This window comes from Micromonospora sp. NPDC005686 (genome assembly GCF_042871665.1).
GTDB lineage: Bacteria > Actinomycetota > Actinomycetes > Mycobacteriales > Micromonosporaceae > Micromonospora.
This window is the reverse complement of sequence record NZ_JBIAIY010000009.1, coordinates 226,318-283,988: the sequence shown is the minus strand read 5'-3', so window position 1 is coordinate 283,988 and position 57,671 is coordinate 226,318. Positions and strand designations below refer to the sequence as shown.

Below are 57,671 nucleotides of genomic sequence, written 5' to 3'. Positions count from 1 at the left end.
CTGCGGTAGTGCGTAGCCAGGTACCGCCGGTGCCTGGATGGGCTCCGCGGCCGGACGCAGTCTTGCTGCCATGAACACCACACGAACCACTGAGGGCCTGCTGGCCGGCAAGATCGCCTTCGTCACCGGCGCCGGGCGCGGCATCGGCGCGGCGGCGGCCCGGCTGTTCGCCGCCGAGGGCGCCCGGGTGCTGCTCGCCGCGCGGACCGAGGAGCAGTTGAAGACGGTCACCGAACAGGTCCGGGCGGCCGGCGGCATCGCCGAGTACGTGGTCTGCGACCTGGCCGACGCGGCGAGCGTGCGCGCCGCCGTGGACCGCGCCGTCGAGGTGTACGGGCGCCTCGACGTCGCCTTCAACAACGGCGCGACGATAGTGCCGCCCGGACCGATGGACCGGGTGCGCGAAGAAGACTTCGACCACGTCTACACCGTCAACCTCAAAGGGCCGTGGCTCGCCATGGTCGCCGAGATCACGGCGATCCGGGCCACCGCCGGCACCGGCGCGATCGTGAACAACTCCAGCGTCGGCAGCCTGATGGGCAACCCCGCACTGCCCGCGTACGGGGCGATGAAGCGCGCCGTCAACAGTCTGACCGAGTCCGCCGCGGTCACCTACGGGCCGGAGGGCATCCGCGTCAACGCGATCGCCCCGGGCAGCACGCTCACCGAGATGATGCGCTCCTGGGACGCCGAGTCACCGGGCGTCATCGACCGTCTCGCGGCGGCCAGCCCGCTGCGCCGGGCCGCCGAGCCCGACGAGATCGCCCAGGCCGCCGCCTGGCTGCTCAGCGACCGCGCCTCCTTCGTCACCGGCACGGTACTGCGGGTCGACGGCGGCGCGCGGGCCTGACCCGGCTCAGACGGTGGCGTCCTGGAGGGGCGGCTGACCGGCCGGGACGGGGGAGGGCCTGAAGCCCTTGACCACCAGGTAGACACCGAGCGAGAACCCCCACACCGCGATGGGAGGTGCCTCACCGTCCTGTGGACCGGCCCGGCGGCGGCATCGGCCGCTGGGGCAGTCACCTCGCGCGATGCGTACGGGCCACCGGTGCGGCACACCGGTGGCCCGTAGGCGTCAACGGCTCATCGCGTACGCCACCACGAGCGCGACGAGCGCCAGCGCGGCCAGCAACGCCGCCGCGATCTTCGCCGTGCTGTACGGACGCTCGCCGATGACCTCACCGGTCCGCGCGTTCACCAGCACCTGGTACGACCGCCCGGCGTGCAGGTACGCGGCGATCCACACCGGCAGCAGTACCAGCTTGTACGACACGTCGGAGTACGTGGTGTCCACGGCGGACACACGCTGCTCGTCGCCGCCGATGTCCGACCGGCAGTCCCGCTCGATGACCGGCGCCATCCGCGCCTTCGCCTCGGTCAGCCCCGCCTCGGGCTCGGTGTCGTACCGCAGGGCCTGGTATCCGGCCAGGTAGTCGCCGTGGTAGGCGGTCACCTCCGCCAGCGGCCACGGCGCCAGCTTGTCCAGCTGCTCGGTGGGCAGGTGGGTGGTGGCCGGCACCAGCACGTCGTCGAAGTCCCGGCGGACGATGCCGGCGGCCTGATGCCACCGGGTGTGCCGCACCTGCCGGGTCCGCGTCTCCTGCCTGCCGTCGACCGTCACCGTGTACGTCTCGGTGACGTAGTAGTGCTCGCCCCGCTGACCCCGGTAGTCCGACACGGTCCGCGCGTCGAACGTCCAGTGCGGCAGGTACGTGCCCTTCAGCGTCTCCGCCTCGTTGATCTTCTTCAGGCTCCCGGGCGCGAACCAGCGGCTGCTGCACCACTGGCCCAGGGCCGTCCGCACGCCGTTGCGGTCGACGGCGAACGGCAGCACCGCCTCCGGCGCGATCAGCTCACCCGCTCCGGCGTCGGCCACCAGCGGCGTGGCGCAGAACTGGCAGCGCCGCGCCAGCGCGTCGCTCTCCGTCCGGGCGCCGCAGCCCGGGCAGACGAACGTGTGCGCCCCGACGCTCGCCACCGGCTTGCGGGGCAGCGACGCCAGTTCCGCGTACGCGTGCTCGCGCACCTCCCGGCCGGCGCCGGCGATCTCCTGCCGGTACCCGCAGTACGGGCAGCTCAACGCGGTCGTGCCCGGCGCGTGCTCCACCCGGGCGCCGCACCCCCCGCACTGGTACGAGGACGGCGAGACAGCCGTGTCGCTCATGCCGGCGGCAGCGGCGGCGGGACGCTGGCGAGCACCGACGCCAGCTCGGGCACCTGCCCGGCGGGCTGCCACTGCGCCATGCCGGCGCGCCAGACGAGCGTGTCCGCGCCGAGCGCGCCCGCATTCGCCTGCTCGGCCAGCCCACCGAGGTCGTAGGGGCCCTGCCGCTGGCCGCCGACGCCGACGTACCACTGGGCCTGGCCCGGCAGGGGCGGCGGTTCGGCGGCGGCCGGCTGCGCGGGGACCGGCGGGGCCGGAGCCGGCTGGGTGGCCGCGCCGCCGCCCATGGACCGAGCCATCTGCTGGCCCATCGCCATGCCGAGGCCGAGGCCGATGCCCGCGCCCGCCTCGCCACCCGGGTTGTTCGCCGCGGCCTCCATCGCGTTCGCGGCCTGGAAACGGGTGTACCGGTCCAGGTCGCCGACCGCGCCCATGCTGGTCCGCTTGTCCAGCGCCTTCTCGACCTCCGGCGGCACCGACACGTTCTCGATGACGAACTTGGGGATCGCGATACCGACCTCGGCCAGTTCCTCGGTCAGCACGGCGGCCAGCCGCCGGCCGATCGCGTCCTGGTGCGCGGCGAGGTCCAGCAGCGGCACCCCGGCCGCGGCGAGCGCGCCGCCGAGCCGTCCGACCATGAGCTGCCGCAGGTACTCCTGCACCTCCTCGGTGCGGAACTGCGGGTCCGTGCCGACCAGTTCCCGCAGCAGCCGCGCCGCGTCCACCACGCGGGCCGCGAAGGCGCCGAACGCCCGCACCCGCACCACGCCGAACTCGGCGTCGCGCAGGATGACCGGGTTCTGGGTGCCCCACTTCATGTCCGTGAACTGCCGTGTGTTGACGAAGTACACCTCGGCCTTGAACGGCGAGTTGAAGCCGTACTTCCAGCCCTTCAGGGTGGACAGGATCGGCAGGTTGCGGGTCTCCAGCGTGTACGTCCCCGGCGTGAAGACGTCGGCGATCTTCCCCTCGTTGACGAACACCGCCGTCTGGGACTCCCGGACGACCAGTTGGGCGCCCATCTTGATCTCGTTCTGATACCGGGGGAACCGCCAGACGATCGTGTCGCGGCTGTCGTCCAGCCACTCGATGATGTCGATGAGTTCGCCCCGGAGCTTGTCCATCAGCCCCATCGCAACCCTTTCCTCGGCGCCGGTCTCCGGCGTCGCGGGCGACCATAGCAACCCCCCGCCACCTGCGAAAAGAGAACGATTCTGCGCCCATCGCCACCCACCGATCGCGGTGGATCAGCCGGCGTCACCGGCCATCGATTCGCCGGTGGCCGTACGCTGCTCCGGAAGCCGGGACGCCCGGCCGGGTGTGTCGACGACGCGCTCGGTCTCCTGCACCAGAAAGTGCGGGCGGCGCTTGGTCTCGTAGTAGATCCGGCCGATGTACTCGCCGATCACCCCGAGAATCATCATCTGGATGCCGCCGAGCCCGATCACGCTGACGATGATCGTCGTGTAGCCGGGCACGTCGATGCCCTTCTCCACGGCGTCCGCGACCACCCAGGCCATGTAGCCCACCGCGATGAGCGTGAGGAACAGGCCGCCGTAGATGGCCAGGCGCAGCGGCCGGTTGTTGAACGACAGCAGGCCGTCGAACGCGTAGTTGAACAGCTTGCCGAACGTCCAGCGGCTGTGCCCGGCCTGCCGGGTCTCGTTGCGGTGCGCCACCACCGCCGTGCGGAAGCCGATCCACGAGAACAGGCCCTTGGAGAAGCGGTTGTACTCCGGCATGGCCAGGATCGCGTTCACCGCGAGCCGGGACAGCAGCCGGAAGTCGCCCGCGCCGTCGAGCAGGCGTACGTCTATCCACCAGTTGACCAGCCGGTAGAAGGAGCGCGAGGCGACCATCCGGATGAACCGGTCACCGCGCCGGTCCCGGCGGGCGATCACCTGGTCGAAGCCCTGGCGGTAGAGCATCACCATCTCGGGCAGCAACCGTGGCGGGTGCTGCAGGTCGGCGTCCATGATGACCACCGCGTCGCCGGTGGCCCGGCGCAGGCCGGCGAGCATGGCCGCCTCCTTGCCGAAGTTGCGGCTCAGCGACGTGTAGCGGACGGCCGGGTCGGCGGCGGCGAGCCGGCGCAGCGCCGCCAGCGTGCCGTCCTCGCTGCCGTCGTCGACGTACACCACCTCGACGTCCACGTCCTGCAGCTCGGCGACCGCGACGCTGAGCATCTCGTGCAGCCGCTCCACCGACGCTTCCTCGTTGAAGCAGGGCACCACCACGGACAACCGCACGGCGCTCACCCCGCCCGGCCCGGGTGCGCCCGCCCGGCGCTCGCGGTGTCAGAGGCGGTAGACAAGCGTGCCATCGACGTCCTCCCGGGTGATGCCCAGTCCGTCGACCGGCCGGGTCTCGATGCCCTCCCACGGCGTCCCCGCCGCGCGGCTCGGCACCGCGACGACCGACCGCACGCCGATCCCCCGCAGGTAGGCCACGCTGCCCGCGTCGGGGAACGTGGCCACGGCGACCCGGGTCTGGGCCTGGCTGACCGGCTCGAAACCGCCGAGCCCGTTGGTGATCCGGGGGAACCCGTCGGTCGACCACAGCATGTAGTTGAGGTCGCCCACCCCGCCGGCGGGCAGCACCAGCATCGGCTCCGGCGCGGTCCGCATCGCGGCCGGTGGCGTCGGCACGGCCGGGTGCGGCGTGCGGTTGACGCCCTCCAGCGTGACCAGGGCGAGCGGCACCAGCAGGACCAGCGCCGCGACGGCCCGGGACGCGCGCGCCGCCGCCGGCCGGCGCCACGACTCGGCCAGCGCGGTCACCAGCCCGGCCGCCAGCACGGCCAGCAGCAGGCTGGTCCAGTGCATCATCCGGCCCGGGGTGCGCAACGCGTCCCAGCCCGGCAGGAGCCGGGACAACGTCAGGTAGCCGGGTTCACCGTCCCCGCCGAGCGTGGAACCCAGGGCCAGCAGCACGGTGCCGGCCACGCCGAGGCCCAGCGTGACCCGGTGCCGCACCGGGAACGCCGAGACGAACAGCCCCGCCGCGGCCAGCCCGATCAGCGTCATGCCGGGCAGCAGCGCCATCTCCGGCGGCCAGGTGAGCTGTTCACGGGCGGCGGCGTGCCGTTCCCCCCACAGCCACGAGTCGCCGGGCGCGGTGATGAACCCGATCAGTGGCGGGGAGAACATCTTGGTCCAGTCCAGCGACCGTACGGCCTGCGGGTTGAGGTCTACCACGCGCAGGTAGACCAGCCCGAGCAGCAGCGTCACGGCGCCGAACACGGCGCCACCGGCCAGATCCGCGACGAGCAGCCGCCGGCCGAACGGGGGCCGCTCGCGCTTGCGCCACCAGGACCAGCCGTAGCAGCCGGCCGCCACCAGCACGGCGGCCAGCAGGAAGTAGACGAGCGGCAGCCCGATGCCGAAGCCGAGCGTGACCTGCCAGGCCGCGACGAGCCACCCGGCCACCGCCCAGCCGGGCCGGCGGCGCTCCGGGCGGTATCCGTGGCGCAGCGACCAGCCGTGGCCGCGCGCCAGCATCGCCAGGGCCAGCGCGATACCGCCGCTGGACAGGATGTTCAGGTGACCGGAGTGCGCCAGTCGCCACGGCGCGTACGCCCACGCCACCCCGGCGACCGCCCCGCCCCAGCGGTTGGCGCCGAGCTGCCGGGCCAGCGCGTACGCCCCGAGGAACGCCAACGCGTGCAGTAGCACGTAGAGCACGTTGTAACGGATCAGCGCGGCCTCGAACCCGGAGCCGAGCATCCCGAACGGCGCATACCCGAGCAGGGTGTCGCTGTAGGCGTAGGTGTAGCGCTCCGGATAGAACGTGTTCGAGTTCCAGAGGTTGGCCGGGTCGTTGAGCAGGGCGTGCCCCGACCAGGCGACCTGCCACGCCTGCAACGTCGGGTCGCCCAGGTCGCCGGGGATCGTGGTCGCCGGGTGCCGCAACGTCGGCCAGGTCAGCACCACCGCCAGCAGCAGGCTCCCCAGGATCGCCAGCGTCCACTCCGGGTTCGGCCGCCACCGGCGTCTGCCGTCCGTCGGGCGATCGTCGGTGGGACTGTCGTCCGAGGGCTGGTCGGCGGGCGGCTGCGCGGGATCGGTGTCCTCAGCGGCCGGCGGGGCGACGGCGGGCCGGATTTTCATGGGATAGATGCTTCACGATGCTGCTGGTCCTGTCGATCCACTGTCCGAAATATGGTTGAAACTTCCGGCCCGCAGTACCGGAAGGGCCGGCTACGCGAACCGGTCCGCGAGCGCCGACAGCTTACTGACGTAGGCCGGCCAGTCGTAGCCGTCGGGGACGTTCCGGTTCTCCCGCCCCAGCCCGATCGCCGCGTCGTGCTGCTCGCGCATGATGTCCGCGTGACCGGCGTGCCGGGCCAGGTCGACGCAGACGTGCACGATGATCTGGTGCAGCGTGACGTCCTGCCGGCCGGCGGGCCACCACGGCACCCGACCGGGCGCGTCCAGCGGCAGCGTCTCGATCGTCTCGTCCGCGAACGCGCCGACCCGGCGGTACAGGTCGATCAGCCCGTCCTTGGTCTCGTCCTCTCGGGCGTACCAGTCCGCCTGCGGGTCCGCGTCGAACATCTCCAGCGCGACCAGTTCCCCGCGGTTGGGGAACTCGCGGCCGAATGTCTCCCCGAAGTAGCCGGCCTCCACGTTCAGGCAGTGCTTGAGCAGGCCGAGGAAGTTGTTGCCGGTGGCGGTGCGGGGAAGCCGGGCCTCGCGTTCGCTCAGCCCGTCGAGCTTCCAGATCAGGTTTTCCCGGATCGCGCGCAGGTAGTGGTGCAGCGCTGCCTTCGGGTCCTTCGGTTCGGTCATGCCCGACACTCTTCAGCATGGGTCGGACATCGTGGGGCGGCGGTCAGCCGGTCTGGTCGTTGTCCTTGTGCGCGCCCCACCCGTGCCAGCGCTCGATCTCGATCCACGCGCTGACCCGGCCGCGGTCCCGTCGCGGGTACGGCCGTCCGGTGTAGTGCTGCGAGATCCGGTCGATGTCCGCCAGACCCTCGTCGTCGCGCACCTCGACCACCCGCCCGATGAGGCTGACGTGGGTGTACCAGTTCCCCTCGTCCAGCACCGTCAGGGAGACCCGGGGATCGCTGCGCAGGTGCGCCAGCCGGCGGCGGCCCTCGTCCATGTTCACCAGGACGCGGCCGTCCTCCCAGAGGTACCAGGTGGCCGCGGACACCGGCTGGCCGTCGCGCAGTGTGGAGATGACGGCGGGATTCGGCTTGCCCAGCATGGCGACGGCGGGCTCGGGCAACGGCGGCTTCGACATGGCTCCCACTGTACGTACCCGCCGGTCCCGCCGCTGGTCATGCGGCGGGCAGGGCTCCCCGGCGTCGTGGGCCGGGGAGCCCGTCGCGTGCCGGTCAGGCGCGTACGCTCCACCGCTGGTTGGTGCCGCCGTGGCAGTCCCAGAGGTTGATCCTGGTCCCGTTCGCGGTGCCGTAGCCGGCCGCGTCCAGGCAGCGCCCGGACTGGACCCCGCTTATCGTGCCGTCGGCGTTGAGGTTCCACTGCTGGTTGGGCTGGCCGTTGCAGTCCCAGATGATCACGCTGGTGCCGTTCGCGGTGCCCCGCCCGTTGGCGTCCAGGCACTTGTTGCCGAGCACCTGCAACTGCTTGGCCGAGGTGTACGTCCAGCGCTGCATGGTGCCGCCCCAGCAGTCGTACAACTGCACCGTGGTGCCGTTCGTGGTGCTGCCGTTCGGCACGTCCAGGCACCGGCCCGAGCCGACGCCGACCAGTTGCACGTTCTGGTAGGTGCCGCCGCCGCTGCCGGGAGTGCCGATGCTGCCGGACACCGACTGCAACGCCCGGTACCAGACGGCGGCCATCTTGTCGTAGCCGGTGGCGGTCGGGTGGATGCCGTCGATCAGGTCGGCGGTGGTCAGCGCCGAGTGCTGGTCGACCAGGTGGACCCGCTTGCCGGCGTTCACCTTCGACTGCACGATGCCCGGGATGGCGGCGTTGAACGTGCGCACCGCCGCCTCCTGGCCGGAGTTCGCCAGCGGGATGATCTGCGCGACGAACACGTCGGCGTTCGGCGCCGTGTTGGTGATGCGGTCGATCAGCGAGGACAGCCGGTTCGGCGCGGTCGAGACGTTGTAGTTCTGCAGGATGTCGTTGGTGCCGATGTGCAGGAGCACGGTGCGCGGCTGGTAGGAGTTCAGCCAGCCGGTGATGTTGGCGTCGATCTGGTCGATGCGCCAGCCGGGGTGGCCCTCGTGGTCGTGGTCGCCGAGGTTGCCCGGCCCGTTGAACTGGGAGCCGACCAGGTCGACCCGGTAACCGTCGGCGGCCATCCGCTGCCACAGGCCGATCCGGTAGCCGCCCGGCACCTGGGTGCCCTCGGTGATGGAGTCACCGAGCGGCATCACCCGGGTTCCGCCGTTGGACTCGGCGCCCGCCGGGCCGGCGGGCGTGAGCACACCGGCGGCCAGCGCAGCCAGTGCGGCGCCCGCGGTGAGCCATCTCCTCGCTCGGGTACGCATGTCTGTTCCTCTCATGGGCTGGTGCAGGTCAGGGACGGGGTGGACGGCGAGCCGTTCGCCACGAAGCCGAACGTGGTCGAGCCGGACGCCGGCACCGAGCCGTTGTATTCCGCGTTGCGGACGGTCGCCGTGGAGCCGCTGGTGCTCAGCGTGCCGCTCCAGACCTGGCCGATGCTCTGGCCGCTGGCGAGGGTCCACCGAACCGACCAGCCGTTGAGCGGCGCGGCGCCGGCGGTGACCGTCACCTCGGCCTGGAAACCGCCGGACCAGGAGGTGGTGGTGCGGTAGGTGGCCGTGCAGGCGCCACCGGTCGGCGGAGGCGTGGTGGGCGGAGGCGTGGTGGGTGGCGGCGTGGTCGGCGGAGGCGTGGTGGGCGGGGGATCGCTCGGCGGCGGGGTCGTGGGCGGCGGGGTCGTGGGCGGCGGAGTGCTCCCGGCGGGGGTGAACCGCCAGTGGTCGATGTTGAACAGCGAGCCGCTGCCGCCGGTGAACCGCAGGTACAGGTCGTGAGTGCCGGTGGCGCCGCTGACCGCGCAGGTCGTGTCCGCCCAGGTCTGCCAGCCACCGGTGCCGGACACCCGGCAGGTGCCCACCACCGGACCGCTGGTGCCGTCCAGGCGCAGCTCGATGGTGCCGCCGCTGCCGGCCGAGGCCACCCGGGCGGTGTACGAGGCCGCGCCGGACCCGAAGGCGACGCCCTTGATCTTCAGGTAGTCGCCGTTGTCGATCCAGCCGACGTTCATCCCGCCGCCGCTGGCCGGCTCGGTCTCCACTCCCGCCGCCCACGCGCTCGTCTCGGCCTCCTGCCGGACGTACGGGTTGAGCGTCCCCACCTGCGGTGCGCCCGTGGTGGTCATGTTGATCGTGGGGATCGAGCCGTCCGCGCCGTAGGAGAACTTCTCCACCGCCACCGACCTGGTGAAACCGCCGCCGCCGGGTAGCGCCCCGTTGTGGTAGAAGAAGTACGAGTTGCCCTTGAAGTCGATGATCCCGGGGTGGTTGGTGAAGCTGCTGCCCTGGGTCGGCATGATCGTCCCGCGGTACGTCCACGGGCCCAGCGGCCCGGGCGCGGTGGAGTACGCGACGAACTCGGAGCAGCACTTGGCCGCGAACGCCATGTAGTAGAGGCCGTTGCGCTTGTACACCCACGGCCCCTCCTCGTAGAGGGTCGGCCGGTTCGCGTCCCCGGTCCGCGCCCCGAAACCCGCTGCGGTCAGCGGGATCTGGGTGGCGCTGCCCGAGTACGAGATCATGTCCGCGTTCAGCTTCACGTACCACAGGCGCGGGTTGCCCCAGTACAGGTACGCCTGGCCGTCGTCGTCGATGAACACGGTCGGGTCGATCTCGCCGTTGCTCACCAGCGGACGCCCGATGGCGTCCCGGAACGGACCGGTCGGGCTGTCCGACACCGCCACGCCGATGCCCATCTGGCCGGTGGCCCGGACCGTCACCGGCACGTACCAGTAGAACTTGCCGTTGCGGTAGATCGTCTGGCCGGCCCACGCGTCGGACTTGGCCCAACTGAACGTGGCGATGCTCAGCGGCGACCCGTGGTCGGTCCAGTTCACCATGTCGTCGGACGAGTAGACCCGCCACTCGTTCATGGTGAACCAGGTCGAGTTGTCCTCGTCGTGGCCGGTGTAGAGGTAGACGCGGCCGTTGTGCACCAGCGGGGCCGGGTCGGCCGTGTAGATGGTCTGCACGATCGGGTTGTCCGCCCGGGCGACGGTCGGGCTCAGCCCTCCGGCGATGACCGGGGCCAGGCCCAGCAGGGCGAGCATGGTCACGGCCAGCGCGAGCCATCGTCTGGTTCGGGGGTCGGTTCTCCATAGCGTTGACGTCACAGGTCATCTCCCTGGTGGGCCGCGCCGCGGCGGACGGGTGTGGTCGGCGACGGGCCGGGCCTCACGCCCGGCTCCACTTCTGGCTGTTGCCGCCGGTGCAGGCGGACAGGACGATCGCGGTGCCGTTGCCGGTCCCGCCACCGTTCGGGCTCAGGCACAGTCCGGACTGGACGCCGGTGATCGTGCCGTCGGTGTTGACGTTCCACTGCTGGTTGGTGCCGCCGTTGCAGTCCCAGATGATGACCCGGGTGCCGGACGAGGTGCCCTGGCTCTCGGCGTCGAGGCACTTGTTGCCGTACACCTGGAGCTGGCGGCCGGAGGTCGCCGTCCACTGTTGGTTCACGCCGCCGTTGCACTCCCACAACGTCACCTGCGTGCCGTTGGTCTGGGACTGGTTCGGCACGTCCAGGCAGCGGCTGGAGTTGGGGTTGAGCAGCGCGCCGCTCGTACCCCCGGGGTTGCCGCCCGGGCCGGCGACCACCGACAGGTTGTCGAACTGGGCGGTCCCGCCCTGGCTGGTGCCGAAGCCGACCTGGCCGCTGCCGAACGTGGAGTCGGTGGCCGTGCCGATCGTCGTGCCGTCGATGGTCGCGGTGATGGTGGAGCCGGAGAAGCCCAGCGCGAGGCTGTGCCAGCGGTTGGTGCCCAGCGCCGCGACGTTCCCGCTGCGCAGCGTGGCGAGCTGCCCGGCGGTGTTGTTGCGCAGGATGGACCACGAGCCGGAGTCGGTGACCCGCAGGAAGTAGCCGTTGTACCGGCTGATCGGGTCCAGGTTGGTGCTGCCGACGTGGCCCATGATCTGGGCGTAGCCGGCCTGTTCGAGCAGGACGTCGGCGGAGACCGTGTAGTTGCCCCAGCTCAGGTTCCCGCCGTAGGTCGCCGGGTCGGCGAGCGTCTTCCAGGTGATCGGCGCCTGCGCGGACATCTGGCGCAGGCACATGCCGGCCCGCCCGGCGCCGCAGCCGACGACCTCGAACGCGCCCTGCATGTCCTGGAGGTACTTCGGTGTCCGCCCGGCGGCGTAGCCGTCGAAGTCGTCGCGGTACGGCAGCCCCAGCGAGCCCTGTGCCGGGCTGGTGGCGGTGCCCTTGCCCTGCCCGCTGGTGGTGGTGACGGTGTAGAGATGGCCGGGCTGGACGGTGAGCGAGAACGTCCCGCCCGACGGGGTGATGTCCGGGCCGCGGACGAAGAAGTCGTTCGGGTTCGTCGAGTTCAGGTTCGTGGACCAGACGTGCACCTGGCCGGTGGACAGCCCGCCGGTGACGTTCAGGGTGAGCTGCTGGGCCGCTGTGGCGTCCATGGTCTCGATGACCGTGCTGTAGTCGCCGCTGGTGGGCGACCGCAGCGACACGTAGCTGCCGTTGTTGCGGTTGCCGCCCAGGTAGCCCGAGGACGAGTCCAGGTAGCGCCAGCCGGGCGCGGTGAACTGGGTGGTGTGCGCCAGCGTCCAGCTGGTCTTGCCGACCGAGTACCAGCCGGACCACGGCTGGTTGGCCAGGATCAGCCCGACAGTGGACCAGGGCAGGTTCGGCGTGATCGCGGCGATCAGGTCCCAGTTGAGGTAGGCGACCATCCGGCCGTCGATGTAGCCGCGGTTGATGCCGCGGGCCAGCGGCTTGGCGCCGTCGTTGTAGTCCTGCGAGCCGCCCTCACTGTTCCACAGCGTCTTGCCGGTGCTGGTGGCGGTCGACGAGACGGTGCAGGTGGTCTGCGCGCTGAGGTAGCCGCACGGGTAGTGGCCGCTGAGCACGTCGATGCTGTTGCGCAGCGTGGCGTTGCTGGCGACGGCGTTGGCCGGGCCCCAGCTACCGGGGTAGTCGTCCCCGTAGATGATCTTCACACCGCTGTAGCCGTTGGCGTTCAGCGCCTGGCGCAGGCTGATGGTCCAGTTGGCGTCGGTGCGCTTCTCGTTCTGGGCGGCGGTGATGTAGTCCATGGTCAGGTTGTGCTGCCGCGCGCAGCCCAGCCAGCTCACGAAGTAGTCGATCATGTCCTGGGACATGAAGTTGCCGTTGCCGATCCAGCCGGGAGCGCCCCACGGCAGTGCCGCCAGCTTGATGGCGGGGTTGCGGGCCTTGGCCTGCTCCATGATCCACCACTGGTAGCCGCGGTTGCAGTTCAGGTCGCCCCGGACGTGCTCGTGGCTCGGCTCCGAGCCGCTCGTGGAGTTGGTGTCGCCGCCCATCTCGACCTTGAGGATCTGCAACGCGGCGCCGTAGCCGGGCTTGAAGAGGTAGTCCAGGATCTGCCCGCGCTGCGGCTCCGGATAGTCGATCAGCAGGCGGCTGTTGCCGCCGCCACCGCTGACCGCGCCCACCCCGTCGAACGTCTGCCCGCCGGAGGCGCCGTTGACGGTGATCGTGGTGGCCGCCTGCGCGGGACCGGCGGTGAGGGTCAGGCCGCCGCCGGCGGCCAGGACGGTGGTGGCCAGCGCCGCCAGCAGTCGGGGGCGACGGCGTATCCGTCTCGGTTCGGACATGACGAGTTCCTTCACGAATTCGGAGTGTGGTCGCTTGCCTCGCCCACCGGTCAGCGGTAGCCGGCGGCGACGATGTCGGCTTGGACGGCGTTCTCGGTCGCGTCGGACGGATAGCCCGCCACCATGGCGCCCTCGTAGAAGGTGCCGGCGCTGAGGTTCGCGCCGCCGCCGGGCTTGCAGCAGTCGCCGCCGCTGCCCAGGATGATGGCGCCCTGCTTGCGCATCGGGCTGTAGCCGGCCGGCAGCGACCCGTCGTAGAGCGTGGTGAGGCCGCCGGACTGGGCGTTGCTGCCCTTGATGGCGAACCGCGAGGTGCCGTTGTTCTTCAGGGTGGCGGTGACGAACCGGTTGGTGAAGGCCCGCTGGTTCGGGTTCCAGGACTGGCTGCCACCCGGGTAGAGACCCCACTCCAGGTCGGCCTGCACCCAGGGGCCGCTGCCGGAGCAGCCGCCGAACCAGCAGCTGGTGCTGAAGTTGATCGCGTCCATCGCCCCGGCCGCGTCGGCGCTGCGGGTGGTCTCGCTGTTGCCGTAGTCGAAGCAGCAGCCGCTGTTGACGTGGGTGCCGCTGGTCACCATGTACATGCCCTCGGGGGCCGCGCCGGTGGGGATGCCGGTCAGGTGGCCGTCCCGCCAGTAGCTGTTCCCGGGATTGATGTAGAGCGAGTACGCCCGGGCGCCCCCGACCGTCAACGACTCGCTCGTCGCGTTCGCGGGCCGGCTGGAGGTGGAGCCGGGGACCTGCGCGGAGCCCTGGTACCACAGGTTGTTCCCGCGTCCCGACTGGTCGAACACGGCGGTGATCACGCAGCTAGTGCCGGCGCAGAACGCGTCCTGTGCGGCGGCGTCGGCGTAGCCGCCGTTCCCCAGCAGCCCGATGTTGCGGGTGGCGTTGTCGGAGGCGCGGCGGACCTGGTAGAGGTTGCCGCCGTACGCCGAGAACAGCGCCCGGGTGGTGCTGTGCGCCGCCACGCACGGCGTGCCGCCCGCGGCGTAGATGTCGCACGGCCGCCCGCCGGGCGGGGGCGTCGAGGTGGGCGGCGGTGACGACGGTGTGCCCGAGGTGTTCCACCGCTGGTTGGCCTGGCCGTTGCAGGTCCACAGGATGATCCTGGTGCCGTTGGCGGTGCCCGCGTTCGTGGCGTCCAGGCACAGCCCGGACTGCTGGCCGGTGATGGCGCCGGCCGGGGTGACGTTCCACTGCTGGTTGGCCTGGCCGTTGCAGTCCCAGATGATGACGGCCGTGCCAGGGCTGGTGCCCTGGCCGTTGGCGTCCAGGCATTTGTTGCCGTACACCATGAGCTGCTTCGCCGACGTGTACGTCCAGTTCTGCGGCGCGCCGCCCGTGCAGTCGTAGAGCTGCACCTGGGTGCCGTTCGTGGTGCTGCCGTTGGGGACGTCGACGCAGCGGCCGGACTGCGCGCCCACGATGGAGCCGGGCCCGGGGGCGGCCACGGCGTTTCGGGTCGACGTGGCCAGGGCGGCGCCGGCGACGACCAGAACGAGAATCAGGGCGGGGATGGTCAGACGGGATGGTCCGGATCGGACGGACCAGGGACGGGGGATCGCCATGACGGCTCCTCGGGTACGCAGGGCTCCGCGACCGTTCGCGCTGGCGCGGTGCCTCACGAGCTATGGATGGCCGCCGGTGCAAGCGCTAACACCCGTGACGGAAGGGCTCTGACCAGCCTGGTGGTGGTGGCATGTCAGGCGCCAGTGTTAACGCAAACATCGACCAGTGTTAATTAGAGCACACCTCGGCGGGAAGCGGGACCTCGGTTGCTCCCCGCCCGGGGCCGGGCCGGGGGCGGCGCCGTGCCACCCCCGGCCCGGCGCCCCGAACGGGGTCGGTGGGCCGGCCCGGTCAGGGACTGGTGCAGGTGACACCGCTGGGCGCGGTGGCGCCGTTCCCGGTGGCGGTGAACCCGAACGTCGTCGAGGCGTTCGGGCCCACGGTGCCGTTGTAATCCGCGTTGCGGACCGACACCGAGCCGGTGGTGCCCGTGTTGACGCCGCTCCAGAGGCTGCTGATCGCCTGGCCGGAGGCCAGGGTCAGGCCTACGGTCCAGCCGTTGAGCGCGGTGGTGCCGTTGTTGGCCACCGTGACCTCGGCCTGGAAGCCGCCGGGCCAGGTGTTCACGGTCCGGTAGGTCGCGGTGCAGCCGCCCGGCTCACTCGGCGGCGGGGTGGTGACCGGCGGGGTCGTGGGCGGCGCGGTGGTGACCGGCGGCGTGGTCGGCGGCGTGGTGGTCGGCGGCGCGCTGGTCGGCGGCGTCGTGGTGGACGCGAACTGGCTGAAGAAGCGCCAGATCTCCCCGGACGTCCACGTCCGGGAGTCGTTCGGGCTGCCCGACCCGTCGACCGGGCTGGGGGTGTGGTCGCCGTCGAACGCGGCCCACTGCACCGGGTAGCCCTCCCGGCAGCCGGAGTACGTCGTGGTGATGTGGGTCAGGCTGCCCCGGCTCGGCTCGCGTGGGCTCTGCGCGGTGCAGCCGTTGTTGCGGACGAACGTGTCCCGCAGCGACCGGCCCGCGGAGATGTTCAGCACGCTGTCGAAGGTGCCGTGGATGCCGAAGTAGGCGACCGGCTGGGTGCCGCCGTTGCAGCCGCTGAGGTTGGCGCCGGACAGGACGGTGACCGCACGGATGACATTCGGCCGGGCGCAGGCCACCGCGTAGCTCATCGCCCCGCCGTAGCTCCAGCCGAGCGCGAACCGCAGGCTGGTGTCGACGCAGAGGTCGTTCTCGACCTGCCGGGAGATGTCGTCGAACAGGGTCAGGTCGCGGCCGTTCGTGTTGGCCCAGCCGTTGTCGATGCCCTGCGGCGCGACGAAGATCGTGCTGTTGTTCGACAGCGGCAGCAGGCCGTAGTAGCCGGCCGAGGCGACGTTGTTCGCCGAGCCGTTCAGCCAGTGGAACCCGAAGATCAGGCGGTACGGGCGGTTGCGGTCGTACCCGTCCGGGATGCGCAGGATGTAGCTGCGGTTCTGGCCGCCGCTGGAGATGGTGCGCGTACCGCTGGACAGCGTGGGCGCCTTGCCGCAGCCGGCGGTCGCCGCGAGCGTGCCGTTCGTCGACGCCTGCGCCGTCTCGCCGAGGCCGCCGTTGAGCGCGCCGCCGGCCGCCGCCGCGAGAAGTACCGCCGCGGCGGCGATGGATGAGAAGAGCCGTGTTCGTTTCGCCATTGACTGACTCCTTGCCCTTGGTGGCGGTGCAGGCCGGACCGTCCGTCGATGCCGACGTCGCCTGCGAGAAGGGCGCGGAGCCGCGCGAGGGCCGGGCCGAAGTCGTCCGGTGGCCGCCTGCGTCGGCGTGCATCGGCGGAGCGGCCCGGACTGGTCACCGACCGGCCGGGCGGCGAGGAAGGTGCCTCGGGACGCCTTGCCGGTTGTGGGGGTGACGGGGAGCGTGCCCTTCGCTCCCGTCCCGGAACATAGCAGGTTATCGATAACACATACAACAGCGAACGCCGGGACGGGCCGGTGAGGGCCCGTCCCGGCGCTGGTCGCCGCGGTGTCGGTGGCCGGGCCGTGGGCCCAGCCTGTTAGCGATAACAGATGCCCCGCCGACCCCGTCTCAGACCGCGCGGGCGAGGACGTCGTGGGCGGCTCGGGCCACGGCGGCGTCGATCATCCGGCCGTCCGCCGCGACGGCGACGCCATGCCCGTGCTCGGTGACGGCGGCGAGACGCGCCACCACGTCCCGCGCGTCGGCCACCTCCTCGGCGGACGGGGTGAACACGCCGTTGATCACCGCCGCCTGCGCGGGATGGATCGCGGTGCGGGCCCGGAAGCCCTGCCGCAGCAGCATCCGGGTGCTCCGGTCGAGGCGGTCGGCATCCCGTACCGCAGTCTCGACCGGACCCACCGGTGGCACCAGGCCGGCCGCCGCCGAGTGGAGCACCACCGCCGTGCGCAGCGGCCACAGCTCCTCCCTGTCCGGGCCCGGACGCAGGCCCAGCTCGGCGGCGAGATCCGCCTCGCCGAGGCCCAGCCGCAGGACCCGCGGCGCGGCGGCCACCCGGTCCAGGGTGAGCACGCCGCGCGCGGTCTCCAGCAGCGGTAGTACGCGCAACGTGCCGGGCGGCAGTCCGCACGCCGACTCGGCGCGGGCCAGCGCCTCGGCCACCTCGTCGAGCAACTCCGGCTCGGCCTTGGGCACCACGACGCCGCGCAGCGCCGGGCCGGCCACCGCCGCCACGTCGGCGGTGGCCGAGCCGGCGTTGATCCGCACCCACCACTCACCGTCCGGCCGCGGCGGGTCGGCCAGGAACGCGGCCACGGTGTCCCGGGCCGCGGACTTGGCGGCCGGCGGGACCGCGTCCTCCAGGTCGCAGATCACGGCGTCGGCGTCGGCCGTCGCGGCCTTGGCGAGCTTCCTCGGCTCGTTCCCGGGCGCGTAGAGGTAGCTGCGCGGCGTACGGCTCACGCGGGCCGGGCCAGGTAACGCCCGCGGGGCGTGCCGACCACGGCACCCGCCTCCAGGATCCGCTCGCCGCGCAGGAACGTGTCGGTGACCCGGGCGCTCAGCTCGAAGCCCTCGAACGGGGTGTACTCCTGCACCGACTCCGAGTCGGCCGCCCGCACCGTCCACGTGTGGTCGTCGTCGACCAGGCAGAAGTCGGCGTCGAAGCCCTCGGCGATGTCGCCCTTGGTGCGCAGGCCGAAGCGGCGGGCCGGGTTCCACGCGGTCATCTCGGCGATCCGGTGGTACGGCAGGCCGCGGCGGCGGCCCTCGGAGACGAGACCGGGCAGCAGGTACTCGGCGCCGCCGAAGCCCGACTTCGCCACGAACACGTCGTCCCGGGGCTCGCCGAACTTCACCTCGTCGCGGCAGCAGGCGTGGTCGCTGACCACCCAGTCGATCTTGCCATCCAGGACGTACTCCCAGAGCGCCTCGACGTCCTCGCGCGGCCGGATCGGCGGGTTCACCTTGGCGCCCAGGTTCGCGGTGTCGATGTCGGCGAGCAGGTGCCCGACGGTGACCTCCCGGCGGAAGTCGATGTGCGGGAACGCCTGCGCCATCCGCAGGGCGGCGTCGACCGCCTTGCGGGAGGTCAGGTGCAGCAGGTTGATCGTCGGCAGGCCGGTCTCGTGGGCCAGGTACGAGGCGATGCTGACGGCCAGGCCCTCGGAGTGCGGCGGCCGGGAGGCGTGGTACGCGGCCAGCCCGGACAGCGTCCCCTCCTCCTCCACCATCCGGGTGTACGCGTTCATGATCTCGGCGGTCTCGCAGTGCAGCGACAGCGAGATCTCGTCGGCCAGCTCGGGGAACCGCTCCCGGGCCGCCTGCACGCCGCGCATGACGAACTCGAAGTGCGCGTAGTCGTACCGCTCGTTCTCCGGGATCATCAGGAAGCTGCTCTGGTCGGACGACCGGCCGTGCAGGCCGTGGCTGCCGTAGAACATGAACACCTTGAACGAGGTGACCCCGTGCCGCTCGACCAGGTCGGGGATCTCGCCGATGTGCTGCTTCGACATCGGCGCCAGGTGGAACGCGTAGTCCACGTGCGACCGCTCGGCGGTGGCGGCGAGCACCTCGGGGAAGAAGTCGGCGTACGCGCCACCCCGGTTCAGGTAGTACTGCCCGGTGCGCATGTACGTGATGGCGGAGGTCACCCCGCCCTGGGCGCAGGCCCGGCTCTCCGAGGCGGCGTCCTGGTCCAGCGGGTTGTAGATCCCCCAGTGCTGGTGCGCGTCGACCACGCCGGGGAAGGCGAGCCTGCCGCCACCGTCGACAACGGTCCGGGCCAGCGCCGGATCGATGCCGGCGGCGACCTGCACGACGCGGCCGTCGCGGATGGCGATGTCCACCTGCCGCGGCTGCGTCCACTCGTGCCGCACCACGCGGACGTTCGTCACGAGGGTGTCAAAGGACGTCATGGGTTCCTCCTTGAGGTGGGTGAGCCGGCCTCCAGGCGAGCCAGGGTCCGGGGGATCTCGTCGATTACGTCGAGGCCGTCGAGGCGCAGCACCAGGTCCTCGACCCGGCGCGCGGCCTCGTCGGTGAGCCGGCCGGCGACGTTCTCCCGGAACTTCACGGCGAGTTCCTCGTCGCTGAGCGGGCGCTGCGGGCCGCCGCGGTTGGCCAGCACCTCCTCGGTCCACTCCCGGCCGTCGTCCGTGCGGACCGTCACGATCGCCGGGAACTGGTTAGGGAAGATCGAGTCGCAGCGGTCGTCCGGGAGCACGTCGACGGTCGCCATCAACGCGCGACGGTGGGGATCGCGGGCCAGCTCGTCGGTGTAGTCGGTCAGCCCGACGCCGAGACCGGAGCCGCCGAGCAGGCCCGCCACGACGGCGTACGGACCGGAGAACTGCGCCTGGTAGCCGGTCTCCGGAGCCCGCTTGACCTCGATCGGCTGGCCGATCGTGCGGATGACCGCGGCGGGCACGCGCAGTTCGATGCGGCTGATCCGGTCCAGCGGCAGGCCGCGCTCGCGCAGCCGCAGCCCGGCGTCGATCGCGGCGTGGGTGAAGTGGTTGGCCGGGTACGGCTTGAAGAAAATCCCCGGCACCGACCACTCCTCGCCCAGCCCGCCGGTGACCTGGTCCAGGTCGGCCTCGTCGCGCAGGAAGGCGCGGAAGAAGCCGAACCTGCCCTCCAGGACGGTCGGCGGGCCGGTGAAGCCGCGCTTGACGAGCTGCGCGGCGGTGACCGCCGAGTGCGCCGCCCACCCGCAGTGCAGTCGCTTCACGGTGCCGCCGGTGCGGTTGGCCTCGATGATGCCGGCGGAGAAGGAGGCGGTGACGCCGAGGGCGTTGGCGACCCCCTCCGCGCCGAGGCCGAACAGCAGCGCCGCCGAGGCGGCTCCGCCCATCGCCCCGCAGATCGAGGTGGCGTGCTGTCCGTGCTCGAAGAAGACCGAGTTGCCCAGCTTACGGTCGTACCCGGCCATGCCGAGACGGACGGCGACCTCCAGGCCGACCGCGACCGCGGCCGTCAGCTGACCGCCGGTGGCCCCCGACGCCTGGGCGGCGGCCAGCGCGGCCGGCACCACGCTGGCGCTGGGGTGCAGCACCGAGGGCAGGTGCGTGTCGTCGTAGTCGAGCGAGTGGGCGAGCACCCCGTTGGCGAAGGCGGCCTGCGCGGCCGGCACCGCCTCGGGCAAACCGACGGCGTGCGCCTCGGGCCGGCCGCCCTGGTCGGCCACGAACCCGGCGGCCGCGGTGCTCGTCGGCAGTCGGTACGCGGCGACGCAGAGGCCCAGCACGTCGAGCACGCGCTGGCGGACGCTGTGCCGTACGTCGTCGGGCAGGCCGGTGTGCGTGGTGTCCGCGGCGAACGCGGCGAGCCGCTCGGCCAGCGTGAGCTCAGCCATGCCCGACCACCGCCAGCGGACGCACCGGCGAGCCGGTCGCGCCGAACAGCGGCAGCGGCGCCAGGATCAGGGTGAACTCGTGCACTCCGGCGGCGGCCAGCTCCTCCAGCGCCATCGCCTCGATGATGTAGATCCCGCGTTCCACCAGGAGCACCCGGTGCGCCGGCAGCACGCTGTGCGCCGCACCCGGGCGCAGCCGCTCGAAGGCGATGGTGTCGGCCCCGACGGCGTGCGCCGCGCGGTCGGCGAGCCACACCGCCCCGGCCTCGCCGACGCCCGGCACCCCGGACTCCAGGCCCATGTAGACGTTCCGGTCCTCGTGCTCGAAGAACCGGCCCCAGCCGCTGCGCACCAGGACGACGTCGCCCGCGCCGACGGGTGTGCCCTGGGCCCGCTCGGTGGCCGCGAGGTCGTCCGGCGTGATCTCGTAGCCGGCCGGGCAGCCGTCGCCGGCGCCGATCGCGCGGGGCACGTCCAGCAGCACGCCGCGGCGCACCATCGGGGCGATCGTGTGCGCGCCCAGTTCCACGTACCGGCCGCCCCGGCCCGCCTCGGCCGCGTCCGCCCCGCCGTGGAGCAGGCCGCGGTGCGAGACATGGGCGAGCGCGTCGATGTGCGTGCCCACGTGCGTACCCATGGTGATCATGTCGTTGGCCGCGGAGCCGCCGTCGGAGCGGACCATGTCCCCGTGCCGGCGGGGCAGGGAGTGCCAGTAGGCGGGGTGGTTGGGGGACTGGGGCATGCCGACGGAGAGCCGGCGGCCGAGGTCGTAGACGGTCACTCCGCCACTGACGGCCGCGAGCAGCGGATCGGCGACGGGGGCTTGGGTTGGGGGTGTCACGGGTTGTTCCTCACTCTTTCGGAATCGGTCGACCGACCACGGAGGGCGGTCAGGCGACGACCTTGCGCGCGCGCAGCTCGGCCAGGACCTCGGGTGTGCATCCCAGCTCGGTGCCGAGCAGCTCGTCGGTGTCGGCGCCCAGGGCACGCCCGGTGAACCGGATCCGGCCCGGCGTGTCCGACATCCGCCACATCACGTTGTGCATGCGCATCGGGCCGAGGTCGTCGTCCTGCACCGTGGTGATCATCTCGGTGGCACGGACGTGCTCGTCCTCCATCAGGTCCCGCGCGTCGTAGACGGGGCCGACGGCCGCGCCGGCCGCGCTGAACTCCCGCAGCACCTCGTCGCGGGTACGTTCGGCGATCCATCCGCCCACGTACGCGTCGAGGAGGTCGGCGTGCGCGGCCCGCTCCCGGCCGGAGCGGAACCACGGCTCGTCGATGACCTCGGGGTGACCGACCAGGCGCAGGACCCGCTCGGCGATCGCCTGCGCGCTGGTGGACACGGCGACCCAGCGCCCGTCCCGGGTGCGGTAGGTGTTGCGCGGGGCGTTGTTCGTGGACCGGTTGCCGTGCCGCTGCCCGACGACGCCGAGCTGGTCGTAAGCGATCGGCCCGGGGCCGACGGCAGCCATGATGGGTTCCAGCAGGCTCATGTCGACGACCTGGCCACGGCCGCCCCGGGCGTCGCGGGCGTAGAGGGCCATCACCGTGGCCGAGGACGCGGCGATGCCGCAGATGCTGTCGGCCAGGCCGAACGCGGGCAGCGTCGGCGGGCCGTCCGCCTCGCCGGTCAGGTGGGCGAAGCCGCTCATCGCCTCGGCCAGCGTGCCGAAGCCGGGGCGGGCGGCGTAGGGACCGGTCTGGCCGAAGCCGGTGATCCGGACGATCACCAGCCCGGGGTTGACCTCGTGCAACCGGTCCGGCCCGACGCCCCACCGCTCCAGCGTGCCAGGGCGGAAGTTCTCCACCACGACGTCGGCGGTGGCGGCGAGCCGGAGGAAGAGGTCGGCGCCGTCCGGGTCGGAGAGGCTGAGCCCGACCGTCCGCTTGTTGCGCGAGATCTCCTTCCACCACAGCGGCACGCCGTCCTTCGCCTCGCCGTGGCCGCGCATGCTGTCCCCGGCGACGGGGTGCTCGATCTTGACGACGTCGGCGCCGTAGTCGCCGAGCAGTTGGCAGCAGAGCGGCCCGGCCAGAATGGTCGAGACATCCAGCACCCGGATGCCGTGCAGCGGGCCGTGCCCGTCCGCCCGGGTCTCCCGTTCAGTCACCGCTGGTCCCTCCTTACTCGTACGGTCCCGGTCATCCCGTCCACATCCCGCCGTTGACGTCGACCGTGGCGCCGTTGACGTAGCTCGCGCGTTCACCGAGCAGGAACGCGATCGTGTCGGCGACCTCCGCCGGCTCGGCGGGCCGGCGCAGCGGCACCTGGTCGACCAGCTCCGACAGCTCCCGGGCGGACAGGCGCTCGGTCATCACCGACCGGACCGGTCCGGGCGCCACCGCGTTGGCCCGTACGCCCCGGCCGCCGAACTCCTTGGCGATGTTGCGGGTCAGCGCCAGCACGCCGGCCTTCGCCGCCGCGTAGGCCGGCCCGGACAACGCGTTCCCGCCGTGCCGGCCGTTCACCGAGCTCATCAGCACGATCGCGCCGCCACCGGCCGCGAGCATGGCCGGCAACACCGCCCGGACCACGACGTAGGCGCTGGTCAGGCTGTCGTCCAGCACCTGCCGCCACTGCTCGGGTGAGACGTCGAGCAGCCCGCCGTGTCCCACCGACCCGGCCAGGTGCGCCACCCGGGTCGGCACCTCGGGGAGCGCGTCCAGGAACTGGCGAACCTGGCGCGGGTCGGCGGCGTCCACACCGTCGGCCCGGTCCAGCACGTGGACCGTCTCCCCGTCGCGGCGCAGGGCGTCGACCACGGCGGCGCCGATCGCCCCCCGTCCGCCGACCACCAGCGAGGTCATGACCGGCGGGTCCGGGTGTTGACGCCGGCCAGCTCGCCGGTGGGGGTGACGCGGCCGGACTCCACCGCGCCCAGCCACTGGTCGGTGGCCCAGAGCAGCGCGTTGGCGCCGCGTGGCAGCAGCAGGTAGCTGATCGCCTCGGCGATGTCCGGCTCCCGCACGCCGGCGGCGTACAGCCGGTCGAGGTGGTGCAGGAAAGCCTCCTCCTGCTGGTGCACCGAGTGCACCACCACCGCGATCAGGTCGGTCTCGCGGGCGGACAGGTCCGGCGCGGCGGCGGCGAGCAGAGCGTGGTATCGGGCGAAACCGTCCATCGGCAGCGTGGCGGCCCAGGCCCGCGCGGCGAAGAAGATCGGCCGCCACGCGGCCGCGGCCCCGGCCACCGCCGTCGCCTGCGCCATCTCGTCGGTGGTCAGCCCCGCGGCGTACCCGCGCTCGACGTGCAGCGTGCCCACCGCCTCCTCGTCGGCGACGAGGAGACCGACCCAGATCAGCTCCCGCTCGCGGGCCGACAGGTGCCGCTCGTCGAGGGTGAACCGGCGGTAGAGCCGGGTGTACGCCTCCAGGAAGCCGGGCTCCGTGCGGGCGTACACCTCGTGGTACGACAGCAGGTAGCCGCGCTCGGCCCGGATCGCGGCGAGCTGATCGGGCTCGCTCATCGCTGCGACGGCCCGAGGCTCGGCGTCAACGAGGCGTCGCGGTCGTAGAAGGCGGGGATGAGGTTGCCCAGGTCGTGACCCGGCAGCGGGTCGCGGTAGTCGGTGCTGCCGAAGTCGTTCTTGCGGATCAGGGAGAGGTTGCCGGTGCGGCTGTAGAGCGGGCCGTGCCAGGTCTGCGGGCTGCGGAAGAAGTAGCCGCCGGGCTTGACCACGCCGCGGCGTCCCAGCATCAGGTCTCCGGCGATCTTGAAGGACTCCTCGTAGACCGGGTGCTTCTCCTCGTTGATCGCCGTGTATCCGGGCAGCATCCCGACCAGGAAGACGATGCCGGCCTCGTCGCGGCGCAGCCACCGGATCCGCACGTCGGCCGGCTGCGCCTCGTCGCCGCGCCAGCCCATCGACACCCACTCGTCGCGGGTCTCGTGCAGCACGGTGAGCGTTCCCGAACCCGGGCCGGCGGCGAAGTCCGGCGTGCTGTGCGGGCCGAAGTACAGCACCGTCTCGCCGACGCCGGGCACCCAGTCGAGCTCGGTCATCGCCTGGGCGTGCAGGTAGGTGCCCGGGGCGTACGGCTCATCATTGACGGTGCCCCGGCCGGCGATCACGAAGATGTCGGCCTGGGCGCTCAGCACGCCCCGCTGCCGGTTGGTGAAGGCGAGCAGCTCGGTGCGGGCGCCGTCCTCCTCGTCGACCGAGAAGGTCTTGCGCAGGCCGCCGCCGTGGCCGGAGCCGAACTGACCGCCCGGAACCGGGGCCCAGGGCAGGTCTTGGGTCGAGATGAAGTCGACGTCAGGGCGATTCCACATGTCAGTCTGCACACCTTTGCCTCGGGGTTCCTGGGTGCCCATCCGAGATAAGGATCGTTCCTGTCAAACGAACGGTGGTTTCCCAGGCGGAACAAGGTGGATACTGTCGTGCCACTGCCCGGCCTGTCAACGGTCCGGGTCAAGTCTCGGAATGATCAGCGAACTGGAAGGCGGTGGCTGTCATGGGCGACGAGCCGAATCGGATCGACGCGGCGGGCGGGAACGGCAGTGGCGGGATCGCGGCGCTGGTGCCGCCGGAGAACCCCACGGTGGCGACCGAGCTGCGCGCGCTGCTGCCCGGTGCGGTCGATGTCCGGATCGCGCCGCTGCCGCAGATCCCGGGCACGTTGAAGGAGCGGCTGCTCGGTTACAACGACGCGCTCACCTCGACCGCGGGCACGCTGCTCCCGGCCCGGCCCGAGGTCGCCTACTTCGCGTGCACCGGTTCTTCCTACCTGGTGGGAACGGATGGCGACGCGCGGCTGCACGAGGCGATCGACGCGGCGGGCGCCGGACAGGGGCTGACCGCCGCCCGGGCGATCCTGGAGACGCTCGCCGAACTCGGCCGCACGCGGGTGCTGGTCGTCTCGCCGTACCCGGACTGGCTCACCGACCTGGCGGTCGCGTACTGGACCTCCGCCGGGCTCACCGTGGCCGGCGTGGAGAAGGCGCCGGCGCCGAACGGGATCTACGCGATCACTCCCGCCGAGGTCACCGCCCTGCTGCGTGAGCTGCGGCCCGACCCCGACACGGTGGTGCTGCTCAGCGGCACCGGCATGCCCACGGTCGAGGCCATCGCGGCGATCGGCGACGAACTCGGCGTACCGGTGCTCTCCTCGTCGGTGGCGGCGGCGTATCGCGCCCTGCATCGCCTCGGTCGGCCGGCGGCCTCGTCGTCGTGCCTGGTCAACGACCTGGTCGGCCGCTGGCGCTGAGTTTTGTTTCGGCTGCTTTTCCACCCTTGACGGGGCTCGGGAGCAGCCATTAGCGTCCCGGCATACACAGCGGACCGGCGTTCCACTCAGACGAACGAATCCGCTTCACCACTAAACCTATGTCCCGGCACCGGGCCGCCAGGAGGTGACGAACGATGCACGGCTGGCGAGCCCGAATCGGCTTGATCGTCCCGCACGTCAACATGACGATGGAGCCGGAGATCTACTCCGTACTGCCCTGCGGCGCGTCCGCACACGCGGCCCGGATGGTGATCCCCCGGCTCGACCCGGCCGGTCTGGTCACCATGGCCGACGACGCCCTGCGCGCCGCGGAGCAGTTGTCCGAACTCGACGCCGACGTCGTGGTCTTCGGCTGCACATCCGGCAGCTTCGTCGGCGGCCACGAGTACGAGACCGACCTGGTCGGGCGGATCGCCGAGCGCGCGGGCTGCCCGGCGCTGTCCACGTCGGGGGCCGGCGTGCAGGCGCTCCGCGCGCTGGGCGTCACCCGGATCGCCGTCGCCACCCCCTACGACGACACCATCAACCAGCGACTGCGCGAGTTCTTCACCGCACACGGGCTCGACGTGGTCAACCTGGTCGGTCTCGGCCTGCGGGAGCGCGTCACGCACTTCCCGCTCGCCCGCACACCGGTCTCGGCCATCGCGCAGCAGTCCGAGGAGGTCGTCTACCGACTCGCTCGTGCCGCCGCCCACCCGGACGCCGAGGCGCTGTTCATCAGTTGCACGAACCTCTCCACCCTCGGCGTGGTCGCCGAGCTGGAGAGCGACCTTTCCATCCCCGTGGTCACGGCCAACCAGGCCAGCATCTGGGCCGCCTTCCGGGCGGCCGGTCTCGGCGACTCGCCTGCGGCGTTCGGGGCCCTCGGCCGGCACTGAGCGCGCGCCACCTCGTCTCACTTACTCGTTCCCCCCCGGGAGTAACCATGTCTTCACTGTCCCGTCGCAACCTGCTCCGGCTCGGCGCCCTGGCCGGCGCCGGCGGTCTGCTGGCCGCGTGTTCCCGCCCCGACGGTGCCCCGGCCGCCTCCGGCGGCGGCAACTCCGGCGGCCCGTACACCACCATCCGATCGACCGCGACCTCCTACATCTGGGCGCCGTTCCTCGTCGCCGAGAAGAAGGGCTACTTCGCCGAGGAAGGGCTGCAGCAGAGCGGCAAGGTCGCCGGCCAGGGCGTGGTGGCGAACATCGTGCTCGCCGGTGACGCCGAGTTCGTCGTCGGCTCGCCGATGGACACCATGAAGTCCACGGCGGTGGGCCAGCCGCTGATCAGCTTCTGCGGCATGGTGACCACCCTGGCCACGAACATCGTGGTCAGCGCCGAGTCGTTCGAGAAGGCCGGACTGTCCGACTCGAGCACGCCCGAGCAGCGGGGCGCGGCCATGCGCGGCATGAAGCTGGCCTCCACCGGTGTCGCCGGCACCCCGGACCTGCTGATCCGCTACGTCTCCAGCAACCTGGGCAAGCTCGACCCGAACAAGGACCTGCAGATCGTGCCGATCCAGGGCGGCGGCTCGGCGATGCTCGCGGCGGTGAAGAACAAGCAGATCGACGGCATGGCGATCTCGTCGCCGATCTCCGACCAGGCGATCTCCGACCTCGGCATGAAGTACCTCTACGACATGTCCAAGGACCCGGTCCAGCCGCTGGTGGGCTTCCCCTACATCATGGCCTCCTGCAAGAAGGACTTCCTGGAGAAGAACCCCGAGGCGATCGCGTCGTACTGCCGGGCGATCCAGCGGTCGCTCAACTTCATCCAGGCGGAGAAGGACGAGTTCCGCGACCTGCTCGGCGGCATCTTCACCGACATCAAGCCCGAGGTCTTCAAGACGGCGTTCGAGTCGAACTACCCGATCTACGGCAAGAGCATCGTCCCGACCCCGGAGCAGTACGAGCAGGCCAAGGAATTCGTGGTCACCGCCTTCGAGATCAACGGCAGCGTCAGCGAGGCGGCCGCGGCCAAGAAGATCGGCTTCGACGACACCTGGAACGCCACCATCGCCAAGCAGGCGTTCGACAAGGTCGGCACGTCCTACTGAGCTGCCCGCCCATCGCCGGCCAGGCCGGCTCCTCGACGTTGGGAAGACGATCATGACTACGACTTCGGTACCAGGCGTGAGCTCCACCCACATCAAGAACTTCGGAGACCTCAAGGCCGCCGCCCGCAACGGGGCACGGCAGGCCGTGTGGGACTTCCTGGAGGGCGGCGCGGGCGCCGAGCGCAGCGTCGCCGCCAACCTCGACGAGTTCGACCGGTGGACCTTCCGGCCGCGGATCCTCACCGGCAGCAAGCCGCCGTCGCTGGAGACGACGTACCTGGGCTGGCCGCTGAAGATGCCGGTGGCCACCGCGCCCTTCGGCGCGGACGGGCTGTTCCACCCGGACGGCCAGCTCGCCGTGGCCGGCGCGGCGCAGGACGTCGGCGCGCTGGCCCTGGCGCCGCACGTCTCCACCCACCCGCTGGAGAAGATCCGCGAGGTGGCGCCCGAGTCGGCGCTGATGTTCCAGCTCCACCCGGTCGGCAACCTGGTCAACTTCCGGCGGCTGGTCCGCCGTGCCGAGTCGGCCGGATACCGCGGTCTGGTGATCACCGCCGACTGCCCGACCGCCGGTTACCGCGATCGCAACCTCGCCAACCAGTTCGTCTACGAGGACGTCATGCGCGGCAACTACCAGGGCGAGACGGGGCACGCCGAGGAGATGTTCGGCGAGTTCCGCGCCATGAGTCAGCCGGTGTGGACGTTCGACTACCTGGCCGAGGCGCTCAGCGAGACCTCGCTGCCAGTGGTGATCAAGGGCGTGATGACCGGCGAGGACGCGGTGCTCTCCGCCGACATGGGCGCGGCCGGCGTGATCGTCAGCAACCACGGCGGACGGCAGCTCGACTGCACCCCGGCCACGCTCCGGCAGCTACCCGAGGTGGTGGACGCGGTGGGCGGCCGGATCAGCGTCGCCGTCGACGGCGGCATCCGGCGCGGCACCGACGTGCTGAAGGCGATCGCCCTCGGTGCCGACCTGGTGGTGGTGGGCCGGCTCGCGGCGATGGGGCTGTGTGCCGGCGGTCGCGACGGCGTACGGCGGGCCCTAGAGATGGTCGCGGCGGAGATGGTCAAGTCGATGGCCCTGCTCGGGCGATCGAGTCTGGCCGAGGTCGACCGCTCGATGCTCCAGCCGGCCTGACAGCGGATACGGGAGAAGTCGGATGCCTACCGAGAAAACGGGGACCGCCCGCAACGCCGTCGTGTCGGCGGAGGGCGTCTCCATGACCTACCACGGACGCCGCGGCCCGGTGAACGCCCTTTCCCGCGTGGACTTCAACCTCTGGGAGGGTGAGTTCGTCGCGCTGCTGGGCCCCTCCGGCTGCGGCAAGTCGACGCTGCTCAACATGGTCTCCGGGCTGATCACGCCGACCAGTGGGTCGCTGACCTACCGCGGGGCGACGATCGACGGCCCGAACACCAGCATCGGCTACATGACCCAGCGGGACTCGATCCTGCCCTGGCGTACGGTCGCCGAGAACATCGAGCTGCCGCTCCAGATCCGCCGGGTGCCGGGACGGGAGCGCCGCGAGAAGGTCGCCACCTACATCGAGATGGTGGGCCTCAAGGGGTTCGAGAACACGTACCCGGCGGGTCTGTCCGGCGGCATGCGCAAGCGGGTGGGCCTGGCCCAGGCGCTGGTGTACGAGCCGGAGACGCTCCTGCTCGACGAGCCGTTCGGCGCGCTCGACGCGATCCTGCGCCTGCGCATGCAGGCCGAGTTGCTCTCGCTGATGGAGAAGCTCGGCGCGGCGGTGCTGTTCGTGACCCACGACATGGACGAGGCGATCACGCTGGCCGACCGGGTCGTGGTGATGAGCGCCCGCCCGGCCCGCATCGTCGACGTGATCGAGGTCGGCCTGCCCCGCCCGCGGGATCTGGAGCAGCTTCAGTTCACCGCGGAGTACCAGGAGGTACGCCGCCGGGTCTGGCACAACCTCGGGCGGGAGATCCACGCCGGCGAGAAGGAGATGGCGAAGCCATGAGTGACACCGAGACGGTCAGCCGCGGCGCGGTCACCGCGCCGGCCGCCGGGCCGGCCGCCGCCCAGCCGCCCCGCAAGCTCAACCCGAAGATCAAGATCGCGCTCGGCCAGCTCGCCGTGGTGATCGTCTGGCTCGGCTCCTGGCAGTGGATGTCCGGCCGGGTGTTCGACCCGTTCTTCACCAGTTCGCCCAGCGCGATCGGGCAGCAGTTGCTGGAGTGGTTCCGTACCGGGTCGATCTGGCCGCACCTGCTGATCACGTTGCAGGAGTTCGGCGTCGGGCTGGCGGTCGGCAGCGTGGCCGGCGTGCTGGTTGGCTTCACCCTGGGCCGGCTGCCGACCACCGCGGCGGTGCTCAACCCGTTCGTCACGGTCGTCTACAGCATGCCGAAGCTCGCCCTGGCCCCGCTGTTCGTGCTCTGGTTCGGCATCGGGTTCGGCTCGAAGATCGTCCTGGTCGGGCTGATCTCGTTCTTCCTGGTCTTCTACAACACGTTCACCGGCGCGCGTGACGTCGATCCGCTGTTCATCGACTCGCTGCGGATCATGGGGGCGAACCGGCTGACCATCTACCGCCGGGTCGTCATGCCGTCGGCCGCGGTGTGGGTGATGACCGGTCTGCGCATCGCCGTGCCGCAGGCCGTGATCGGTGCCGTCGTCGGTGAGCTGATCTCGTCCAACCAGGGCGTGGGCTACGTCATCGCCAACGCCGCCGCGTTCTTCAACACCACCGGCGTGCTGGCCGGCGTCGCGCTCGTGGCGTGCGTCTCGGTCGTCCTCTCCCAACTGATCATCGTGTTGGAGCGCTGGGCGACCCGCTGGAAGCAGGGCTGAGATGAACCCGACCGCCGCGCTCGCACGCTGGGCCGCCGACCTGCGGTACGACGATCTCTCCGCCGACGTGGTCGCGCGGGTACGCGGGCTGCTGCTCGACCACCTCGGCGTCGCGGTGCTCGGCAGCACCCGCGACCACCACCGGCGCTGGGTCTCCACCGAACTGCGCATGGGCGGCGGGGAGCCGGGCCTGAGCACCGTCGTCGGCACCGCCCTGCGCGTGGCGCCGGACCGGGCGGCGTTCCTCAACGGCGTCGCGGGCTCGTCCGGCCCCAACCTCGACGACGTCTGGCACGGCTCGCTCGGGCACCCGGGCGTCGGCACGTTCCCGGCGCTGCTTGCGCGCGGCGAGGAGGTGCGCGCCTCCGGCCCGGCGCTGATCGAGGCGGCGGTGGTCGGATACGAGGTCACCATGCGGATCGGCACCGCTCTCGGCCGCTCGGCGTTCGACCGGGGCTGGCACCCGCGGGGCGGGTGCAACGCGGCGGCCGCCGCCGTGGCGAGCCTGAAGGTGGGCGGCGAGCAGCGGGCCGAGGTCTACCAGGCGGCGATCGGCCTGGCCGTCAACGCGGCGGCGGGCGTGGTCGGCGCCGCGTACTTCTCCGACGCCTGGTACGCCCTGTCCGGGCAGGCGTCCCGGGAGGGCCTGCTCGCCGGGCTCGCCGCGCGGGCCGGCCTGCGCGCCACCGACGAGCCACTGGCGGCCGACCGGGGCTACCTGGCCGCCGCCTCCGACCAGGTCGACCTCGACAGCCTCACCGATGGGCTGGGCGGCGAGCCGATGCTGATGCGGGCGGGCCAGAAGCTGTACCCCTCCTCCGGCGCGACGCACGCCGCGCTGGAGGCGGCGGTGGCGGCCCGTACCGAACTCGGCTGCGACGCCGCCGAGATCGTGGAGATCAACGGCTGGGGTTTCCGCGAGATGGTCGACGTGCTGGGCCGGTCCCACCCGTCGACGGCGCTGGCCGCGAGCATGAGCACCCCGTACGTGGTCGCCTGCGGAGTCCGCGACGGCGGCTTCGATCTGTCCCATCTGGACTCCGGCCGCATCGCGGACCCGGAACTCGCGCGCCTGCAGTCGGTGACCCGGCTGGTTGTCGACGACCGGCTCGACCGGTTGCCGCCCCGGCATCTCGGCGCCCGGATCCAGTTGGTGGCCCGGGACGGCCGGCAGGCGACCGCCGAGGTGCTCGCTGCGAGCGGGCACGCGGGCAATCCGCTCGGGTTCGACCGGGTCGCGGGCAAGGTACGGCGGCTGCTGGCCGGCCGGTGGCCGGAGGCCTCTGTGGAGCGGCTGGTCGAGGGTGCGGCCGGGCTGCCCGCGACGGACGTCGAGGCTCTGATGCGGGCGGTCCGGCTCGGCGATTAACGTGTCCGCGGCATTCTCCGGCACCATAGACGCCAACTGTTCTGTAAGGAGCCTTCGACATGGCCCCAGTGGATACCGGTCCGGCTGGCGCGGAGATCATCGTTCAGTCCCGGCCCGGCCGGCGACCGGAGCCGGGCGCGGAGCAGTCGGAGGGGGACGACGGCCGGGCCCGCTCCGGGCTGGCCCGGACCTTTGCGATCATCAATCTGCTGGCGTCCCGGGCGCCCGAGGCGCTGGGCGTGTCGGCGATCGCACGTGACCTCCGGATTCCCAAGGCGGTCGCGCACCGGATCCTCAAGGAGCTGGTGACGGACGCGTTCCTCGCGTTCGACGAGGGGACCAAGCAGTACCAGCTCGGCCCGGGCGCGCTGACTGTCGGCCTGGCCGCGCTGCGGACGCTGGACGTGCCGAAGACCGCCCGCCCCTATCTCGAACGGCTCGTCGAGCTCAGCGGCGAGACCGCCACGCTCTCCATCCGGCAGGGCTGGCAGCGGGTGTACGTGGACCAGGTGCTCTCCCCGCACGAGGTGCGGATGTCGGTGGCCCTGGGCCGGATGTACCCGCTGCACGCCGGGTCGTCCTCCAAGGCGATCCTGGCCGCGCTGCCCGACGAGACGATCGAGGAGTTCCTCACCCAGCACCGGCACGCCAGCCTCACCCCGCGGACGCTCACCTCGGCCGACGCGTTGCGTGACGACGTCGCCGGCATCCGGGAGCGGGGATACGCGGTGAGCTTCGGCGAGCGGCAGGCCGGCTCGGCGAGCGTCGCGGCGGCCATCCGCAACGCCTCGGGCGATGTGGTGGGCGCGGTCTCGCTGTGCGGTCCGCGGGAGCGGCTCGCCGAGCAGACGCTGCGGCACGGCGCCGCGGTGGTCGAGGCGGCCCGTGCCGTGTCCCGCGACATCGGCTACCGCGGACCACTCTGACCGACGAGGCCGGCTCCGACCCGCGCGGCGGGCCGGCGGAGTCCGGCCGAGCCTGACCGCGCGGACCGCCGCGCGACCGATGACCCCGGGTGTCCCTCCCGGGGTCATCGGCGTTTCGGCCCTCCGCGCGGTTCGTGTTCATAACGTTTCAGTGAACCTCTGTGAACGCGGACATCGCGGTCATCCCGCAGTTCGAGAGCGTTCGTGTTTCCGCTGAGCGGGCCCCGGCGTGAACATCTGTTCACCCTATTGTTCACTGCTGCCTAATCCGGTAGAACACCAGGTAGGTCCGCAGCTCGGGCCGTTCGCCTCGTGCTTCTAGGAGGGCTTCTCATGGCTCGTTCACCCCGTCCGGGCGCCTCCTCGCCCGCGCTCTCCCGCCGCGGCGTCCTGCAGTTGGGGGGCGGCGTCGCGCTCCTGTTCGCCACCGGGGCCTGCGCCGCGGACAGCGGCAGCAAGTCAGGCGACGGCAAGTCCGGCGGCGCCGGCGCCAAGACGCTGCGCATCGCCGTCTCCAGCTACCTGTCGAGCTGGGACCAGGACTTCGTCGGTTTCGACCTGACCGCGCTGATGCTCTACAAGAACGTCTTCCCGTACCTGATCGACTACGGCGTCACGAATGCCGGCGGCAGCCAGATCCTCGACACCCAGAACATCACCCCGACGTTCGCCGAGTCGTTCGAGCCGGACGCCGAGCAGAAGGTGTGGACCCTCAAGCTGCGCCGGGGCGTGAAGTTCGCCAGCGGCAACGAGATGAAGGCCGCCGACGTGAAGTGGTCGAAGGACCGCGCGTTCGCCGCCCAGGCCAACGTGGCGGGCGTCTACCGCACCATCGGCCTGACCAGCGCGGACCAGGTCAAGGTCGTCGACGACTACACGGTTGAGTTCCACCAGGCGTTCCCGAGCGCCCTGACCCGGCAGATCCAGGCGATCTCGCTGTACGTCTTCGACTCCGCCGAGGCCAAGAAGCACGCCAGCGGCAGCGACCCCTGGGCCAAGGAGTGGTTCGCGAAGAACCCGCCGACCGGCGGCTACTTCAACGTCGCCAAGGCCACCCAGGGCCAGGAGATCGAGCTCAGCGCGAACACCGGCTACCCGGGACCCGACCCGGCCAAGACGCCGACCATCCGGATCTCGGTGGTGCCGGCCGCCTCCAACCAGCGGCTCCAGCTCCAGGCCGGTGACATCGACATCGCCCTGGGCGTCAGCCAGCGCGACATCCAGGACCTGAAGAAGGCTCCGGGCATCAAGGTCATCTCGGCGGCCAGCAACCGCCAGGTCGCCATCCAGATGTCGGTCACCGCCGCGCCGTTCAACGACGTGAACGTGCGCAAGGCGCTCGCCTACGCGGTGCCCTACGAGCAGATCATCAACAACGTGTACGGCGGCGACGCCCGCGCGGCCAAGAGCCCGGTCCCGCTGGACATGCCCGGATACGACGAGAGCGGCTACCCGTTCACCTACGACCTGGACAAGGCGAAGGCCGCGATGGCCGCCGCCGGCCGGGCGTCGCTCGACTCCGAGCTGGTCTTCGAGGCCGACAACGAGGAGCAGCAGAAGATCGCCGTCCAGGTGCAGAGCGAGGCGGCCAAGGCCGGTATCCGGCTCAAGCTGACCCCGCTGGACCCGGCGACCCTCGGTGAGCGGCGGACCAAGAAGAACATCCCGCTCCAGATCACCTCCGGGCAGCTCTGGGTGGACGACGTCGAGTACATGCTGGCGACGAGCTTCGTCAAGGGCGCCAACCTCAACTACTCGAACTACAGCAACCCGGAGATCGAGCAGATCTACGAGAAGTCGCACACCACCGTCGAGGCGGGCGCCCGCAACGTGCTGTGGAAGCGGGTCCAGGAGATCCTCGCCGCCGACGTGCCGTGGGTGGTCATCTGCCAGCCCAACTTCAACCTGCCCGTCCGGGAATCCGTCGCCGGCTGGGTGCAGCCGATGGACGGCCTCGCCCGCCTGCGCTACCTGAGCGCTTCGGCCTAGGAAACGTCACCCCTTCATGCGAATCCTCCGGTTTGTCGTCAGGCGACTACTCCAGCTGATCCCCGTTCTGCTCGGAGTGGTCGTCCTGGCCTTCCTCCTGGTCCGGGTGCTGCCGGGCGACCCGGTCCGCAGCATCCTCGGGCAGAACGCCACCGAGGAGGACGCCGCCGCGGCCCGGGCCCGCTTCGGGCTGGACAAGTCCCTGTGGCAGCAGTTCCTCGACTACCTCGGTGGGCTGCTCACCGGCGACTTCGGTACCTCGATCCAGAGCGGCAGCTCAGTGGGCTCGGAGATGGCGCTCCGGGTGGGTCCGACCCTGGAACTCGTCGTCATCTCGGTGAGCATCGCGCTCGTGGTGGCGACGGTGCTGGGCATCTGGTCGGCCAAGCGGGCCAACCGGGCCGGCGACCACAGCGTCCGGATCTTCGCGCTGGTCGGCAACTCCGTCCCGGAGTTCTGGCTCGGCCTGGTCCTGGTGCTCGTCGGCTACAGCATCCTCGGCTGGTTCCCGGCGCCCAACGGCCGGGTGGACCCGGACACCGGGCTGACCCCGCTCACCGGCGCCGACCTCGTCGACGCCGTCCTCACCGCAAACGGGCCGGCGATCGCCTCGGCCGCGGCGTACCTGGTGCTGCCGGTGCTGACCCTCGTGGTCGGCGTGGTCGCCCCGCTGCTGCGCAGCGTCCGGGCCTCCGCGCTGGAGGTGCTGCACTCCGAGTCGTACACGGCGGCGAAGGCCCACGGGCTGCGCGACCGGACGCTGCACCGCGGCTACCTGCTGCGGGCGACGCTGGTCCGGCTGCCGTCGCTGGCCGCGCTGGTCTTCGGTACGGCGATCGGCTCCACCGTGCTCGTTGAGTACGTGTACTCGTGGCAGGGCTTCGGCCAGTGGGCCCTGCGCGGCCTGCTCTACCGGGACTACCCGGTGGTGCAGGCGTCGGTGCTGGTCATCGCGTTGTGCTACGTGCTGGTGTTCCTCATCGCCGACGTGGTCCACGCGATCCTCGACCCGAGAGTGAGGCTCTGATGGCCGAGCTGCGAACCGACGGTCCCGCCGCCGCGCCGGTGGTCGTGCCCGGCGGCGACCGGGACAGCCGCTTCGCCCGTCGCATGATCATCGCCGGGGCGAGCATCCTGTCGTTGGTCGCGCTGGCGGCGGTGTTCGCGCCACTGCTGAGCCAGTGGGGCGAGACCGAGATCGACGCGGCAAACACGCTCGTCGCGCCGGGCGGAAGCCACCTGCTCGGCACCGACGGCAACGGCATGGACATCTGGAGCCGGGTGCTCTACGCCGCCCGGCTGGACCTGGGCATCGCCCTGGCCGCGGTCGCGCTCGCGGTGGTCGTCGGCACGCTGCTCGGACTGGTCGCCGGCTACTTCGGCGGCTGGCTCGACGACGTGCTGATGCGGGTGGTCGACATCTTCCAGTCGTTCCCCACGTTCATCCTCGCGCTGGCGGTGGCCGCCCTGCTCGGCAACGGCACGATCAACCTGATCATCACGATCGCGGCGGTGAACGCGCCGGCGTACGCCCGGCTGGTCCGCGCCGAGGTGCGGTCACTGCGGGAACTGCCGTTCGTGGACGCCGCGATCACCTCCGGGGCGTCGCCGGTCGGCGTGCTCTGGCGGCACCTGCTCCCCAACAGCCTCACCCCGGTCCGGGTGATCGCGCCGCTGAACTGCGGCTGGGCCATGCTCACCCTGGCCGGGCTCTCCTTCCTCGGCCTGGGCGTGAGCATTCCCGACGCGGAGTGGGGCGCCATGATCAGCCTCGGCGCCGCGGACGTGGTCGGCGGCCGGTGGTGGACCTCGGTCCCGCCCGGCCTGGCCCTGTTCGTCTGCGTCCTGGGCTTCAGCCTGCTCGGCGAAGGCCTGCAGGACCGCGCCAACGCGAAGCGGCGGTGACCATGCTGTCGATCGAGAACCTCTCCGTGACGATCCGCCGGCCCGGCCGGCAGGTGGCCGCGCTCAGCGGCGTGAGCTTCGCCGTCCGGCCGGGCGAGGTCGTCGGCCTGGTCGGCGAGAGCGGCGGCGGCAAGAGCATGGTGGCCCGCGCCGTCGTCGGGCTGCTGCCCGGCGGCTCGCACGCCACCGGGCGGGTGCGCTTCGGCGACTCGGACGTGCTGCGCATGGACGACGCCGCGCTCGCCGCCCACCGCGGCCGGGGGGTCGCCATCTGCTTCCAGAACCCGCGCGGCGCGCTCAGCCCCACCCGTACCATCGGCAAGCAGCTCGTCGACCGGCTCGCCACCCATCAGGACATGTCCGGCGACCGGGCCCGGGAGGCGGCGCGCGAGCTGTTCGAGGCGGTCGGCATCCGCAGCCCGCAGCGGCGGCTCGACGCGTACGCCCACGAGCTGTCCGGCGGCATGGCCCAGCGGGTGATGATCTCGCTGGCCACCGGTTGCGCACCGGAACTGCTGATCGCCGACGAGCCGACCACCGGCCTGGACGTGACGCTGACCAGGGAGATCCTGCGCCAGTTCCGGCACGCCGCCGACACCGACGGCCGGGGCGTACTGCTGATCTCACACGACCTGGCGTCCATCGCGGAGGTCTGCGACCGGGTGGTGGTGCTCTACGCCGGCACCGTGGTGGAGAGCGGACCGGCCGCGCAGGTGCTGCGGGAGCCCGCGCACCCGTACACCCGGGCGCTGCTGCGCTCGGTGCCGGACGTCGGCGGCCGGCCGGTCGTCGCCACCCCCGGCGCCATGCCGCTGCTGACCGAGGCGCCGCGCAACTGCCCGTTCGTCGCCCGCTGCGCGCACGCCGACCGCACCTGCTCGTCGCGCCGCCCGGCCACCACGCCGGTGCCCGGCGGCGGCGAGTGGTCGCTCGCCTGCTTCCACCCGCAGACCCGGCCGCTGGACGCCGACGTGCCGCCGGCTTCGCACACGCCGGTGGCGTCCGGTGCGGGGCCGGCCGGCGCGGACCCGAAGCCGGCCGTGTTGGAGATCGAGGACGCGCACGTCGTCTACCGCAGCCGGTTCGGTTCCGGCGGGCACCACGCGCTGCGCGGCGTCACGCTGCGGCTCGGGCCGGGCGAGACGCTGGGCGTGGTGGGCGAGAGCGGTTGCGGCAAGAGCACGCTCGCCAAGCTCGTGATGGGCCTGGTCGCGCCCACGTCCGGCACCGTCACGGTCGCCGGGCAGGCGCTGGTCAAGCAGCCGGGCCGCCCTCGTCCGCGGGGCCGGGCGCTGCGCCGGGCCCGGACCCGGGCGCAGCTCGTGTTCCAGGACCCGATCGGCTCGCTGAGCCCGCGCCGTCCCGTCGGCGACTCCATCGCCGAGCCGCTGCGCGCCGCGGGCCTGTCCCCGGCCCAGCGGCAGGAGCGCGTCACCGCCGTGCTGGACCGGATGGAGCTGGACCGGTCGATCCTCGAGCGCTACCCGCACGAGCTGTCCGGCGGCCAGGCGCAACGCATCGGCATCGCCCGCGCGCTGGTCGGTGAGCCGGACCTGATCGTCTTCGACGAGCCGACCTCCGCGCTGGACGTCACCGTCCAGGCGCAGATCCTCGACGTGATCGCCGACGTGGCGGCCGACGCGGACCGCGCCTCGGTGTTCATCTCCCACGACCTGGCGACAGTGCGCGGGTTCGCCGACCGGGTCGTGGTGCTCTACCTCGGCCAGGTCGTCGAGGAGGGGCCGGTGGACGTCGTCTTCGACACGCCCCGGCACCCGTACACCCGGGCGCTGCTGGGCAGCGCCCCCCGCCTCGGTGGGACGACCGGGTCCGGCGGCGAGGCCGTCGAGCTGGTCAAGGACCTGGAGGAAGCCGACGCCGCGACCGGGTGCCCACTGGCCGCCCGGTGCCCGTTCGTCACCGACCGGTGCCGATCGGAGCAGCAGGAGCTTCAGTCGTACGGCGAGAGCCGGGCCGCCTGCTGGCGCGTTCCCGAGCTTCCCGCCCTCATCGGAAGGCAGGCTGTCACGCCATGACCCGTCGCCCCATCCGGCTCGCCGTCGACATCGGCGGGACGTTCGTGGACGCCATGGAACTCGACACGCGCACCAACCGGGTCCGCTTCCGCAAGGCGGCGACGACCCCGGCCCGGCCCGCGGACGGTGTCCTCAACGCGATCACCGCGCTCGGCACCGACCTGTCGGAGGTGGAGCTGTTCATCCACGGCACCACCCTCGGCCTCAACGCGGTGCTGGAGCGTCGTGGTGGCCGTACCGGCATCATCACCAACGAGGGCTTCCGGGACATCTTCCTGATCGGCCGCGGCAACGTGCCGTCCGACCACATGTACGACTTCCAGTACCAGCGGCCGGAGAGCCTGGTGCAGCGCCGCTTCACCGCCGGCGTGCGGGGCCGGCTGGACTACCGCGGACGCGTGGTGGAGCCGCTGGACCCGGACAGCGTCCGGGAGGCCGCCCGCACGCTCGTGGCGGACCAGCAGGTCACCTCGATCGCCATCTGCTTCCTGCACTCGTTCCTCGACCCGAGCCACGAGCGGGAGGCCGCGCGCCTGATCCACGAGGAGTTCCCCGACGTCAGCCTGTCGCTGTCGACGGACATCGTGCGCGAGTACCGGGAGTACGAGCGCACCAGCACCACGGTGCTGGAGGCGTACATCCGGCCGATCTTCGAGCGGTACGTGGACGAGCTGGAGGCCGGTCTGGCCGAGCGCGGCTTCTCCGGACGCTTCCTGATCATGCGGTCCGGCGGCGGTTCGATGACCAGCGCGGTCGCCAAGACCGCACCCACGCACACGGTGCTGTCCGGCCCGGCCGGCGGCATCGTCGGCGCCGCCTACGTCGCCTCCGAGCTGGGCCGGGACAACGTGCTCACGTTCGACATCGGCGGCACCTCGCTCGACGCCTGCGTGATCGAGCGCGGCAACCCGGTCGCCGCGTACGAGGCCCAGCTGGAGCACTTCCCGCTGCTCATCCCCACGTACGACATCCGTACCATCGGCGCCGGCGGCGGCTCGATCGCCTGGCTGGACCACGGCCTGCTCAAGGTCGGTCCGCAGAGCGCGGGCGCCGACCCGGGCCCGGTCTGCTATGGCCGGGGCGGCACCAAGCCGACCGTCACCGACGCGGCGGTGGTGCTCGGCTACATGGACCCGGACCGCTTCCTCGCCGGCACCATGGGTCTGCACGACGCCGAGGCGCGCGCCGCGATCAGCGAGCAGCTCGCCGAGCCGCTCGGCCTCACCGTGGAGAACGCGGCGGCGGGCGTGTTCGACGTGCTGCTGGCCCGCACCGTCGGCGCGGTCCGCCAGATCACCGTCGAGCGGGGGCACGACCCCCGGCAGTTCGCGCTGCTCGCGTTCGGCGGGGCCGGCCCGCTGCTGGCGCCGCTGCTGGCCCGGGAGATGGGCATCGGCGAGGTGATCGTGCCGTTCGCGCCGTCCGGGTTCTCCGCCTGGGGCATGCTCTCGGCCGACATCGTCAACGACTTCAGCCGTACCGTGATGGCCACGCTCGACGACGCCGACCTGGCGGAGCTGGAGCAGCTGTTCAAGGCCGTCGAGGCCGAGGCGGTCACGTCGCTGGTGGCGCAGGGCGTGCCGGCCGGCGAGGCGGTCCTGGAGCGGCAGTTCGAGCTGCGTTACCTCGGCCAGGAGCACAGCCTGATGGTCACCGTCGGGCGTGAGCTCGACCGCGACGCCGTCCGCGCCGCGTTCGACGAGACGCACCGCGCCCGGTACGGCCACACCATGGGCAACCCGCTGCAGATCCTCAACCTGCGGGTGCGCGGCATCGGCCGCACCGACCGGCCCGAGCTGGAGACCCTGCCGCGCGGCGACGGCGACCCGTCGCAGGCGCTGCTGGCGCACCGCGACGCCTACGACTTCGGGCAGCACGCGGTGGTGCCGTTCGCGGTCTACGACCGGGCCCGCCTGGAGCCGGGCGACACCTTCGACGGACCGGCGCTGATCGACGAGGGCACCTCCACCACAGTGGTGCCCAGCGGCCAGCGGGTCACCGTCGACGACCACGGATACCTGCTCGTCACCCTGGAGGAAGCGGCATGACCACGCTGGACGGAGCCCAGGTCGAGGTCGTCCGCAGCTATCTGCTGTCGGCGGCGGAGGAGATGCGGGCCACCCTCATCCGTACCTCCTTCAACCCGGTCATCTACGAGGTGCACGACTTCGGCCTGTCGATGTACGACGCCGACCTGCGGCTGGTCGCCGAGGCCACCGGGCTGACGTTCTTCCTCGGCGCGAACGACTTCTCGCTGCGCAAGGGCGTGGAGTACGTGGGCCGGGAGAACCTGCACCGCGGCGACGTGGTGCTGCTCAACTACCCGTACTGGAACGCGGCGCACGCGTACGACGCGACGCTGTTCGCCCCGGTGTTCCGGCCCGACGAGGCCGACCCGGACGCGGACGGCGAGCTGGTCGGCTTCCTCTGCGTCCGCGCGCACTGGATGGACCTGGGCGCCAAGGACCCGGGCTACGTGCTCGACTCGACCGACATGCACCAGGAAGGGCTGATCTTCCCGGGCACCAAGGTCGTCTCCCGGGGCGAGCCGGTACGCGAGATCCACGAGCTGATCCGCTTCAACTCGCGGATGCCGGACGCGGTGCTGGGTGACCTGCACGCCCAGATCGCCGCGCTGCGCACCGGCGAGCGCCGGCTGCTGGAGATCACCGAGAAGTTCGGCCGGACCACTGTCGACCAGGCGATCGACCGCATCATCGCCGACGGCGAGGCCCGCACCCGCGCGGCGCTGGCGACGCTGCCGCAGGGCACCTGGACCGCCGAGGACTGGGTGGACGACGACGGCATCACCGACGACCCGGTGAAGATGCGGGTCACGGTGACCATCACCGACGGGCGCTTCGTCGTCGACTTCGCCGGCTCGGCCCCGGCCACCCGCGGCCCGATCAACATGCCGTTCGGCGCGACCGAGGCGATCTGCAAGGTCGTGCTGAAGTCGCTCACCTCGCGCGACGAGCCGTCGAACGCCGGCACCGTGGCGCCGCTGGAGGTGCGGGCCGAGCCGGGCACCCTGTTCCACGCCGTCTACCCGCAGCCCACGTTCACGCTCTGGACCGGCATCGTCGCCGTGGAGCTGATCCTCAAGGCGCTGGCCCAGGGCATGCCCGACCGGCTGCCCGCCTCCTCCGGCGGCGACGTGCCCGGCTTCATGATGGTCGGCCTGCACCCGGACACCGGCAAGATGTTCGCGGTCAGCAACAACGACCTGGTGGGCTGGGGCGGCACCGCGCGGCACGACGGCATGGACGCCGCCACGCACGTCTCCGGCAGCACCGGCCGGGGCACCCCGATCGAGGTCATGGAGGCCAAGACCGGGATGTTCTTCGAGCGCTGGGAGATCCGCGCGGACTCCGGCGGCGCGGGCCGGTTCCGAGGTGGCTGCGGCCTGCGGCGGGACATCCGCTTTCTGACCCCCGGCGAGTTCCTGACCGTCATCAAGAAGACGAAGAGCGCGCCGTGGGCGCTGGACGGCGGCGAGCAGCCGGAGCCGAACCAGGTGGTGATGTTCCCGGGCACCGACCGCGAGCACCGGGTGAGCACCAAGCGCACCGTGGTGGCGGCGGGCGACCGGGTCACGCTGCTGACCGCCGGTGGCGGCGGGCACGGCGACCCGCGCAACCGCGACCCGGAGGCGGTCCGGCGGGACGTGGCCGAGGGTTACGTCTCCCGGGAGGCGGCCCGGGACGTCTACGGAGTGGACGTCGATGGGTGAGCCGACGGTCGACGGGGCAACCGTCGAGGTCGTCCGCAGCCACCTCGTCTCGGCCGCCGAGGAGATGCGGGCCGCGCTGGTGCGCACCGCGTTCAACCCGGTGATCTACGAGGTGTACGACTTCGGCATCTCCATCTACGACCGGCATCTGCGGCTGGTCGCGGAGTCCACGGGGTTGTCCCGCTTCCTCGGCGCCAACGACTACTCGCTGCGCAAGGGCGTGGAGTACGTCGGCCGGGAGAACCTGCACCGCGGCGACGTGGTGCTGCTCAACTACCCGTACTGGAACGCGGCGCACACGTACGACGCGACGATGTTCGCGCCGGTCGTGCTGCCGGAGAGCGAGGAGCTGATCGGCTTCCTGTGCATCCGGGCGCACTGGATGGACCTGGGGGCCAAGGATCCCGGTTACGTGCTCGACTCCACGGACATGCACCAGGAGGGGATCATCTTCCCCGGCACGAAGGTGTACTCCCGGGGCGAGCCGGTGCCGGAGATCCACGAGCTGATCCGGTTCAACTCGCGGATGCCCGAACTCGTCCTCGGCGACCTCAACGCGCAGATCGCCGCGCTGCGTACCGGTGAGCGGCGGGTGACCGAGCTGTACCGCCACTACGGTCCCGCAGTGGTCGACGCGGTCGTCGACCGGGTGATCGACGCCGCCGCGCAGCGCGCCGGGGAGGCGGTGGCCGCGCTGCCGCAGGGCAGCTGGACCGCCGAAGACTGGCTGGACGACGACGGCGTCACCGACGACCCGATCCGGATGCGGGTCACAGTCACGGTCGCCGACGGGGAGTTCACGGTGGACTTCTCCGGGTCGTCCCCGGCGGTGCCCGGGCCGGTGAACCTGCCGTTGGGCGCCACCATCGCCACCTGCCGGGTCGCGTTCAAGGGGGTCACCACGCCCGGCGAGCAGACGAACGCCGGGCACTTCGCGCCCCTGCGGGTACGCGCCGAGCCCGGCACGCTGTTCCACGCGCAGTATCCGGCCGCCACGTTCACCCAGTGGACCGGCACCGTCGCGCTGGAGCTGATCCTCAAGGCGCTGGCGCAGGGCATGCCGGACGGGCTGGCCGCCTCCTCCGGCGGCGACGTGCCGGGGTTCATGATGGTCGGCCGGCACCCGGACACCGGCGACATGTTCGCGGTCAGCAACAACGACCCGGTCGGCTGGGGCGGCACGCCACGGCACGACGGCATCGGACCGGCGAACCACCTGTGCCAGACCCAGGCCCGCAACACGCCCGTCGAGGTGCTGGAGTCGAAGACCGGCATGTTCTTCGAGCGCCTGGAGATCCGTACGGACTCCGGTGGCGCCGGCCGGTTCCGGGGCGGCTGCGGCCTGCGTCGGGACATCCGGTTCGTGACGCCGGGTGAGTTCCTCACGGTGATCAAGAAGACGAAGAGCGCGCCGTGGGCGCTGGCCGGCGGCGAGCAGCCGGAGCCGAACCAGGTGGTGGTGTTCCCGGGCACGGACCGGGAGCACCGGGTGAGCACACGGCGTACCGCGGTGGCGGTGGGGGATCGGGTGACGTTGCTGACCGCCGGTGGCGGCGGGCACGGCGACCCGAGGAGTCGGGATCCGGAGGCGGTGCGACGGGACGTGGCCGAGGGCTACGTCTCCGCCCGGGCCGCCCGAGACGTTTATGGAGTGATCGCGTGAGTGCCGCCTATTCGCCCGAGCAGCCGAGCACGCTGCTCGGCAACTGCACAGTGCTGGACGCCCGCGTGGTGGACGGCATGACGCCGGTGACCGGCGCCGGGGTGTGGGTCCGGGGGGACCGGATCGTCGCCGTCGGCCCGTACGCCGAGGTGGCCGAGCAGGCGCGGGCCGCCGGCCGGCTGACCGAGGTGGACCTCGACGGCGCGTACCTGACGCCCGGTCTGGTGAACATGCACACCCACTTCTCGCTGTCGCTGCCCGGCTCCGGGGGCGACGGCGTCAAGGGGATGGGCTCGTACGACCTCGCCCACTACATGGCCGACGGCGCGCGGCGCACGCTGCACTCCGGCGTGACCACAGTGCGCTGCGTGGCGGAGAAGGACCACGCGGACTTCGCCCTGCGGCGGGCGATCAACGGCGGGCGCGTCCCGGGTCCGCGCATCTACACCGCCGGCCGGGCGCTGGTGTGCACCGGTGGGCACGGCCACGAGAGCAACGACACGCTCGAGTGCGACGGCCCGGTGGGCTTCCGCCACGGCGTCCGCAGCCAGATCAAGGCCGGCGCGGACCTGATCAAGGTGATGATCTCGGGTGGCATCGCCGGTGAGCACGAGAGCATCCACACGCCCCAGCTGTTCGCCGACGAGATGAGCGCGGTGATCGAGACCGCGCACGCGTGGGGCCGCAAGGTCACCGCCCACGCCGGACCGGCCGAGGTGATCGGCGCGGCGGTCGAGCTGGGACTGGACTGTGTGGAGCACGGCTACCAGCTCACCCCGGAGGTCGCGGCGCGGATGGCCGAGCGCGGCACCGCGCTCGTGCCGACGCTGCTGGTGACCCGCTGCAAGGAGTTCTTCGACGAGCTGGGCGTGCCGGAGTGGATGCAGTGCCGGTCGCTCGGCGCCGGCCCACGGCACCTGGAGAGCTTCGACATGGCGGTCGCCGCCGGGGTGGAGGTGCTGCTCGGCAGCGACATGCCCCCGTTCTGGCAGTTCGAGGGCACCACCGCCTCCATCCGGGAGATGGAGTACATGTCCGAGCGGATCGGCACCGCACGGGCCATCCACGCCGGCACGCTCGGCCCGATCCGGTGGCTCGGCGCGGAGTCCGACCTCGGCACCGTCGAGGCCGGCAAGCTGGCCGACCTGATCGCGACCGACGCCGACCCGCTGGCCGACACCTCGGCGTTCCGGGACGTGCGGTGGGTGATGAAGGGCGGGCAGATCGCCCGCGACGACCGGAACCAGGAGGAGACGCGATGACGTTCGCGGATTCAGGCGCGGCGGCGATCGCCGTCGGCATCGACGACATGTACGACGCGTTCCTCGCCGGGGACCAGCAGCGGTTCGACACGCACCTGCACCCCGACGTGACCACCTGGGAGACGCACCTGCCGGGGCCGTTGCGGACCCGGGCCGAGCTGGACGAGTACCGCGCCCGGCGGGACGCGGCGGGTCAGCGGCCCCGGCTGGCGGTGCTCGCCGCGCGGGACAAGCGCATCGACGTCTGGGACGACTTCGGCGTGGCCCGGTACGAGCTGGTCGCGCAGCTCGGCCCGGACGACGAACCGGAGATCACCCGGGTCACCGACGTGGTGCGCCGGATCGACGGCCGCTGGGTGATCGTGCACCACCACGCCGAGCTGGTCCGGGAACCGGTGGGCGCGGCGTGATCCGGCGGCTGGTCGCCGGGCGGACCGGTGAGCCGGCGGACGTGCTGTCGGTCGCCGAGCTGCCCGACGACCCGCCGCCCGGCCCCGGTGAGGTACGGCTCGCCGTCCGCACTGTGGGGTTGAACTTCCTGGACGTCATGCTCTGCCGGGGCGAGTACCCGGTGCGGCCGGACCCGCCGATGACGCCCGGCGTGGAGACGGCCGGCCGGGTCGTCGCCGCCGGCGCCGGAGCGGAGCACCTGCTGGGTCAGGAGGTGCTCGCCTGCCCTGCGCTGCCGCGCGGAGCGCTCGGCAGCACGGTGACCGTGGACGCCGCGGTAGTGGTGGCGCGGCCGTCCACGATCGATCCGGTGACCGCGGCGGCGCTGCCTGTCACCTATCAGACCGCGTGGTTCGCGCTGGAACGCGCTGGTGTCACCGCCGGGCAGACCGTCTTGGTGCACGCCGGTGCGGGCGGGGTGGGCATCGCCGCGATCCAGCTGGCCGTCGCCCGGGGCGCCCGGGTCCTCGCCACGGCGGGTGGCCCGGCCAAGACCGCGATCTGCCGCGACCACGGCGCCGCCGTGGCGATCGACTACACCGCTGAGGACTTCGTACCCGCGGTGCGGGCGGCCACCGGCGGCCGGGGCGTGGACGTCGTGGTGGACCCGGTGGGCGGCGACGTGTTCGCCCGCTCCTGGGACTGCCTCGCGTTCGAGGGCCGCCTGGTCGCCGTGGGCGCTGCCGGTGGCGCACCACCGCCGGTCGACCCGCTGCGGCTGATGGCTGCCAACGCGACGCTCGTCGGCCTCTCCTGGGGCTCGCAGTATCCGTGGCAGCGGGCCAGCGCCGTCGAGTCCGCCTACCAGGAGCTTTTCGACATGTGCGCCTCCGGCGCGGTCCGGCCGCCGGTCAGCCGCGTCGTCTCGCTGGACGAGGCGCCCGCGGCGCTCACCGAGCTGGCCGAACGCCGGACCACCGGCAAGATCATCGTACGGATCGACGAGGGGGAGGGACCGTGAGCGACGGCGACATGGAGATCTACGACCTGAAGGTCACAGTCGACCGGATCGAGGGCCGGTCGGTGTGCGGCATGGCCGTGGGCGACCACTTCGAACTGACGAACAGCGCGCACCTGCGGCTGCCCGAGGGAAAGCACTTCTGCGTGTACGCGCTCGCCTCGGTGCTGCCCTTCCTCGCCGCCAAGCAGCGTGACCTGGCGCCGGGGGACTGGCTGGCCCAGGACTCCCACTTCATCTGCCCGGACCCGGAGGAGCGGCTCGTCATGAAGGTGGAACGGACCTGCCGCCGCACGATGAACTCGGCGGACCTGACATGACCGTCGAGATCGGACTCGGCCTGCAGAGCGACAAGCCGGCCGGCGCCTACGCCCGGCTGGCGCGCGCCGCCGAGGCGCACGGCTTCGACGTGCTCACCGTCTTCGGCGACCTGATGTACCAGCCGCCGATCTTCCCGCTGCTGGAGATGGCACAGGCGACCGAACGGGTACGCCTCGGCGCGGCCTGCCTGAACCCGTACTCGATGGCGCCGTACGAGATCGCCGGTCAGCTCGCCGCCCTGGACCTGGCCTCGCACGGGCGGGCCTACCTCGGTCTGGCCCGTGGGACCTGGCTGGGCGCTGTCGGCCTGCCGCAGCCGCGGCCGTTGACCACCATCGAGGAGGCCGTCCAGGTCGTCTACCGCCTGCTGCGCGGCGACCGCGGCGGCTTCACCGGCCGGGTCTTCTCGCTCGCCCCCGGCACCGCGCTGCGCTACGACGTGCAGCGGCCCGACCCGCCGCTGCTGCTCGGCGCGTGGGGCCCGCAGGGCGCGGCGCTGGCCGGACGGATCGCCGACGAGATCAAGGTGGGCGGCAGCGCCAACCCGGACATGGTCCCGGTGATCCGCGACCGGCTGCGGGCCGGCGCGGAGAAGGCCGGACGCGACGTCGCCGACGTCGGCATCGTGCTCGGCGCGGTGACAGTCGTCGACACCGACGGCGAGGCGGCCCGCGCCAAGGCCCGTACCGAGGTGGCCATGTACCTGGCCGTGGTGGCGGAGCTGGACCCGACCGTCGAGATGCCCGAGGACCTGGTGAAGCGCGTCGGCGACCTCGTCGACGCGGGCGAGGACGAGGCGGCGGGCCGGCTGATCCCGGACGACGTTCTCGACCGGTTCGCCTTCTCCGGCACCCCGGAGCAGGTCGCCGCGCAGGCCCAGGCGCTCATCGACGCGGGCGTACGCCGGGTCGAGTTCGGCACACCGCACGGCCTCACCGACGAGCGCGGCGTGGACCTGCTCGGCTCGGCGGTTCTGCCGCTGCTGCGCAGGTGAGTCAGGTGCGACTCACCGTCGTGGCCGGCCCCGGGCTGGTGGCCGACCTGGCGCTGCTGGCGTCGCTGACCGCCGTCACCTGCGCCGAACTCGACATCGCCGGTCAGGTCGTCACCGCCGCCTCGGCCGAGGAGCTGCGCTCGCTGCTCGCCGCGACGGACCAGCCGGTGGTGGCGCTGCCCGGCCCCACACCAGCGGCCCGCGCTCTGATCGGCGCCCAGCCGTCCGGCGTGGTCTGGTACGACCTCACCGTCGAGGCGCCGGTGCCCGGCGCGGTGCACCTGGCCGGGCGGGGACTGTGGGGCCTGGCCTGGGCGGTCCGGCACGCCGTGCACCGCCACCGGACGCCCGCCACCCGGATCGCGTACGGCCCGGAGCCCGACCAGTGGGGCGACCTGCGGCTGCCGTCCGTTCCGCACACCGGGCCGGCGCCGGTCGCGGTGCTGCTGCACGGCGGGTTCTGGCGGTCGATCTGGGGCGCGGACCTGATGGACGCCCTCGCCGTCGACCTGGCCCGGCGCGGGTACGCGAGCTGGAACCTGGAATACCGGCGCCCGGACCGGCACGGCTGGGACGCGACCACACAGGACGTGGAGGCGGGCATCGTCGCGGTGCGGGAGCTGGCCCGCGACCGGCCGCTGGACCGGGACCGGATCGTCGTGCTGGGACACTCGGCCGGCGGGCAGCTCGCACTGCGCGCCGCCGCCGACCTCGCCGGGCGTTCGAGCGGCCCGCGCGTCGCGCTCGCCGTGTCGCTGGCGGGGGTGCTCGACCTCGCCGAGGGCGAGCGGCGCTATCTCGGTGACGGCGCGGTCGCCGCGGCGCTGGGCGGCTCACCGGCGACGGCGCCGCGCCGGTATGCCGAGAGCGACCCCATGCGGCGCCTGCCGACCGGGGTGCCGACCCTGCTCGTGCAGGGGACGGAGGACAGCCTCGACCTCGTCGACGCCAACCGGCGCTACGCCGCCGCGGCGGCCGGCGCGGGCGACGACATCCGTTACCTCGAACAGGCGGGGGACCACTTCGCCGTCATCGACGGCGCCTCGGTGATCTGGCAGGACACGATGAGCGCCGTGGACGCACGCCTCGGTCGCTGACGCCACACGACGAATCGCCCTCCGATTTCACGTAGGTGAACACGGAGGGCGATTCTTCGTGCCCGTGCGGGCCGTCAGAACAGCCGTGGCGTGACCACCGAGACCACGGTCGTCACCGTGTCGGTGTCGTTGTAGAGCTGGTGCGGCACCGACGAGCGCAGGTGCACGCTGTCACCCGGGAACAGCCGGTGCTCCACGCCCTCGACCTCGTAGAGCAGCTCGCCGGAGATGACGTAGGCGAACTCCTCGCCCCGGTGGCCGTACGCGTTCTCCCGCCGCCCACCCGGCGCGATGTGCACGAGCATCGGCTCCAGCACCAGGTCCGGGCCCCGGTCGGAGAGCATGCGGTAGGTCTGCTGCCCGGACACGTACTGCGTGGCCGATGTCTCCGCCCTGGTCAGCGTGAAGTGCCGGGGGAGCGAGGAGACGGTGCTGTCCGGCGAGGGGGTGCCGGCGTCGAAGAAGTCGGCCACCGACCGGTCGAGCGCCTTGGCGACGCTGCCCAGCGCGGTCAGGCCGATCGAGGAGATGCCGCGCTCGACCTGGGACAGGAAGCCGATGGACAGCCCGGAGCGGGAGGCCAGGCCGCGCAGCGTCAGGCCGCGCTCCTTGCGGTAGCGCCGGATCCGGCCGCCCACCACGCCCGCCGGGGTGCTCTCGTCCGGTACGCCACCGGAGCCGGCCTGCTCCGACGGCGGCTGACTGTCCATGGGCCGCACGGGGACCTCCTGTCGCGGTGGCGGGGGACCCGCCCGGGATGTTCGATGCTATCGAACATCCCGGCGAATGTGCGAGGGGGATGCGCCGTCAATTCCGATCACCGCCGGTGCGTCTCCGCCACGTCATCCCTGGTGGACGGGTCAGCCGGCGCGGCGCAGCCGGCCGAGCATGCCGGCGAGGTCCTGGACGAACAACTCGTGGCGGAAGTAGTGGCCGCCCGGCACCTCCCGCCACTCGTGCGGGATGCCGGCCCGGCCGAGCAGGCTGCGGAACTCGCGCTGCCCGGCCAGCACCTGACCCTCGTTGGCCTGGTCGAACCAGTTGATCGGGTCGGGTGAGGTGCCGGCGGCCAGGAAGATCCGCTTGTTGCGGTAGCTCTCGATGCGCTCGACCGGGTTGTCCGCGCTGACCCGGGCCTCGTCCCACAGGGGCGCGCCGTAGACGGTGCCGCCGCCGAGGTCGAACGCGGCCGAGGTGACATTGGCCCAGTGCACGACGAGACCGAAGTCCCGGCGCAGGCTCGCCGGCCCGGAGTGGGAGCTGACCGAGCAGAAGTGGCCGTAGTACTTCGCGGTGTACTTGAGCGCCCCGAAGCCGCCCATCGAGAAGCCGGCCACCGCGCGCCCGTCGTACTCCGGGAACGTGCGGAAGTTGGCCTCGATCCACGGCAGCAACTGGGCCATGTGGAACGTCTCCCAGTTGCGCGGCCCGGCGTTGCTGCTGACCGGGTTGGAGTACCAGCCGGTGGAGGCGTCCGGCATGACCACGATGATCTCGCGGCCGGCGGTCAGGTTGATGATGTTGTCCTGGAGGTGGAACGTGCGGAAGTCCTGCCGCCCGCCGTGCAGCAGGTACAGCACCGGGTAGCGCTTGCCGCTGGTGTGGTAGCCGTCGGGCAGCAGCACGTTGACCGCGGGGTCCCACTCGATCGCGTCCGTGGCGAAGCGGAAGTACTGCAACCGGCCGCCGTTCTCGTTGCGGGCGACGATGCGCAGGCCGTACCCGTCGCGGGCGGCGGCGCTCGCCGCGGACGGCGCGGTGAAGGCGCCGGCGAGGGCGCCGGTCGCCGCGACCGCGGCGGCGCCGGTGAGCAGCCGGCGGCGGCTCACGGTGGGGGGAGCGGTCCGGTCGTGCGACATGGGTCCTCCTGGGACTCGGTGACGTTCGGGGGTCAGAGGGTGGTTTCGCCGGTGAGGCCGAAGTAGTCGTGCCATTTGGTGGAGGGGTTGAAGGTGGTGCCGGTGGACAGGGCGACGTACACGTCGTTTGTGGTGTTTTTGGTGAAGACGATGAGGTCGTCTTTGCCGTCGCCGTTGGTGTCGCCGAGGTAGGGGAATTCGCCGGTGAGGCAGAAGAAGTCGTGCCATTTGACGGTGGTGCCGGTGAAGGTGGTGCCGGTGGAGGTGGCGGCGTAGACGTCGGCGTCGGGGTTGCAGGTGAAGGTGACGATGTCGTCTTTGCCGTCGCCGTTGATGTCGCCGACGCGGGGTTGTTCGGTGCCGACGGCGAACAGGTCGTGCCATTTCTGGGGTGGGCCGAAGGTGGTGCCGGTGGACAGGGCGACGATGACGTCGGATGCGGAGGCGGGGCCTTGGGTGAAGGTGATGATGTCGTCCTTGCCGTCGCCGTTGACGTCGCCGAGGGCGGGAAACTCCCCCGCGATGGAGAAGTAGTCGTGCCATTTGACGGCGGTGCCGGTGAAGCCGGTGCCGGTGGACAGGGCGACGTAGACGTCGGCGTTGGTGTCGTGGGTGAAGGTGATGATGTCGTCGCGGCCGTCGCCGTTGACGTCGCCGATGGCGGGGACTTCGGTGCCGGGGGCGAACCAGTCGTGCCATTTGGTGGAGGGGGCGAAGCTGGTGCCGGTGGACAGGGCGACGTAGACGTCGGCGTCGGTGCCGTGGGTGAACACGATGGCGTCGTCGCGTCCGTCGCCGTTGACGTCTCCGGTCAGGGGGGTTTCTCCGGACAAGGCGAACCAGTCGTGCCATTTCACCGACGTACCCGCGAACGACGAACCCGTCGAGGTGGCGACGTAGGCGTCGGCCAGCGAACCGTGGGTGAACGCGACCACGTCGTCACGGCCGTCACCGGTGAAGTCGGTGGGCGACCCACCGAAATACCGGGCCGGCGTCGGTGACGGCGTGCCGCAGTTGTCGCTGACCAGGAACCTCTGGTTGTACTGCCCCGGATACGGCGCGAGCGAGACCCCGTTTATCGAGATGACCTGCCCGACGCCGTCGTAGAGCTGCTCGTAGTGCACGTGCGCGCCGGAGGAGTTGCCGGTGCTGCCGGTGATCCCGATCTGCTGCCCCTGCTGCACGTAGGCGCCGTCGGGCACCGAATAGGCGCTGAGATGGAAGTAGTAGGTGGTCCACCCGCCGCCGTGGTCGATGACGATGTAGTTGCCGGCGCCGCTGGGCTGCGAGTAGCGCCGGGCGACCCCGGCGGCGGACGCCACCTGGGGCGTACCGCCGGTGGTGCCGTCGCTGCGGACGAAGTCCAGTGCCTGCCGTACCTCGGCGCTGTGGTGGCTGTACGTCCACCGCTGCCCGCAGGGGAACGGCGCCTTGAAGTTCGGCGCCGCCATCGCCGGTGACGGGGTGGCCGTCACCGCGGTGAGGGTGGCGGCGGCCAGGGTGAGCAGCGCGACGAGGGCGCGCCGGGCGGCACGTTTCGGGAACCTGGACATGCGGTGACTCCTCACCGGAGGGGATGCACGGTCGGAAGCGGCGCGTGGGCACGTCGGGGCAGGGGCCGGTGCCGCGATGGGCGCGGGCCCTGACAGGTCACGTCGGAGGAGGCGGCGTCTCGTCCCGATCGGCGGGACGGGCGGCGCTGAGGAGAAGTGAAACCGCACGCTTCGGCGTCTGTCAATACCCGCCGGGGTGGCTCGGCCGGTGGAAAACTTCCTTCACCGTCGGCTCGGCGGGGCGCGGGCCGCCCGACCGGGGGACCGGCCGGGGAAAGCCGGACCGGAGGTATTGACAACCGTGGAAGTCTGGCAGTTAACTCCCCAGCAATCGATTTCTCGTCGCTCGCACGGCCGCTCGGAAGGGACACCGATGAGGCTTCGCATCCCCCGTTGGGCCGGCGCCGCAGCAGTCGCGCTGCTGGCCGTGGCCGTGCCCGCGACCTCGTCCGCCGCCACACCGGCCGCCGCGCCGGCGCTCGCCCCCGCCCTCGCCGTCGCCGACGACAAGGGCCCGGTCGGCTGGGACGCCTACCGGCGGCTCGACCGCCTGCCGGAGCTGGCCGCCGGCACCCGTACGCACCAGTTCTCCAGCTTCGGCCGCGACGGCTCCAACGACGACGGCTTCGTCGGCACCTGGTCCTGCCTGCGCCGCAGCGACGGCTGCGTGATCGCCGAGGCGCGCGGCCCCGGCGAGGTGCAGTCCATCTGGTTCACCCGCGACGACGGCAACGTCCGGGCCACCGGCTGGATCCGCGTCGAACTCGACGGCGTCGTCGTCGTCCAGGCCGACCTCCAGGCCCTGGTGGACGGGCGCCTCGGCAGCCCCTTCGTCGCGCCCCTCGTCAGCACCGCCGACCAGACCTCCGGCGGCGTCACGGTCAAGGTGCCGATGCCGTACCGGGAGTCCATGCGGATCACCACGCAGAACAACCCGCTCTTCCACCACGTCACCTACCGCACCTTCGCCGACGCGGCCGGGGTGTCCCGGTTCGACCCGGCCGACCCGGCCGCCGACGTGGTCGCCCTGCTGCGCGCCGCCGGCACCCGAGACCCGAAGCCCGCTCAGGCCGGCGCCTCCACCACCCGCGCGGCGGTCACCGCCCCGGCGCGGGGGCAGGTGTCAGTCGCCGCCCTGACCGGGCCGCGGGCGATCACCGCGCTGCAGCTGCGCGTACCCGACGCCGCGGCCGGCGCCCCGACGCTCGCCGGACTGCGCCTGCGGATGACCTTCGACGGGCGGACCACCGTGGACAGCCCGGTCGGTGAGTTCTTCGGCGGCGGGCTGGGCGAGCGCAGCGTCCGGTCGCTGATGTTCGCCATGGACCCCGCGCCCGGCGGCTGGTACAGCGCCTGGTGGCCGATGCCGTTCCGCACCGCCGTCGCCCTGACGCTCGTCAACACGACCGGCACCACCGTCGGCGGCGTCGAGGTCGAGGTGACCTCGGCACCCGGCGCCGAGTGGACGTCCCGGCTCGCCGCCGACGGCAGCTCCGGCTACTTCACCACCCAGTCGCGGCGCGCGGAGACGGTCGGCGGTGCCGACTGGATCATCGCCGACCAGTCCGGGCGGGGCCGGTTCGTGGGCGTCTCGCAGACCATGCGCGGCCACATCGTCGGCGGCAACACCCGCAACTACCTGGAGGGCGACGAGCGGGTGTACGTGGACGGGTCGCCGACACCGCAGATCCACGGCACCGGCACCGAGGACTTCTACGAGTCGGGGTGGTACTTCAACCGCGGCGAGTACAGCGGCGTCTTCACCGGCAACACCGCGCACCTGGTACGCGGCGGCGGATGCGCCGACGAGTGCGACGCCGCGTACCGGCTGATGATCGGCGACGCGGTCGCGTACGGCGCCGCGCTGCGCTTCGGCATCGAGCACGGACCGGCGAACGACATGCCGGCCGAGTACGCCTCGACCGCGTTCCTCTACACCCAGCGCACCGTGACCACGCGCCGGACCGACACCCTCGTCACCGGCGACGCCGCCAGCCGCGCCGCGCACGCCTACAGCGACTCGGCGGCCACCCAGACCACGCTCACCGCGAGCTTCGAGGGCGACGACGACAACCTCCCGCAGACCGGCCAGGTCCGCGCCACGTCGGCCCCGGTCCGCTTCCGGCTCGCGATCGACCCGGCCAACCAGGGAGTACGGCTGCGCCGCCACGGCGACCAGGCCGGCGGCTACCAGCAGGCGGCCGTGTCGGTGGACGGCAACCCGGCCGGGGTGTGGATCCAGCCGCTGGGCAACGACAGGCAACGCTGGCTGGCCGACGAGTTCGTGCTGCCCGCGGCGCTGACGGCGGGCCGGTCCTCGGTCACCGTCCAGCTCGCCCCGGCGGCCGGCGCGCCGCCCTGGACCGCCGCCCGGTACCTGGCCGACAGCATGGTGACGCCGTTCACCGACACCGCCGCCCCGGCGCCGGTCGCCGGCCTCGCCCTGGCCGGCGGGCGCGTGCACGCGCTGGGCCTGTCCTGGTCCCCGTCCACCGACGACGTCGGTGTCGTCTCCTACCGGGTCTACGCGTCCCCGAACCCGGGGGTGACCGTCACCGCCGCCAACCTGGCCGGTACGACGCGCGTCACCGCGTTCCGGCACGGGCCGCTGCCCGCCGGCCAGACCCGCTACTACCGGGTCGTGGCAGTCGACGGGTCGGGCAACGCCGCGGCACCGTCGGCCGAGGTGTCCGCCACCACCCGGGGCCGCAACACGAGCGACGCAAACGGCGACCGGCGTGACGACGCTGTCGACTTCACCCGCGGCGGCGCCGCCGACGTGTTCACATCGCTGTCCGACGGCACCCGTTTCGTGCCGGACAGCCGGCCGTGGAACGACTTCTTCGCCGTCGACGCGGAGGTGCCGCTCACCGGCGACGTCAACGGCGACGGCCGCGCCGACATCATCACCTTCACCCGGGGCGACAGCGCCGACGTGTACGTCGGCCTCTCCACCGGCACCGGCTACACCGCCGGAGCGAAATGGCACGACTTCTTCGCCGTCGGCGCCGAGATCCCCGCCGTCGGCGACGTCAACGGCGACGGGCGTACCGACATCATCACCTTCACCCGCGGCGCGGCGGCCGACGTCTACGTGGCGCTCTCCACCGGCTCGGGCTTCGGACCCGGGGTCAAGTGGCACGACCACTTCGCCCTCGGCGACGAGTTCCCGGCGGTGGGCGACGTGGACGGCGACGGCCGCGACGACATCCTGACGTTCACCAGGGGTACGACCGGCGACGTGTTCGTGTCGCTGTCCGACGGCACCCGCTTCGTGGAGGACGGCTGGAAGTGGCACGACCACTTCGCCCTCGGCGGCGAGCTGCCGGCGGTGGGCGACGTGGACGGCGACGGCCGCGACGACGTCGTCACGTTCACCAGAGGCACGACCGGCGACGTGTTCGTGTCGCTGTCCGACGGCACCCGCTTCGTGCAGGACTCCTGGAAGTGGCACGACCACTTCGCCTTCGGCGACGAGTTACCAGGGTTGGGGGACTTCACCGGCGACGGACGCGCCGACGTGGTGACGTTCACCCGAGGGCTCACCGCCGACGTGTTCGTCTCGCCCTCCACCGGCGGTGAATTCGGGCCGCCGGGCGACCGCTGGCACGACCAGTTCGCCCCCGGCGCCGACCTGCCCCGCCCGAGCGTGTCGTGATGCGCGCCCGACGTGTGCTCGCGGTGCTCCTGCTCGGGGCGGCCCTGGCCGCCGTCCCGGCCGCGCCGGCCCCGGCCGACGACCCGGTACGCCTCGAAGCCGAGTCCCTCGCCGTCGTCTCCGCGACCGCCCCGGCCGAGGCGCAGGCCGACTGCTGCGGGGTGAGCTGGTCCGGCGGACGGCAACTGTGGTTCCGCGCCGGCCGGGCCGGGGACTCGGTGACGCTCACCCTGCCGTCGGTGCCGGCCGGACAGTACGACCTCGGTGCCGTGCTCACCCGCGCCGGCGACTACGGGATGCTGCGCTTCGCCGTCGACGGGGTGGCGGTCGGCCAGCTCTTCGACGGGTACGCGGGCGCGGTGCAGCGTACCGGCGCCGTGCCGCTGGGCTCGGCGTCCCTGTCGACCGGCACGCACCGCCTCACGGTCACCGTGACCGGCCGCGCCGGGCCCTCGACCGGCTTCTTCGCCGGGCTGGACACGGTGACGCTGCGCCGCGTCGGCCCGCTGGCGGCGGTCACCACCACCCCGTACGAGACGCTCGGTGAGACACCGGCGCGGGGCGGGTCCACCCGCGTCTACGACCCGAGCGCGGGCGAGTCGACGACCTGGTACTACAACGACCACACGCTGGTGCGGCACCAGCAGACCGGCGTGTGGCACCTGTTCGGCATCACCCACGCCGAACCCGGAGCGCCGCAGGACGAGAAGGTCTTCGGGCACGCCACCGCGCCCACCCCGACCGGCCCGTGGACGAAACGGCCGGTGGCGCTGACCGCCGACCCGGGGGCCGGGGAGCAGTGGATCTGGGCCCCGCACGTGATCCACCACAACGGCGTCTACTACATGTTCTACGCCGCCGGGAACCCGGACTACGCCCGGTACCGCATGCACCTGGCCACCTCGACCGACCTGTTCACCTGGACCCGCAGCTCCGCCAACCCGCTGTTCACCGACGGGTGGGAGGGCCGCGACCCGATGGTGACCCGGGTGGGCGACCGCTGGGTCATGTACTACACGGCCACGTCCAGCCCGTCCGGCGGCAACCACGTCGTGGCGTACCGGACCAGCACCGACCTGCGGTCGTGGAGCGCGCGCGCGATCGCGTACACCTCGCCGCAGACCGGCCGGGCGGGCGGGCAGACCGAGTCGCCGTTCGTGGTGCGCCGGGGCGACTGGTGGTACCTCTTCGTCTGCTGCGACGGCACCGACTACGGCGCCGCGTACCGGCGCACGGCCGTCTACCGCAGCCGCGACCCGCTGCGCTTCGACGGCGCGGAGAAGGTGACGGTGCTGGACGCGCACGCCGCCGAGGTCGTGGTGGACGGCTCGAACTGGTACCTGACCCACGCGGGCTGGGGCCAGGGCGGGCTGTGGCTGGCGCCGCTGACCTGGTCGACCGGCGTGGTGGCGCGCGGCTGGACGGTGACCACCGGTTTCCTCCGCGCCGACGTGCGGACCTGGCCCAGCGCCCGGATCGCCGCGCTGGCGGTGGACCCGGCCGGGGCGGGCAACTACCGGCCCGCGCTGGACTCG

The 57,671-nt window shown here is 72.1% G+C and carries 46 protein-coding genes (1 of these 46 running past the window's edge); 24 read left to right on the top strand and 22 right to left on the bottom strand.

Annotation, left to right across the window (positions count from 1 at the left end; translation table 11 throughout):
- Window positions 1-70 precede the first annotated feature (70 nt).
- Entirely contained in the window at window positions 71-850 is a 780-nt protein-coding gene (locus ACFYON_RS21780) for an SDR family NAD(P)-dependent oxidoreductase (RefSeq protein ID WP_387190179.1), read from the top strand.
- 225 nt (window positions 851-1,075) lie between these two features.
- Here ACFYON_RS21780 and ACFYON_RS21775 read toward each other — a convergent pair whose 3' ends face one another.
- The 19 genes from ACFYON_RS21775 to ACFYON_RS21685 form a co-directional block, all read right to left on the bottom strand.
- On the bottom strand, window positions 1,076-2,164 hold the full coding sequence (locus ACFYON_RS21775; RefSeq protein WP_387190182.1) for a hypothetical protein: 1,089 nt from the start codon (window positions 2,162-2,164) through the stop codon (window positions 1,076-1,078).
- Window positions 2,161-3,297, bottom strand: a complete 1,137-nt coding sequence (locus ACFYON_RS21770; protein WP_387190185.1) for an SPFH domain-containing protein — start codon at window positions 3,295-3,297, stop codon at window positions 2,161-2,163. Before ACFYON_RS21770 ends, ACFYON_RS21775 begins: the two co-directional genes overlap by 4 nt.
- A gap of 114 nt (window positions 3,298-3,411) precedes the next feature.
- Window positions 3,412-4,413, bottom strand: coding sequence for a glycosyltransferase family 2 protein (locus tag ACFYON_RS21765; protein ID WP_387190188.1), 1,002 nt, complete (start codon window positions 4,411-4,413; stop codon window positions 3,412-3,414).
- 48 nt (window positions 4,414-4,461) lie between these two features.
- Window positions 4,462-6,273 carry a hypothetical protein gene (locus tag ACFYON_RS21760; RefSeq protein WP_387321011.1) on the bottom strand — a complete coding sequence of 604 codons (1,812 nt, stop codon included), beginning with the start codon at window positions 6,271-6,273 and terminating at the stop codon, window positions 4,462-4,464.
- A gap of 90 nt (window positions 6,274-6,363) precedes the next feature.
- Window positions 6,364-6,954 carry a DinB family protein gene (locus tag ACFYON_RS21755; RefSeq protein ID WP_387256906.1) on the bottom strand — a complete coding sequence of 197 codons (591 nt, stop codon included), beginning with the start codon at window positions 6,952-6,954 and terminating at the stop codon, window positions 6,364-6,366.
- 43 nt (window positions 6,955-6,997) lie between these two features.
- The gene (locus ACFYON_RS21750) at window positions 6,998-7,414 is read right to left on the bottom strand and encodes a PPOX class F420-dependent oxidoreductase (protein WP_354874030.1); all 417 of its coding nucleotides are present in this window, start codon (window positions 7,412-7,414) and stop codon (window positions 6,998-7,000) included.
- Between the two features lie 94 nt (window positions 7,415-7,508).
- Window positions 7,509-8,633: an RICIN domain-containing protein gene (locus ACFYON_RS21745; protein WP_387256904.1), complete on the bottom strand. Its 1,125-nt coding sequence runs from the start codon at window positions 8,631-8,633 to the stop codon at window positions 7,509-7,511.
- Window positions 8,634-8,644: 11 nt separating this feature from the next.
- Complete coding sequence (locus tag ACFYON_RS21740) at window positions 8,645-10,414, bottom strand: family 43 glycosylhydrolase (protein ID WP_354874099.1); 1,770 nt, start codon at window positions 10,412-10,414, stop codon at window positions 8,645-8,647.
- Between the two features lie 124 nt (window positions 10,415-10,538).
- Window positions 10,539-12,956, bottom strand: coding sequence for a ricin-type beta-trefoil lectin domain protein (locus ACFYON_RS21735; RefSeq protein ID WP_354874034.1), 2,418 nt, complete (start codon window positions 12,954-12,956; stop codon window positions 10,539-10,541).
- A gap of 50 nt (window positions 12,957-13,006) precedes the next feature.
- Entirely contained in the window at window positions 13,007-14,527 is a 1,521-nt protein-coding gene (locus tag ACFYON_RS21730) for an arabinofuranosidase catalytic domain-containing protein (protein WP_387321009.1), read from the bottom strand.
- Between the two features lie 292 nt (window positions 14,528-14,819).
- Window positions 14,820-16,139, bottom strand: a complete 1,320-nt coding sequence (locus ACFYON_RS21725; protein ID WP_354874038.1) for a cellulose binding domain-containing protein — start codon at window positions 16,137-16,139, stop codon at window positions 14,820-14,822.
- A gap of 391 nt (window positions 16,140-16,530) precedes the next feature.
- Entirely contained in the window at window positions 16,531-17,382 is an 852-nt protein-coding gene (locus ACFYON_RS21720; RefSeq protein ID WP_354874040.1) for a CoA ester lyase, read from the bottom strand.
- Window positions 17,379-18,836, bottom strand: coding sequence for a dihydroorotase family protein (locus tag ACFYON_RS21715; protein WP_354874042.1), 1,458 nt, complete (start codon window positions 18,834-18,836; stop codon window positions 17,379-17,381). The genes ACFYON_RS21720 and ACFYON_RS21715 overlap by 4 nt, the downstream gene beginning before the upstream one ends.
- The gene (locus ACFYON_RS21710; protein ID WP_355094586.1) at window positions 18,833-20,275 is read right to left on the bottom strand and encodes an MmgE/PrpD family protein; all 1,443 of its coding nucleotides are present in this window, start codon (window positions 20,273-20,275) and stop codon (window positions 18,833-18,835) included. The genes ACFYON_RS21715 and ACFYON_RS21710 overlap by 4 nt, the downstream gene beginning before the upstream one ends.
- Complete coding sequence (locus ACFYON_RS21705; RefSeq protein WP_355094588.1) at window positions 20,268-21,116, bottom strand: cyclase family protein; 849 nt, start codon at window positions 21,114-21,116, stop codon at window positions 20,268-20,270. Before ACFYON_RS21705 ends, ACFYON_RS21710 begins: the two co-directional genes overlap by 8 nt.
- 49 nt (window positions 21,117-21,165) lie before the next feature.
- Window positions 21,166-22,389 (bottom strand): CoA transferase, encoded by a 1,224-nt coding sequence (locus ACFYON_RS21700; protein WP_355094590.1) that lies wholly within the window; start codon window positions 22,387-22,389, stop codon window positions 21,166-21,168.
- A 31-nt stretch (window positions 22,390-22,420) separates the two neighbouring features.
- Window positions 22,421-23,086, bottom strand: a complete 666-nt coding sequence (locus tag ACFYON_RS21695; protein ID WP_355094592.1) for an SDR family NAD(P)-dependent oxidoreductase — start codon at window positions 23,084-23,086, stop codon at window positions 22,421-22,423.
- Window positions 23,083-23,745, bottom strand: a complete 663-nt coding sequence (locus tag ACFYON_RS21690) for a carboxymuconolactone decarboxylase family protein (RefSeq protein ID WP_355094594.1) — start codon at window positions 23,743-23,745, stop codon at window positions 23,083-23,085. Before ACFYON_RS21690 ends, ACFYON_RS21695 begins: the two co-directional genes overlap by 4 nt.
- Window positions 23,742-24,551, bottom strand: coding sequence for a hypothetical protein (locus ACFYON_RS21685; RefSeq protein WP_355094596.1), 810 nt, complete (start codon window positions 24,549-24,551; stop codon window positions 23,742-23,744). Before ACFYON_RS21685 ends, ACFYON_RS21690 begins: the two co-directional genes overlap by 4 nt.
- 182 nt (window positions 24,552-24,733) lie before the next feature.
- Here ACFYON_RS21685 and ACFYON_RS21680 point away from each other — a divergent pair, with 182 nt between their 5' ends.
- The 21 genes from ACFYON_RS21680 to ACFYON_RS21580 all read left to right on the top strand — a co-directional run bounded on the left by ACFYON_RS21680 (window position 24,734) and on the right by ACFYON_RS21580 (window position 49,066).
- Window positions 24,734-25,486 (top strand): hypothetical protein, encoded by a 753-nt coding sequence (locus ACFYON_RS21680; protein WP_357707010.1) that lies wholly within the window; start codon window positions 24,734-24,736, stop codon window positions 25,484-25,486.
- Window positions 25,487-25,641: 155 nt separating this feature from the next.
- Window positions 25,642-26,385, top strand: a complete 744-nt coding sequence (locus ACFYON_RS21675; protein WP_357707008.1) for an aspartate/glutamate racemase family protein — start codon at window positions 25,642-25,644, stop codon at window positions 26,383-26,385.
- Between the two features lie 47 nt (window positions 26,386-26,432).
- Window positions 26,433-27,545, top strand: coding sequence for an ABC transporter substrate-binding protein (locus ACFYON_RS21670; protein WP_357471726.1), 1,113 nt, complete (start codon window positions 26,433-26,435; stop codon window positions 27,543-27,545).
- A 76-nt stretch (window positions 27,546-27,621) separates the two neighbouring features.
- On the top strand, window positions 27,622-28,686 hold the full coding sequence (locus ACFYON_RS21665) for an alpha-hydroxy acid oxidase (RefSeq protein WP_354874062.1): 1,065 nt from the start codon (window positions 27,622-27,624) through the stop codon (window positions 28,684-28,686).
- Window positions 28,687-28,708: 22 nt separating this feature from the next.
- A complete protein-coding gene (locus tag ACFYON_RS21660; protein WP_357707005.1) occupies window positions 28,709-29,530 on the top strand; it encodes an ABC transporter ATP-binding protein in 822 nt (273 codons plus the stop codon).
- Window positions 29,527-30,363 (top strand): ABC transporter permease, encoded by an 837-nt coding sequence (locus tag ACFYON_RS21655; RefSeq protein ID WP_354874066.1) that lies wholly within the window; start codon window positions 29,527-29,529, stop codon window positions 30,361-30,363. Before ACFYON_RS21660 ends, ACFYON_RS21655 begins: the two co-directional genes overlap by 4 nt.
- Before the next feature lies 1 nt (window position 30,364).
- On the top strand, window positions 30,365-31,732 hold the full coding sequence (locus tag ACFYON_RS21650; RefSeq protein ID WP_355094598.1) for an MmgE/PrpD family protein: 1,368 nt from the start codon (window positions 30,365-30,367) through the stop codon (window positions 31,730-31,732).
- A gap of 59 nt (window positions 31,733-31,791) precedes the next feature.
- Window positions 31,792-32,658 carry an IclR family transcriptional regulator gene (locus ACFYON_RS21645; protein ID WP_355094600.1) on the top strand — a complete coding sequence of 289 codons (867 nt, stop codon included), beginning with the start codon at window positions 31,792-31,794 and terminating at the stop codon, window positions 32,656-32,658.
- A gap of 333 nt (window positions 32,659-32,991) precedes the next feature.
- On the top strand, window positions 32,992-34,647 hold the full coding sequence (locus tag ACFYON_RS21640; RefSeq protein WP_387321007.1) for an ABC transporter substrate-binding protein: 1,656 nt from the start codon (window positions 32,992-32,994) through the stop codon (window positions 34,645-34,647).
- Window positions 34,648-34,663: 16 nt separating this feature from the next.
- Window positions 34,664-35,674 (top strand): ABC transporter permease, encoded by a 1,011-nt coding sequence (locus tag ACFYON_RS21635; RefSeq protein WP_354874074.1) that lies wholly within the window; start codon window positions 34,664-34,666, stop codon window positions 35,672-35,674.
- Window positions 35,674-36,552, top strand: coding sequence for an ABC transporter permease (locus tag ACFYON_RS21630; protein ID WP_354874076.1), 879 nt, complete (start codon window positions 35,674-35,676; stop codon window positions 36,550-36,552). The genes ACFYON_RS21635 and ACFYON_RS21630 overlap by 1 nt, the downstream gene beginning before the upstream one ends.
- 2 nt (window positions 36,553-36,554) lie before the next feature.
- The gene (locus tag ACFYON_RS21625) at window positions 36,555-38,588 is read left to right on the top strand and encodes a dipeptide ABC transporter ATP-binding protein (RefSeq protein ID WP_357707059.1); all 2,034 of its coding nucleotides are present in this window, start codon (window positions 36,555-36,557) and stop codon (window positions 38,586-38,588) included.
- Window positions 38,585-40,636 (top strand): hydantoinase/oxoprolinase family protein, encoded by a 2,052-nt coding sequence (locus tag ACFYON_RS21620; RefSeq protein ID WP_354874078.1) that lies wholly within the window; start codon window positions 38,585-38,587, stop codon window positions 40,634-40,636. Before ACFYON_RS21625 ends, ACFYON_RS21620 begins: the two co-directional genes overlap by 4 nt.
- Window positions 40,633-42,321: a hydantoinase B/oxoprolinase family protein gene (locus ACFYON_RS21615; RefSeq protein WP_355094993.1), complete on the top strand. Its 1,689-nt coding sequence runs from the start codon at window positions 40,633-40,635 to the stop codon at window positions 42,319-42,321. The genes ACFYON_RS21620 and ACFYON_RS21615 overlap by 4 nt, the downstream gene beginning before the upstream one ends.
- Window positions 42,314-43,984: a hydantoinase B/oxoprolinase family protein gene (locus tag ACFYON_RS21610; protein ID WP_355094991.1), complete on the top strand. Its 1,671-nt coding sequence runs from the start codon at window positions 42,314-42,316 to the stop codon at window positions 43,982-43,984. Before ACFYON_RS21615 ends, ACFYON_RS21610 begins: the two co-directional genes overlap by 8 nt.
- Entirely contained in the window at window positions 43,981-45,246 is a 1,266-nt protein-coding gene (locus tag ACFYON_RS21605) for an amidohydrolase family protein (RefSeq protein ID WP_354874084.1), read from the top strand. Before ACFYON_RS21610 ends, ACFYON_RS21605 begins: the two co-directional genes overlap by 4 nt.
- On the top strand, window positions 45,243-45,656 hold the full coding sequence (locus ACFYON_RS21600) for a nuclear transport factor 2 family protein (RefSeq protein ID WP_354874086.1): 414 nt from the start codon (window positions 45,243-45,245) through the stop codon (window positions 45,654-45,656). Before ACFYON_RS21605 ends, ACFYON_RS21600 begins: the two co-directional genes overlap by 4 nt.
- A complete protein-coding gene (locus ACFYON_RS21595) occupies window positions 45,653-46,657 on the top strand; it encodes a zinc-binding dehydrogenase (protein WP_354874088.1) in 1,005 nt (334 codons plus the stop codon). The genes ACFYON_RS21600 and ACFYON_RS21595 overlap by 4 nt, the downstream gene beginning before the upstream one ends.
- A complete protein-coding gene (locus ACFYON_RS21590; RefSeq protein WP_354874090.1) occupies window positions 46,654-46,974 on the top strand; it encodes a TIGR04076 family protein in 321 nt (106 codons plus the stop codon). The genes ACFYON_RS21595 and ACFYON_RS21590 overlap by 4 nt, the downstream gene beginning before the upstream one ends.
- Complete coding sequence (locus ACFYON_RS21585) at window positions 46,971-47,969, top strand: LLM class flavin-dependent oxidoreductase (protein ID WP_354874092.1); 999 nt, start codon at window positions 46,971-46,973, stop codon at window positions 47,967-47,969. The genes ACFYON_RS21590 and ACFYON_RS21585 overlap by 4 nt, the downstream gene beginning before the upstream one ends.
- A 5-nt stretch (window positions 47,970-47,974) precedes the next feature.
- On the top strand, window positions 47,975-49,066 hold the full coding sequence (locus ACFYON_RS21580; RefSeq protein WP_355094989.1) for an alpha/beta hydrolase: 1,092 nt from the start codon (window positions 47,975-47,977) through the stop codon (window positions 49,064-49,066).
- Window positions 49,067-49,140: 74 nt separating this feature from the next.
- Here ACFYON_RS21580 and ACFYON_RS21575 read toward each other — a convergent pair whose 3' ends face one another.
- The 3 genes from ACFYON_RS21575 to ACFYON_RS21565 form a co-directional block, all read right to left on the bottom strand.
- Complete coding sequence (locus ACFYON_RS21575) at window positions 49,141-49,776, bottom strand: XRE family transcriptional regulator (RefSeq protein ID WP_355094987.1); 636 nt, start codon at window positions 49,774-49,776, stop codon at window positions 49,141-49,143.
- Window positions 49,777-49,926: 150 nt separating this feature from the next.
- The gene (locus ACFYON_RS21570; RefSeq protein ID WP_354874097.1) at window positions 49,927-50,925 is read right to left on the bottom strand and encodes an esterase family protein; all 999 of its coding nucleotides are present in this window, start codon (window positions 50,923-50,925) and stop codon (window positions 49,927-49,929) included.
- Window positions 50,926-50,957: 32 nt separating this feature from the next.
- Window positions 50,958-52,478, bottom strand: a complete 1,521-nt coding sequence (locus ACFYON_RS21565; RefSeq protein ID WP_387321006.1) for an FG-GAP-like repeat-containing protein — start codon at window positions 52,476-52,478, stop codon at window positions 50,958-50,960.
- A 373-nt stretch (window positions 52,479-52,851) separates the two neighbouring features.
- Here ACFYON_RS21565 and ACFYON_RS21560 point away from each other — a divergent pair, with 373 nt between their 5' ends.
- Together ACFYON_RS21560 and ACFYON_RS21555 are read left to right on the top strand one after the other, a co-directional pair.
- Window positions 52,852-56,136, top strand: a complete 3,285-nt coding sequence (locus tag ACFYON_RS21560; RefSeq protein WP_387321004.1) for a DUF2961 domain-containing protein — start codon at window positions 52,852-52,854, stop codon at window positions 56,134-56,136.
- Window positions 56,136-57,671, top strand: partial view of a family 43 glycosylhydrolase gene (locus ACFYON_RS21555; protein ID WP_387321002.1) — the 5' portion only. Its footprint extends 588 nt past the window's final position; 1,536 of the gene's 2,124 nt are visible here — the first part of the coding sequence; it begins with the start codon at window positions 56,136-56,138; the stop codon falls past the right edge of the window. Before ACFYON_RS21560 ends, ACFYON_RS21555 begins: the two co-directional genes overlap by 1 nt.

Excerpts from the sequence above, each read along its gene's own strand:
- ACFYON_RS21730 (WP_387321009.1), bottom strand. The coding sequence starts at position 14,527 with ATGGCGATCCCCCGTCCCTGGTCCGTCCGATCCGGACCATCCCGTCTG.
- ACFYON_RS21615 (WP_355094993.1), top strand. The coding sequence starts at position 40,633 with ATGACCACGCTGGACGGAGCCCAGGTCGAGGTCGTCCGCAGCTATCTG.
- ACFYON_RS21635 (WP_354874074.1), top strand. The coding sequence starts at position 34,664 with ATGCGAATCCTCCGGTTTGTCGTCAGGCGACTACTCCAGCTGATCCCC.
- ACFYON_RS21710 (WP_355094586.1), bottom strand. The coding sequence starts at position 20,275 with ATGGCTGAGCTCACGCTGGCCGAGCGGCTCGCCGCGTTCGCCGCGGAC.
- ACFYON_RS21690 (WP_355094594.1), bottom strand. The coding sequence starts at position 23,745 with ATGAGCGAGCCCGATCAGCTCGCCGCGATCCGGGCCGAGCGCGGCTAC.
- ACFYON_RS21780 (WP_387190179.1), top strand. The coding sequence starts at position 71 with ATGAACACCACACGAACCACTGAGGGCCTGCTGGCCGGCAAGATCGCC.
- ACFYON_RS21735 (WP_354874034.1), bottom strand. The coding sequence starts at position 12,956 with ATGTCCGAACCGAGACGGATACGCCGTCGCCCCCGACTGCTGGCGGCG.
- ACFYON_RS21565 (WP_387321006.1), bottom strand. The coding sequence starts at position 52,478 with ATGTCCAGGTTCCCGAAACGTGCCGCCCGGCGCGCCCTCGTCGCGCTG.
- ACFYON_RS21610 (WP_355094991.1), top strand. The coding sequence starts at position 42,314 with ATGGGTGAGCCGACGGTCGACGGGGCAACCGTCGAGGTCGTCCGCAGC.
- ACFYON_RS21670 (WP_357471726.1), top strand. The coding sequence starts at position 26,433 with ATGTCTTCACTGTCCCGTCGCAACCTGCTCCGGCTCGGCGCCCTGGCC.
- ACFYON_RS21745 (WP_387256904.1), bottom strand. The coding sequence starts at position 8,633 with ATGCGTACCCGAGCGAGGAGATGGCTCACCGCGGGCGCCGCACTGGCT.
- ACFYON_RS21675 (WP_357707008.1), top strand. The coding sequence starts at position 25,642 with ATGCACGGCTGGCGAGCCCGAATCGGCTTGATCGTCCCGCACGTCAAC.
- ACFYON_RS21725 (WP_354874038.1), bottom strand. The coding sequence starts at position 16,139 with ATGGCGAAACGAACACGGCTCTTCTCATCCATCGCCGCCGCGGCGGTA.
- ACFYON_RS21600 (WP_354874086.1), top strand. The coding sequence starts at position 45,243 with ATGACGTTCGCGGATTCAGGCGCGGCGGCGATCGCCGTCGGCATCGAC.
- ACFYON_RS21645 (WP_355094600.1), top strand. The coding sequence starts at position 31,792 with ATGGCCCCAGTGGATACCGGTCCGGCTGGCGCGGAGATCATCGTTCAG.
- ACFYON_RS21695 (WP_355094592.1), bottom strand. The coding sequence starts at position 23,086 with ATGACCTCGCTGGTGGTCGGCGGACGGGGGGCGATCGGCGCCGCCGTG.
- ACFYON_RS21575 (WP_355094987.1), bottom strand. The coding sequence starts at position 49,776 with ATGGACAGTCAGCCGCCGTCGGAGCAGGCCGGCTCCGGTGGCGTACCG.
- ACFYON_RS21655 (WP_354874066.1), top strand. The coding sequence starts at position 29,527 with ATGAGTGACACCGAGACGGTCAGCCGCGGCGCGGTCACCGCGCCGGCC.
- ACFYON_RS21620 (WP_354874078.1), top strand. The coding sequence starts at position 38,585 with ATGACCCGTCGCCCCATCCGGCTCGCCGTCGACATCGGCGGGACGTTC.
- ACFYON_RS21585 (WP_354874092.1), top strand. The coding sequence starts at position 46,971 with ATGACCGTCGAGATCGGACTCGGCCTGCAGAGCGACAAGCCGGCCGGC.
- ACFYON_RS21760 (WP_387321011.1), bottom strand. The coding sequence starts at position 6,273 with ATGAAAATCCGGCCCGCCGTCGCCCCGCCGGCCGCTGAGGACACCGAT.
- ACFYON_RS21740 (WP_354874099.1), bottom strand. The coding sequence starts at position 10,414 with ATGCTCGCCCTGCTGGGCCTGGCCCCGGTCATCGCCGGAGGGCTGAGC.
- ACFYON_RS21715 (WP_354874042.1), bottom strand. The coding sequence starts at position 18,836 with ATGACGTCCTTTGACACCCTCGTGACGAACGTCCGCGTGGTGCGGCAC.
- ACFYON_RS21640 (WP_387321007.1), top strand. The coding sequence starts at position 32,992 with ATGGCTCGTTCACCCCGTCCGGGCGCCTCCTCGCCCGCGCTCTCCCGC.
- ACFYON_RS21625 (WP_357707059.1), top strand. The coding sequence starts at position 36,555 with ATGCTGTCGATCGAGAACCTCTCCGTGACGATCCGCCGGCCCGGCCGG.
- ACFYON_RS21570 (WP_354874097.1), bottom strand. The coding sequence starts at position 50,925 with ATGTCGCACGACCGGACCGCTCCCCCCACCGTGAGCCGCCGCCGGCTG.
- ACFYON_RS21630 (WP_354874076.1), top strand. The coding sequence starts at position 35,674 with ATGGCCGAGCTGCGAACCGACGGTCCCGCCGCCGCGCCGGTGGTCGTG.
- ACFYON_RS21680 (WP_357707010.1), top strand. The coding sequence starts at position 24,734 with ATGGGCGACGAGCCGAATCGGATCGACGCGGCGGGCGGGAACGGCAGT.
- ACFYON_RS21770 (WP_387190185.1), bottom strand. The coding sequence starts at position 3,297 with ATGGGGCTGATGGACAAGCTCCGGGGCGAACTCATCGACATCATCGAG.
- ACFYON_RS21750 (WP_354874030.1), bottom strand. The coding sequence starts at position 7,414 with ATGTCGAAGCCGCCGTTGCCCGAGCCCGCCGTCGCCATGCTGGGCAAG.
- ACFYON_RS21775 (WP_387190182.1), bottom strand. The coding sequence starts at position 2,164 with ATGAGCGACACGGCTGTCTCGCCGTCCTCGTACCAGTGCGGGGGGTGC.
- ACFYON_RS21650 (WP_355094598.1), top strand. The coding sequence starts at position 30,365 with ATGAACCCGACCGCCGCGCTCGCACGCTGGGCCGCCGACCTGCGGTAC.
- ACFYON_RS21560 (WP_387321004.1), top strand. The coding sequence starts at position 52,852 with ATGAGGCTTCGCATCCCCCGTTGGGCCGGCGCCGCAGCAGTCGCGCTG.
- ACFYON_RS21755 (WP_387256906.1), bottom strand. The coding sequence starts at position 6,954 with ATGACCGAACCGAAGGACCCGAAGGCAGCGCTGCACCACTACCTGCGC.
- ACFYON_RS21660 (WP_357707005.1), top strand. The coding sequence starts at position 28,709 with ATGCCTACCGAGAAAACGGGGACCGCCCGCAACGCCGTCGTGTCGGCG.
- ACFYON_RS21685 (WP_355094596.1), bottom strand. The coding sequence starts at position 24,551 with ATGTGGAATCGCCCTGACGTCGACTTCATCTCGACCCAAGACCTGCCC.